The organism is Balneolaceae bacterium (genome assembly GCA_034521445.1).
In the GTDB taxonomy this organism is placed as follows: domain Bacteria; phylum Bacteroidota; class Rhodothermia; order Balneolales; family Balneolaceae; genus JAXHMM01.
In genome coordinates, this window is sequence record JAXHMM010000003.1 from 401,445 (window position 1) to 458,410 (window position 56,966).

Annotated in this window: 62 protein-coding genes (2 of these 62 cut by a window edge); 52 read left to right on the plus strand and 10 right to left on the minus strand. The window is 63.8% G+C overall.

Annotation, left to right across the window (positions count from 1 at the left end):
• The 7 genes from U5K31_02310 to U5K31_02340 all read left to right on the plus strand — a co-directional run.
• Positions 1–159, plus strand: the 3' end of a protein-coding gene (locus tag U5K31_02310; protein ID MDZ7771562.1) for a glycosyltransferase family 2 protein. Its footprint begins 756 nt before the window's first position; the window shows 159 of its 915 coding nt (coding positions 757–915); its start codon lies off the left edge, out of view; it ends in the stop codon at positions 157–159.
• Positions 156–1,439 (plus strand): O-antigen ligase family protein, encoded by a 1,284-nt coding sequence (locus U5K31_02315; protein MDZ7771563.1) that lies wholly within the window; start codon positions 156–158, stop codon positions 1,437–1,439. The genes U5K31_02310 and U5K31_02315 overlap by 4 nt, the downstream gene beginning before the upstream one ends.
• Positions 1,440–1,450: 11 nt before the next feature.
• Positions 1,451–2,488: a glycosyltransferase family 1 protein gene (locus U5K31_02320; GenBank protein ID MDZ7771564.1), complete on the plus strand. Its 1,038-nt coding sequence runs from the start codon at positions 1,451–1,453 to the stop codon at positions 2,486–2,488.
• 26 nt (positions 2,489–2,514) lie between these two features.
• Complete coding sequence (locus U5K31_02325) at positions 2,515–3,504, plus strand: class I SAM-dependent methyltransferase (protein ID MDZ7771565.1); 990 nt, start codon at positions 2,515–2,517, stop codon at positions 3,502–3,504.
• Complete coding sequence (locus U5K31_02330; protein ID MDZ7771566.1) at positions 3,501–4,610, plus strand: glycosyltransferase; 1,110 nt, start codon at positions 3,501–3,503, stop codon at positions 4,608–4,610. The genes U5K31_02325 and U5K31_02330 overlap by 4 nt, the downstream gene beginning before the upstream one ends.
• 27 nt (positions 4,611–4,637) lie before the next feature.
• Positions 4,638–5,639 carry an NAD(P)-dependent oxidoreductase gene (locus U5K31_02335; protein MDZ7771567.1) on the plus strand — a complete coding sequence of 334 codons (1,002 nt, stop codon included), beginning with the start codon at positions 4,638–4,640 and terminating at the stop codon, positions 5,637–5,639.
• Positions 5,640–5,810: 171 nt separating this feature from the next.
• Entirely contained in the window at positions 5,811–6,572 is a 762-nt protein-coding gene (locus U5K31_02340) for a sugar transferase (GenBank protein ID MDZ7771568.1), read from the plus strand.
• A gap of 48 nt (positions 6,573–6,620) precedes the next feature.
• Here the strand turns inward: U5K31_02340 and U5K31_02345 are convergent, their stop codons facing one another.
• Together U5K31_02345 and U5K31_02350 are read right to left on the minus strand one after the other, a co-directional pair.
• Positions 6,621–8,417 (minus strand): capsule assembly Wzi family protein, encoded by a 1,797-nt coding sequence (locus tag U5K31_02345; GenBank protein ID MDZ7771569.1) that lies wholly within the window; start codon positions 8,415–8,417, stop codon positions 6,621–6,623.
• Between the two features lie 20 nt (positions 8,418–8,437).
• The gene (locus tag U5K31_02350; GenBank protein ID MDZ7771570.1) at positions 8,438–10,165 is read right to left on the minus strand and encodes a capsule assembly Wzi family protein; all 1,728 of its coding nucleotides are present in this window, start codon (positions 10,163–10,165) and stop codon (positions 8,438–8,440) included.
• Positions 10,166–10,416: 251 nt separating this feature from the next.
• On the opposite strand from U5K31_02350, the gene U5K31_02355 reads away from it, so the two are divergent.
• The 7 genes from U5K31_02355 to U5K31_02385 are packed head-to-tail and all read left to right on the plus strand — an operon-like array spanning position 10,417 to position 18,039.
• Positions 10,417–11,625, plus strand: coding sequence for a GNVR domain-containing protein (locus U5K31_02355; protein ID MDZ7771571.1), 1,209 nt, complete (start codon positions 10,417–10,419; stop codon positions 11,623–11,625).
• A 25-nt stretch (positions 11,626–11,650) separates the two neighbouring features.
• The gene (locus U5K31_02360) at positions 11,651–12,433 is read left to right on the plus strand and encodes a GDP-L-fucose synthase (protein ID MDZ7771572.1); all 783 of its coding nucleotides are present in this window, start codon (positions 11,651–11,653) and stop codon (positions 12,431–12,433) included.
• Positions 12,339–12,608, plus strand: coding sequence for a hypothetical protein (locus tag U5K31_02365; protein MDZ7771573.1), 270 nt, complete (start codon positions 12,339–12,341; stop codon positions 12,606–12,608). Before U5K31_02360 ends, U5K31_02365 begins: the two co-directional genes overlap by 95 nt.
• Positions 12,605–13,660, plus strand: a complete 1,056-nt coding sequence (gmd, locus tag U5K31_02370; protein MDZ7771574.1) for a GDP-mannose 4,6-dehydratase — start codon at positions 12,605–12,607, stop codon at positions 13,658–13,660. The genes U5K31_02365 and gmd overlap by 4 nt, the downstream gene beginning before the upstream one ends.
• 38 nt (positions 13,661–13,698) lie before the next feature.
• Positions 13,699–15,504: an ABC transporter ATP-binding protein gene (locus U5K31_02375; protein MDZ7771575.1), complete on the plus strand. Its 1,806-nt coding sequence runs from the start codon at positions 13,699–13,701 to the stop codon at positions 15,502–15,504.
• Between the two features lie 6 nt (positions 15,505–15,510).
• On the plus strand, positions 15,511–16,962 hold the full coding sequence (locus U5K31_02380; GenBank protein MDZ7771576.1) for an MBOAT family O-acyltransferase: 1,452 nt from the start codon (positions 15,511–15,513) through the stop codon (positions 16,960–16,962).
• Between the two features lie 21 nt (positions 16,963–16,983).
• A complete protein-coding gene (locus tag U5K31_02385) occupies positions 16,984–18,039 on the plus strand; it encodes a hypothetical protein (protein MDZ7771577.1) in 1,056 nt (351 codons plus the stop codon).
• Between the two features lie 28 nt (positions 18,040–18,067).
• Here U5K31_02385 and U5K31_02390 read toward each other — a convergent pair whose 3' ends face one another.
• From U5K31_02390 to U5K31_02400, 3 genes are all read right to left on the minus strand, one after another.
• Positions 18,068–19,867 carry a GDSL-type esterase/lipase family protein gene (locus U5K31_02390; protein ID MDZ7771578.1) on the minus strand — a complete coding sequence of 600 codons (1,800 nt, stop codon included), beginning with the start codon at positions 19,865–19,867 and terminating at the stop codon, positions 18,068–18,070.
• 72 nt (positions 19,868–19,939) lie between these two features.
• On the minus strand, positions 19,940–20,737 hold the full coding sequence (locus tag U5K31_02395; protein MDZ7771579.1) for a putative capsular polysaccharide synthesis family protein: 798 nt from the start codon (positions 20,735–20,737) through the stop codon (positions 19,940–19,942).
• Positions 20,734–22,014 carry a hypothetical protein gene (locus U5K31_02400; GenBank protein ID MDZ7771580.1) on the minus strand — a complete coding sequence of 427 codons (1,281 nt, stop codon included), beginning with the start codon at positions 22,012–22,014 and terminating at the stop codon, positions 20,734–20,736. Before U5K31_02400 ends, U5K31_02395 begins: the two co-directional genes overlap by 4 nt.
• Positions 22,015–22,233: 219 nt before the next feature.
• Between U5K31_02400 and U5K31_02405 the strand changes: the two genes are divergently transcribed.
• The gene (locus U5K31_02405; GenBank protein ID MDZ7771581.1) at positions 22,234–22,938 is read left to right on the plus strand and encodes an acylneuraminate cytidylyltransferase family protein; all 705 of its coding nucleotides are present in this window, start codon (positions 22,234–22,236) and stop codon (positions 22,936–22,938) included.
• 33 nt (positions 22,939–22,971) lie between these two features.
• Here U5K31_02405 and U5K31_02410 read toward each other — a convergent pair whose 3' ends face one another.
• Positions 22,972–23,901 carry a hypothetical protein gene (locus tag U5K31_02410; protein MDZ7771582.1) on the minus strand — a complete coding sequence of 310 codons (930 nt, stop codon included), beginning with the start codon at positions 23,899–23,901 and terminating at the stop codon, positions 22,972–22,974.
• Between the two features lie 127 nt (positions 23,902–24,028).
• On the opposite strand from U5K31_02410, the gene pseB reads away from it, so the two are divergent.
• The 20 genes from pseB (at position 24,029) to U5K31_02510 (ending at position 38,175) form a co-directional block, all read left to right on the plus strand.
• Positions 24,029–25,045, plus strand: a complete 1,017-nt coding sequence (gene pseB, locus U5K31_02415) for a UDP-N-acetylglucosamine 4,6-dehydratase (inverting) (GenBank protein MDZ7771583.1) — start codon at positions 24,029–24,031, stop codon at positions 25,043–25,045.
• A gap of 27 nt (positions 25,046–25,072) precedes the next feature.
• Positions 25,073–26,248 (plus strand): UDP-4-amino-4,6-dideoxy-N-acetyl-beta-L-altrosamine transaminase, encoded by a 1,176-nt coding sequence (gene pseC, locus U5K31_02420; protein MDZ7771584.1) that lies wholly within the window; start codon positions 25,073–25,075, stop codon positions 26,246–26,248.
• Positions 26,245–26,949: a pseudaminic acid cytidylyltransferase gene (pseF, locus tag U5K31_02425; protein ID MDZ7771585.1), complete on the plus strand. Its 705-nt coding sequence runs from the start codon at positions 26,245–26,247 to the stop codon at positions 26,947–26,949. Before pseC ends, pseF begins: the two co-directional genes overlap by 4 nt.
• 47 nt (positions 26,950–26,996) lie before the next feature.
• On the plus strand, positions 26,997–28,328 hold the full coding sequence (locus U5K31_02430; GenBank protein MDZ7771586.1) for an ATP-grasp domain-containing protein: 1,332 nt from the start codon (positions 26,997–26,999) through the stop codon (positions 28,326–28,328).
• Between the two features lie 20 nt (positions 28,329–28,348).
• On the plus strand, positions 28,349–29,560 hold the full coding sequence (locus U5K31_02435; GenBank protein ID MDZ7771587.1) for a DUF4147 domain-containing protein: 1,212 nt from the start codon (positions 28,349–28,351) through the stop codon (positions 29,558–29,560).
• Positions 29,561–29,615: 55 nt separating this feature from the next.
• A complete protein-coding gene (locus U5K31_02440) occupies positions 29,616–30,491 on the plus strand; it encodes a transketolase (GenBank protein ID MDZ7771588.1) in 876 nt (291 codons plus the stop codon).
• Positions 30,466–31,461, plus strand: a complete 996-nt coding sequence (locus U5K31_02445) for a transketolase C-terminal domain-containing protein (protein MDZ7771589.1) — start codon at positions 30,466–30,468, stop codon at positions 31,459–31,461. Before U5K31_02440 ends, U5K31_02445 begins: the two co-directional genes overlap by 26 nt.
• A 30-nt stretch (positions 31,462–31,491) precedes the next feature.
• Entirely contained in the window at positions 31,492–31,842 is a 351-nt protein-coding gene (locus U5K31_02450) for an SDR family NAD(P)-dependent oxidoreductase (GenBank protein ID MDZ7771590.1), read from the plus strand.
• Positions 31,830–32,264, plus strand: a complete 435-nt coding sequence (locus U5K31_02455) for an SDR family oxidoreductase (GenBank protein MDZ7771591.1) — start codon at positions 31,830–31,832, stop codon at positions 32,262–32,264. Before U5K31_02450 ends, U5K31_02455 begins: the two co-directional genes overlap by 13 nt.
• Positions 32,265–32,335: 71 nt before the next feature.
• Positions 32,336–32,611, plus strand: a complete 276-nt coding sequence (locus U5K31_02460) for a hypothetical protein (protein MDZ7771592.1) — start codon at positions 32,336–32,338, stop codon at positions 32,609–32,611.
• 147 nt (positions 32,612–32,758) lie between these two features.
• Positions 32,759–32,890: a hypothetical protein gene (locus U5K31_02465; protein ID MDZ7771593.1), complete on the plus strand. Its 132-nt coding sequence runs from the start codon at positions 32,759–32,761 to the stop codon at positions 32,888–32,890.
• A gap of 362 nt (positions 32,891–33,252) precedes the next feature.
• On the plus strand, positions 33,253–33,570 hold the full coding sequence (locus tag U5K31_02470; protein ID MDZ7771594.1) for a hypothetical protein: 318 nt from the start codon (positions 33,253–33,255) through the stop codon (positions 33,568–33,570).
• On the plus strand, positions 33,527–34,072 hold the full coding sequence (locus U5K31_02475; GenBank protein ID MDZ7771595.1) for an N-acetylneuraminate synthase family protein: 546 nt from the start codon (positions 33,527–33,529) through the stop codon (positions 34,070–34,072). The genes U5K31_02470 and U5K31_02475 overlap by 44 nt, the downstream gene beginning before the upstream one ends.
• On the plus strand, positions 33,963–34,838 hold the full coding sequence (locus U5K31_02480; GenBank protein MDZ7771596.1) for an N-acetylneuraminate synthase family protein: 876 nt from the start codon (positions 33,963–33,965) through the stop codon (positions 34,836–34,838). Before U5K31_02475 ends, U5K31_02480 begins: the two co-directional genes overlap by 110 nt.
• 194 nt (positions 34,839–35,032) lie before the next feature.
• Complete coding sequence (locus tag U5K31_02485) at positions 35,033–35,440, plus strand: hypothetical protein (protein MDZ7771597.1); 408 nt, start codon at positions 35,033–35,035, stop codon at positions 35,438–35,440.
• Positions 35,437–35,586, plus strand: a complete 150-nt coding sequence (locus tag U5K31_02490) for a hypothetical protein (GenBank protein ID MDZ7771598.1) — start codon at positions 35,437–35,439, stop codon at positions 35,584–35,586. The genes U5K31_02485 and U5K31_02490 overlap by 4 nt, the downstream gene beginning before the upstream one ends.
• Positions 35,587–35,630: 44 nt before the next feature.
• A complete protein-coding gene (locus U5K31_02495; GenBank protein ID MDZ7771599.1) occupies positions 35,631–35,951 on the plus strand; it encodes a hypothetical protein in 321 nt (106 codons plus the stop codon).
• Between the two features lie 229 nt (positions 35,952–36,180).
• Complete coding sequence (locus tag U5K31_02500; protein ID MDZ7771600.1) at positions 36,181–36,828, plus strand: hypothetical protein; 648 nt, start codon at positions 36,181–36,183, stop codon at positions 36,826–36,828.
• An 81-nt stretch (positions 36,829–36,909) separates the two neighbouring features.
• Positions 36,910–37,455 (plus strand): hypothetical protein, encoded by a 546-nt coding sequence (locus tag U5K31_02505; GenBank protein MDZ7771601.1) that lies wholly within the window; start codon positions 36,910–36,912, stop codon positions 37,453–37,455.
• 171 nt (positions 37,456–37,626) lie between these two features.
• Complete coding sequence (locus tag U5K31_02510; protein ID MDZ7771602.1) at positions 37,627–38,175, plus strand: WbqC family protein; 549 nt, start codon at positions 37,627–37,629, stop codon at positions 38,173–38,175.
• A gap of 145 nt (positions 38,176–38,320) precedes the next feature.
• Here U5K31_02510 and U5K31_02515 read toward each other — a convergent pair whose 3' ends face one another.
• Positions 38,321–38,473, minus strand: a complete 153-nt coding sequence (locus U5K31_02515) for a hypothetical protein (GenBank protein MDZ7771603.1) — start codon at positions 38,471–38,473, stop codon at positions 38,321–38,323.
• A 44-nt stretch (positions 38,474–38,517) separates the two neighbouring features.
• On the opposite strand from U5K31_02515, the gene U5K31_02520 reads away from it, so the two are divergent.
• The 4 genes from U5K31_02520 (at position 38,518) to U5K31_02535 (ending at position 41,679) form a co-directional block, all read left to right on the plus strand.
• Positions 38,518–38,958, plus strand: coding sequence for a hypothetical protein (locus U5K31_02520; GenBank protein ID MDZ7771604.1), 441 nt, complete (start codon positions 38,518–38,520; stop codon positions 38,956–38,958).
• 33 nt (positions 38,959–38,991) lie between these two features.
• Positions 38,992–39,897: a sulfotransferase domain-containing protein gene (locus U5K31_02525; GenBank protein ID MDZ7771605.1), complete on the plus strand. Its 906-nt coding sequence runs from the start codon at positions 38,992–38,994 to the stop codon at positions 39,895–39,897.
• A gap of 67 nt (positions 39,898–39,964) precedes the next feature.
• Complete coding sequence (locus tag U5K31_02530; protein ID MDZ7771606.1) at positions 39,965–40,651, plus strand: carbamoyltransferase N-terminal domain-containing protein; 687 nt, start codon at positions 39,965–39,967, stop codon at positions 40,649–40,651.
• Positions 40,648–41,679, plus strand: a complete 1,032-nt coding sequence (locus U5K31_02535; GenBank protein MDZ7771607.1) for a carbamoyltransferase C-terminal domain-containing protein — start codon at positions 40,648–40,650, stop codon at positions 41,677–41,679. Before U5K31_02530 ends, U5K31_02535 begins: the two co-directional genes overlap by 4 nt.
• Here the strand turns inward: U5K31_02535 and U5K31_02540 are convergent.
• The 3 genes from U5K31_02540 to U5K31_02550 form a co-directional block, all read right to left on the minus strand.
• Complete coding sequence (locus U5K31_02540) at positions 41,658–42,305, minus strand: hypothetical protein (protein MDZ7771608.1); 648 nt, start codon at positions 42,303–42,305, stop codon at positions 41,658–41,660. The two genes, U5K31_02535 and U5K31_02540, sit on opposite strands and share 22 nt — an antisense overlap.
• A 330-nt stretch (positions 42,306–42,635) precedes the next feature.
• Positions 42,636–42,908, minus strand: coding sequence for a TylF/MycF/NovP-related O-methyltransferase (locus tag U5K31_02545; GenBank protein ID MDZ7771609.1), 273 nt, complete (start codon positions 42,906–42,908; stop codon positions 42,636–42,638).
• Positions 42,841–43,260 carry a TylF/MycF/NovP-related O-methyltransferase gene (locus tag U5K31_02550; protein ID MDZ7771610.1) on the minus strand — a complete coding sequence of 140 codons (420 nt, stop codon included), beginning with the start codon at positions 43,258–43,260 and terminating at the stop codon, positions 42,841–42,843. The genes U5K31_02545 and U5K31_02550 overlap by 68 nt, the downstream gene beginning before the upstream one ends.
• A 309-nt stretch (positions 43,261–43,569) precedes the next feature.
• Here U5K31_02550 and U5K31_02555 point away from each other — a divergent pair, with 309 nt between their 5' ends.
• The 13 genes from U5K31_02555 to U5K31_02615 all read left to right on the plus strand — a co-directional run.
• The gene (locus U5K31_02555; protein MDZ7771611.1) at positions 43,570–44,409 is read left to right on the plus strand and encodes a methyltransferase domain-containing protein; all 840 of its coding nucleotides are present in this window, start codon (positions 43,570–43,572) and stop codon (positions 44,407–44,409) included.
• A gap of 462 nt (positions 44,410–44,871) precedes the next feature.
• Positions 44,872–45,558, plus strand: coding sequence for a capsule assembly Wzi family protein (locus U5K31_02560; protein ID MDZ7771612.1), 687 nt, complete (start codon positions 44,872–44,874; stop codon positions 45,556–45,558).
• Between the two features lie 396 nt (positions 45,559–45,954).
• Positions 45,955–46,245, plus strand: a complete 291-nt coding sequence (locus U5K31_02565; protein MDZ7771613.1) for a hypothetical protein — start codon at positions 45,955–45,957, stop codon at positions 46,243–46,245.
• The gene (locus U5K31_02570; protein MDZ7771614.1) at positions 46,242–47,594 is read left to right on the plus strand and encodes a glycosyltransferase family 4 protein; all 1,353 of its coding nucleotides are present in this window, start codon (positions 46,242–46,244) and stop codon (positions 47,592–47,594) included. The genes U5K31_02565 and U5K31_02570 overlap by 4 nt, the downstream gene beginning before the upstream one ends.
• Before the next feature lie 292 nt (positions 47,595–47,886).
• On the plus strand, positions 47,887–48,441 hold the full coding sequence (locus U5K31_02575; protein ID MDZ7771615.1) for a hypothetical protein: 555 nt from the start codon (positions 47,887–47,889) through the stop codon (positions 48,439–48,441).
• A complete protein-coding gene (locus U5K31_02580) occupies positions 48,438–49,643 on the plus strand; it encodes a glycosyltransferase (protein ID MDZ7771616.1) in 1,206 nt (401 codons plus the stop codon). The genes U5K31_02575 and U5K31_02580 overlap by 4 nt, the downstream gene beginning before the upstream one ends.
• Positions 49,640–50,572, plus strand: a complete 933-nt coding sequence (locus U5K31_02585; GenBank protein MDZ7771617.1) for a hypothetical protein — start codon at positions 49,640–49,642, stop codon at positions 50,570–50,572. Before U5K31_02580 ends, U5K31_02585 begins: the two co-directional genes overlap by 4 nt.
• A gap of 83 nt (positions 50,573–50,655) precedes the next feature.
• Positions 50,656–50,916 carry a hypothetical protein gene (locus U5K31_02590; protein MDZ7771618.1) on the plus strand — a complete coding sequence of 87 codons (261 nt, stop codon included), beginning with the start codon at positions 50,656–50,658 and terminating at the stop codon, positions 50,914–50,916.
• Positions 50,917–50,919: 3 nt separating this feature from the next.
• Entirely contained in the window at positions 50,920–52,050 is a 1,131-nt protein-coding gene (locus tag U5K31_02595; GenBank protein ID MDZ7771619.1) for a glycosyltransferase family 1 protein, read from the plus strand.
• A 677-nt stretch (positions 52,051–52,727) separates the two neighbouring features.
• Positions 52,728–54,293 (plus strand): Gfo/Idh/MocA family oxidoreductase, encoded by a 1,566-nt coding sequence (locus U5K31_02600; GenBank protein ID MDZ7771620.1) that lies wholly within the window; start codon positions 52,728–52,730, stop codon positions 54,291–54,293.
• Between the two features lie 3 nt (positions 54,294–54,296).
• Complete coding sequence (locus tag U5K31_02605; protein MDZ7771621.1) at positions 54,297–55,190, plus strand: polysaccharide deacetylase family protein; 894 nt, start codon at positions 54,297–54,299, stop codon at positions 55,188–55,190.
• Positions 55,187–55,954, plus strand: a complete 768-nt coding sequence (locus U5K31_02610; GenBank protein MDZ7771622.1) for a formyltransferase family protein — start codon at positions 55,187–55,189, stop codon at positions 55,952–55,954. Before U5K31_02605 ends, U5K31_02610 begins: the two co-directional genes overlap by 4 nt.
• A gap of 244 nt (positions 55,955–56,198) precedes the next feature.
• Positions 56,199–56,966: the 5' portion of an MraY family glycosyltransferase gene (locus tag U5K31_02615; GenBank protein ID MDZ7771623.1), read on the plus strand. It continues 387 nt past the right edge of the window; 768 of the gene's 1,155 nt are visible here — the first part of the coding sequence; the start codon lies at positions 56,199–56,201; its stop codon lies beyond the right edge, outside the window.

The following is a 56,966-nucleotide window of genomic DNA, read 5'->3' on the forward strand; positions in this document are numbered from 1 at the left end:
TTCACCCGCAACTACCACCCCCTGATGCTGCCCACCGTCTACCTGGGACTGCTGGGCGCCCTGCTGAACCGCATTTTTCGCAAGCAGTGGGACCGCGTGCCCATGATCCTGGGACTTATGGCTGCTGCGGGCGGAAAAGAGGAGAGGTGGCGGCCATGAGCGTGGAAAAGAAAGTGTTGTTCTGGATCGCTGTCCTGGCCCTGGTGGGCACGGTCACCAACTTCGTCTACTTCAGTCCCCTGCTCACCCTGCTGGTGCCCCTGGCCCTTTTCACGGCCACGCGCGAGCGGATGGAGCGTCCGGTGGCCTGGCTCTACCTGTACGTGCTTGCGTTCCTGGCGAGCGTGCTCCTCTACCATCCCCTCTCCGTGGTGGAGTTCGGCTTCTACCGCAGGGACGGGAATTTCGTCATCTCCTACGCGCCGCTGCTGGTGCTTCCCCTCTTCCGCTTCCATTTCGACCTGGAGCAGTACTTCCGCCGCTTCTTTCTCTTCGCCCTGGCCATCTACGGCCTGCTTTTCGCCCGCTACCTGGTGGAGGCCTGGCCCTACTACATCCTGCAGCTGAACGTCTTCGGGGGACTCTTCTACGCACAGAACGCCGTGGGAGGCTTCCTGGCCATCCTGGGCGCCCTCTCCTTCGCCTACCTCTACCATCGCCGGCGCAACCGCGAGCTGCTGGCTTTTTTCATCGTATTCCTGATGCTGCTGGCCACCTATTCGCGCGGGTCCATACTGGGACTGATCTGCGGCATTCCGGCCTGGTACCTGGCCGACCGGGGTTACTGGAAAAGCCTGGCCGTGATGCTGCTCATTCCCGTGCTCATCACGGCCGCGGTGCTCTCCATCGGCTATCCCTACTACAAAAGCAACGAGGCGGCGGGCACCCCCTTCGGGGAGGAGATCCTGTATATGGACGCCGACGAGGGCGACGACACCAAGAGCACCAACGTGCTCCTGCGGGTGTTCTACACCATGCCGCGCGCCTGGTACGCCTTCCAGCACTCCCCGGTGCTGGGCACCGGTGTGGGCTCCTTCGACGACCGTCCCTACCAGTTTACACAGGTGCTGCCCTACCTGCACTACAACGCCCAGACGCCCAAGCGGCACACCGACAGCCACGCCCACCACTCCTACCTGCATATTCTTGCCGAACAGGGCATGGTGGGACTGGGCGTGTTCCTGACTTTCTGGGTCTCCCTCTTTTTGTATCTTCTGCGATTCAAGCGGGCCCCGGTGCTGAGGGACTACCTGCTCATTGCCTTTTTTGCCATTACCTTTGCCTCCTTCACCGAACACCGTATCACCACCCCCTCCATGATGCTGCCCTTCACCCTTTCGGTGGGGCTGCTGATGGCCTGGCGGCCCAAAGGCACCAGGTACCGCCTGCAGGTAGACGACCCGGACGAGGTCGCCGGTCCGGGGGAGGCCAACCGTTGAACAGGAACTTCATGCTGGCCATTAACGGACATTTCAAGGGTCAGCCGGTTACCGGCGTGCAGCGTTATGCGCGCGAGGTTACCGGCCGGTTCAAGCGGATGGGACAGGAGTTCCAGTGGGTGGATCCCCCGCCGGGCCTGGAATCCGACGCCCTGCGGCAGCTCTGGATGCAGCTGAGGATGCCGGCCAGGGTGCCCGGGGGCGCCCTGCTCTGGTCGCCCACCAACAGCGGACCCGTCTTTCATGCCCGCCAGGTGGTCACCCTCCACGACCTGGCGGACCAGCTCCACCCGGAGTGGTTCAGCCGGCGCTACAGCGCCTGGCGCTCCATGATCCTTCCTCCGCTGCTGCGGAGGGTGCGCGGGATTATTACCATATCGGACTACTCCCGCCGCACCATACTGGAGCGCTATCCCTTTACGGAAGGCAAAATCGAGGTCATCTACAACGGGGTGGACAGCCGCCATTTCCGGCGCAGGGACGAGGAGGAGGTCGGGCGGATGAGGCGGAAGCTGGGTCTCTCGAAGCGGTACCTGGTCACGGTGGGATCTCTCGACCCCCGCAAAAACCTCAACCGCCTGCTGGATGCCTGGCACCGCCTGCCCGCCCGCATCCGGGAGGAGTACGAGCTGGTCATCGCCGGCGCTTCGTCGGATAAGTTTTCGTTCAGTCTGGATCGCGATCCCGGAGAAAGGGTTCGTTTTACCGGTTACGTCGATTACGACGACCTTCCGGCGCTCTACAGCGGCGCCTCCCTTTTTGTCTATCCTTCGCTCTTCGAGGGCTTCGGCCTGCCCGTCCTGGAAGCCATGGCCTGCGGCACCCCGGTGCTCACCTCCGATACCACGGCCCTCGGGGAGCTGGCCGGCGACAAGGCGGTGACCGTCGACCCGCAGCATGCCGGGCAGCTGGGCGACGAGATGCTGCGGCTCCTGGAAGCGCCCGGGCGCCGAAGGGAACTGGGGGAGAAGGGGGTCGCCTACGCCTCAGGCTTTACGTGGGACGAGACCGCACGGAAAACCCTGGACTTCCTGGACTCTTGCACTTGAGGAGGGGATAGTCTTACCTTAAGCGCATGCAGTGCAGAATATGCGAGCGACAGACAACCGGGGACTTCCGGGTCAGGGAGATGATGTTCGGCAGCCGTGAGCCCTTCGACTATGTCCGCTGCACAGGCTGCGGCTGCGTGCAGCTTGCTAATATACCGGACGACCTCTCGGCGTACTATCCCCCCGACTACTACGCGCACCGTCGCGAGGAGGGGGAATCGCTGCTTAAATCGCTGCTGACCGAACGCCGCAACCGCTATGCGCTGTGGGGGGATTCTCTCCCAGGGAAATGGCTCTACCGGCGCTACCCCAACGTGCCGTTGCGGTCGCTCTCCCTGCTTCCGCTCGACCTCGACACCCGCATTCTGGACGTGGGCTGCGGGCGGGGTGATCTGCTCCGGGAGCTGCACGAGCTGGGTTTCCGCAATCTGCTGGGCGTGGATCCCTTCAACCCCGAGCCCATCCGGTACGAAAACGGCCTGACCATTCGCAACGGGGAGCTGGAGGAGGTGGAAGGGGACTGGGACCTCATCATGATGCATCACGCCTTCGAGCATGTACCCGATCCCCGGGAGGTGCTCTACCGCATACAGCAGCTGCTCGCCCCGGGCGGCTGGTGCCTCATTCGCATCCCCATGAGCTCTTCCTATGCCTTCGAACACTTCGGGGAACAGTGGGTGCAGTGGGACGCTCCCCGGCACTGTTACCTGCATACGCCGGAAAGCATGAAGGTTCTCGCCCGGCAAAGCGGCCTCCACCTGCAGGGCGTCTCCTACGACTCCACGGCCTTCCAGTTCTGGGGCAGCCTGCAGTACGAGCAGGACATCCCGCTGAACGACGAGCGCTCCCACGCGGTGAATCCCGGCAACTCCATGTTCAGCCGCCGGCAGATCGAGACGTTCTCCCGCCGGGCCGACGCCCTGAACCGCATCGGCCGCGGAGACCAGGCCGTTTTCCTGCTGGGAAGGCAGCCTGCGCCCTACAGCACCCCGGAAGATATACCCACCCACTCTTGAATATCGCGCTTCTACATCACTGGCTGGTAAGCATGCGGGGCGGGGAAAAGGTGCTCGAGCAGTTCTGCCGGCTGATGCCGGATGCCGAGATCCACACGCTGGTGCGGAGCCGGGAGGAGGGGGCGCTGAGCGAAACCATCCGGCGCCACCCCATCCGCACCACCCTGCTGGACCGCCTTCCCGGTTCGGAGCGTTACTACCCCTCCCTGCTGCCGCTCTATCCCTGGTTTCTGCAGAACCACCCGGTGGAGGCCGATTTCATCCTCTCCAGCGACGCCGGCATGGTCAAGGGCATGCCGCACGACCCCGGGGTTCCGCACGTATGCTACTGCCACTCCCCGCCCCGCTACCTGTACGACATGCAGGAGGACTACCTGGAAGGCCTCTCTTCCTGGAAGAGGCCGCTCTTCCGCGCGTGGGTGCCCCGGCTGCGCCGGTTCGACCGGGAAACGGCGGGGACGGTCGATCGCTTCATCGCCAACTCCGCCTTCGTGCGCGATCGCATTCGCAGGATCTACGACCGCGATGCGCAGGTGATCCATCCGCCGGTGGACCTCTCCCGCTTTCGGGCCGACCGGCCGGCGGGGGACTACTACCTGATCGTCTCGGCCCTGGTGTCCTACAAGAAGGTGGAACTGGCCGTGCGCGCCTTTACCATGATGGACAAGCCCCTGGTGGTCTGCGGAGAGGGACCCGAGAAGGAGCGCCTGCAAAAGCTGGCCGGCCCTTCGGTGACGGTCACCGGCGCGCAGACCGCCGCGCAGATTCGCGCGCGCTTCGAGGGCTGCCGCGCCTTCGTCTTCCCGGGCGTGGAGGATTTCGGCATCACCCCGCTGGAGGCGCAGGCCTCCGGCCGGCCGGTGATCGCCTACGGGGAGGGGGGCGCCCTGGAGACCGTGGTGGAGGGGAAGACCGGCCTCTTTTTTGACGAACAGTCGCCCGGCAGCCTGGCCGATGCGGTCCGCCGTTTCGAGGCCGACGAGGCGCGGTATACCCCCGGGGCCTGCAGGTCCAATGCCGAACGGTTCGGCGAAGGCCGGTTCCGTGAAGAGATAAAAGACTTTTTGGTGTCCCATTATCCCTCCTATTTTAGAGGCTTTTGGTAAATCGAGTGATACGGCATGCAAGCAGCTATGAAAACAGCCATTATTACCGGGGGATCCGGCTTTGTTGGATCTCATCTGATACGCCATCTCCAACGCGAGGGACGCTACGACCGCATCGTCAATACCGACCGTTCGGGCTTGGCGCCCGATGAGATCCCGCGGGAGGCGGAGCTGGCCCACCTGAAATGGGATGTGCGGCGAAAGGCCGATGCGGAGGTGTTCCGGGAGCTGGGGTGCGGCGAGCAGACCCATATCTACAACCTGGCGGCCATATGCCGCATCCCGGGATACCCCCATGAGGATTACTACCGGACCAATATTCTCGGGGCGGAGAACGTCTGCCGGCTGGCGGACGAACTTGGCTGCCGCACCATGCTGTTCACCAGCTCGGTGTCGGTCTACGGGGGTTCCGAGGAGCTGAAAACCGAAGAGAGCGTGCCCCAGCCGGCCGATCCCTACGGCATTTCCAAGCTGGTGGCAGAGTATATCCACCGCGGCTGGCGCGAGTCCGGCGAGGGGCGCCGGCTGGTCATCCTGCGGCCCGGTATTATTTTTGGCTCGGGCGAACAGGCGAATTTCACGCGCCTGTACGATGCGCTGAAAAAGGGCTACTTTTTCTACCCGGGCCGGCGGGACACCCGAAAGGCCTGCGCCTACGTCAAGGATGTGGCCCGGGCGTTAGACTGGTTCGCCCGGCATGGGGATGAATTCGAGCTGTACAACCTGGCCTACGAGCAGGCGCCCGCCATCGAGGAAATCTGCGGGGTGATCGCCTCGGAGACCGACGCCGGGAGGGCCCGCCTGCGTATTCCGGCTCCCCTGCTGCTGGGGGCAGCCTATCTTATTCATGCGGCCGCCCGTCTCACGGGATTATCGTTCAAGGGCATTCATCCCGACAGGGTCCGCAAGGTGATGGTGTCCACCCATATATCGGGGGAGAAGCTGGCGAACAGTGGATTCGGTCTGAAGTACAGTCTGAAGGAGGGGGTGAGGGACTGGTTCGACGAGAGCGGGCGGTCTCTGCATTGAGGGGAACATCGGCGGGAGCCTGCCGTTACAGGGGTTGGGAGGGGAATGGAGGCTCGCGAAGAGGCGTGCCATTATTTTTTTAGTTTGAGGAAATAATGATATCTTTGGGCTTTTGGAAGACGAGGGCCCGGAAGCCATCCCCTTTGTTCTACCTTTATACAGACGACCGACATGAGCTATGAGAGCGATCCTATAATGTCCGAAGAGCAGGTTGAAGAGAATACTCTGACGGTACGGCAGAGTATCGTACGGGAGATGTCCGAGAACGGCCAGGCCGAGGAGGTCCGGAGCAACGGCTACAACTATTCCCGTTTCAAGTCGATCTCGCAGCGGACCCGGTTCAGCAAGCGGGTCATCGATCTCTCTATCGGAACCCTCGCCCTGGTGGCCTTCCTGATAAGCTATCCGGTGATCGGTCTGCTGATCAAGCTGAACTCGCGCGGCCCCGTGCTCTTCAAGCAGCGGCGGACCGGAAGGAACGGCCACACCTTCACCTGTTACAAGTACCGGACCATGCACAAGCTGGATCTGCATCGCATCGACGGCAAGCCGGTCATCACCAAGAAGGGGGACAAGCGAATTTTCGGTTTCGGGAAACTGCTGCGCCTTACCAACCTGGACGAGCTGCCCCAGGTCCTGAACGTGCTGAAAGGGGATATGAGCCTGATCGGTCCCCGTCCCTATCCCCTCGAGGAGTGCGCACACTGGAATAATACCTTTGAGGATTTCTACTACCGCTATGCCGTCAAGCCCGGCATTACCGGACTGGCGCAGGTCAACGGCTACCGCGGCGGGACCCTCGACAGGAAACATATGAGGCGTCGCTTGGACTACGACCTGATCTATGTGCGCAGGCAGAGCCTCTGGCTGGACCTGCAAATATTGGGCCGTACGGTTTTCAAGATGATCAACCTCGATACCGACGCCCACTGAGCCCCTTTCCTCTCTCTCCCGGGCCGGCCGGGCCCTCCGGCCTCAGCCTCAGAACAGATACCGTAGCCTGAGCCGGTAATGTACGTTGAGAAAATCGTCCTCGTAACTGCGATTTAAATAGCCGCCTACCCAGGTGCCGTAGTCGTAGCGCCCGTAGTTGAGCTGGTAGTTCCATTTCATCTCTCCCTCCAGCAAAAGCGGCCCGTACCGGTAGGTGCCGTTCAGTCCTATGTTAAATTTCACCTGGTGGTGGAACTGATCCTTGAAGCCTCCCTCGGGGAAATTGCGCTGGTAGAATTCGTAGTGGAACTGGTCGTTTTCGACCACCCGCTGGAGAAAGAATCCCGCTTTTCCCCGTTCGAACCATGCCTCCACGCCCACATACTGGCTGGTCGACCCGGGTCCAATAGCCGCCCCCAGCACCTGTCCCCGGTTGGTATGGCCCTGTTTGACCTTTTTGTGGGTGTAGGCGTAGGACTGGGGACGCACCTCGTCGATATTGCCGGGCAGCAGGGAGTTGAACTCCGCATGTACCCGTACGAAATCAGCCCACGAGGGCTCGAAAAGTTTCTGAACGCCCACCGTCCAGGCCCGCGCGTGCTGAGGCTGGGTGATCAGATCGCGCAGGTTCCAGTTATGGTCCTCCTTGTAGAATTCGCCGTAGACTTCGGCATTGCTTTCCGGAAAGACCCAGCGAAACCACACGGAGGCGAGTCCGTTGACATGCTGATGGTAGCTTTCGTCCCTCGATCCCTCGTAGGCCTCCAGCCGGGGCCGAGGGAAGCGTTTGAAAATGGCCGTGTAGTCGCTCCATCCCAGCGGGCCGTCGCCCGCAATGCCGAGCCGCTCGGAGGGCCGGTACTGGTGGATCACGCGGGAGAGTCCCAGGGTGAGGTTGGGAACGAAGGAGGGCGTCCACGCCACGTTGAGCCCGTTCATGAAGCGTCCCGCGAGCAGCAGGCCTTCGCGCTCGTAGCGGTTGAGTTCGTTGGGCGCTCCCTCAAGATTAAGATCGAAGTAGTCGGAATCCTGCGGCCTGGCCAGGATCCACCGGAAGTCCAGGCTGCCCGCATTCCAGGGAAGGGGGAGAGGCTCGCGGGTCCCCAGGAAGGCGTGCCTGAGTCCCGGCGCGTTGTTGCTCATCACAAGCGGGTAGTTCACCGCCGGTCCCCACCAGAGCGGTTCGTTGCTCACGCCCAGCTCCAGCTGCCGGTAGTGCACCCTGAGGGAGGTCTCCCCCAGGTCCCACGTGGAAAAGGGATCGGGTCCGAAGCGGAACGGCCGGTCAATGCGTTCGGCAAGGGTGTCCTCCTGCAGGAAGCCCTCCGCCACGTAGCGGATGCGCCCGTCGGGATATTCCGGTATGAAGCGGGGCGGGGGGAAGTCGCGGTTCTGCTGATAGGCGTAGTGGGGACGGAAGGTGAGGGTGAACCAGTCGGAGGTCAGCCAGACTCCTCCCCGCACCTCCGTATTGTGTCCCACCCCGTACCAGGCCGCCCCGTTGTTTTCTCCGTGCGGCAGGTGGGTATTGTAGGTGTTGGTCAGCACCGGTTCGTAGACGCCCAGGGTGACCTCTCCCAGGACCCCGCTCCGGATGGTATGCGTGGGGGTCTCCATGGCGTCGTTCCACCACGACCCGCCCTCGTATCCCTCCCTTTCAAGCAGCTCCAGCCAGCTGTGCCGCCACAGGGGGCGGTTGGTGTGGGAGGTGGTCAGGGCCGAATCGGACAGAAGCTGGTGGAGGCGGAACAGCTCCCCGCGCAGGTCGCCCACCGGAATGGGCTGTCCCCGCACCTCCGGCGGACCGGCCGCCAGCAGCAGCAAGAGCGGGAACAACACTTTCACGATATGGGAGGCGCAGGATCTCATTGGAAGAGGTAGCGAACTTCAAGTTGAAAGTGCCAGTTGACGATGTCGGTCCCTTCGAAACGCTCGAAATCGGTGTCCAGCTCCCCGTAGCCGAAACGCCCGTAGTTGAAATGCTTGTTCCACACGAGCTGCCCGCCCAGCAGGAAGTCGCCCAGCCGGTAGTGCCCCTTCATGCCCACCCGGAGCTGGACCCAGTTGCGCCAGATGTCCTTGTAGCCGGTGCCGCCGCCCGGCTCGTCGTAGAATTCGTAGTGAAAGAAGTCGTTGTGCTCCACACGCTGCAGGAAGAAGCCCGCCATGCCCGCGGGCGTATAGGCGTCCACCCCCAGGTACTGGCTCCCGGATCCCGGACCGATGGCGGCGCCCAGCACCTCCCCGCGGTGGGTGTGGCCCTGGCGTATGGGGGTGTGGGTATAGTAGAACTGCTGGGGACGAACCTCATCGACCCGCCCGGGCACCAGGGAGTTGATCTCCGCCGTCAGGCTGAAGAAGTCGATGCCGGACCGGCCGGAGGGAAGGACCTTTCTCATGCCCACCGTATAGGCGCGGTTGTTGTGCGGCTCCATCAGGAAATCCCGAAGGTCCCAGTTGGTATCTTCCCTCATGTATTCGGCGTAGAATTCGGCGCCGCTTTCGCGGAAGATCCACCGCAGGAAGAGGGAGGCCAGCTGGTTCGATTCGACGTTGTCGGCCCGCACGTCCTCGCCCCCCAGAATACGTTCCCGGTTTTCGATCTGAAAGGGCAGCACGGCCTCGAAGTAGTCGGAGAAGCGCAGGCCGCTTTCCGGGATATGCCGGTAGTAGAGGCGCGAGAAGCCCACCGAGAGGCCCGGCGCGAAAGAAGGAGACCAGGCCGCATGGACCCCGTTCAGAAATCGGTCGCCCCCCGTGGCGCTCCTTTGGTGGTAATCCGAATCCCGGGGCCACGCCCCCATCAGGCGGAATTCGACATCGCCCAGCCCCAGGGGAAGGGCGAGCGGCGAGCGGGTCCCCAAAAAGAGCTGGGGCAGGGAGGCGGCGTTGTTGCTCATGATCAGCGGATAACGCACGGCGGGTCCCCACCAGAGCGATTCCTTGCCGTAGCCTATTTCCATCTGCCGGTAATGAAGGCGAAGAGAGGTCTCTCCCCAGTCAAGGGTGGCAAAGGGTTCGGGTCCGAAGCGGAAAGGCATGTCGATGTCGGGGATCTGGGCCCGGTAGATGGGCCGGCCGTCTTCGTCATTCGGGATAAAGCGGGGGACGCGGAAATCGCTGTTGCCCTGCCAGGCCAGGTGGGGACGCAGGGTAATCGTGAGCCAGTCGGAGGTGATCCAGGCTCCGCCCTGCAGCTCCAGGGTGAGTCCCCTGCCGTACCAGGCCGCCCCGTTGTTCTCCCCCTGCGGCAGGGCGGAGTTGGCGGTCTGACGGTAGATGGGATCCCACAAACCGGCCGAGAAATTCAGCGGCCCCTCCCGCTGCGGCGTTGCGAGGGGCTGCGCCCACCAGGAGTCTCCGTAGCCCTGCAGGCTGTCGAGGGCCGTGCGGTAGGTGCCCATCCAGAGGGGGCGGTCGGTGAAGGAGACCGAGGCGGGGGAGCCGGTGAGAAGCTGCACCAGGCGGAACTGCTCCTCGCGAAGATCGCCCACCGGCACGGGCTGGGACCGCAGTTCGCCGGCCGGCAGCAGCGTTAGCAGCAGGACGGCCGGCAGGCCAATCAGGGAGAACAGGCGCTTGGCTGCAGACATGGTTTGCAAGGTACGGGTATGGATTGAACAGGGGCTGTCTCTGGTGCAAAAATGTAACGGTTCGGGGCTACAATTGCTATCGTAAATGGCGGACAGGCGTGTCCTGGGCCGCCGCGCGGAAGCCTCAAAAGACGGACGGGAACGCCAATTTGCTCTTTCTACACTCTCCAAAAATCCGTATCATGAGCGGCTGATTGGCAGGGAGCCGGTGACGCCGCCCGCCCTTATTTTCCACGACATCCGTACGCATTTTGAGCCAGGAAGAACAACCGCATCCCACACACTACCATCCCGCCCGGGAGGGAGGGGGGCAGGAGGTCTCCTCCGGCACCTACCAGCCTGCGGCTGCACCGGATGAAGGGGGCATACGTCCCATGGAGATCATGCTCTTCTTCTGGACCGAGCGGTTCATCATCGGACTGTTTCTGGGATTTTTCCTGGTGGGGGGCTTCGTCTACGCCTCCCTGAGTACCGAGGAGTATTCCGCCAAGACGACGCTGCTTCCAGAAGGAGGCGGGACCCAAGGCATGGGGCAGAATCTGCTGCGCCAGTACGGCGGACTGCTGGGCATCAACATGCAGGGTACCCAGGGAGGCGAATTCCTGCCCACCAACATCTACCCCGACATCCTGCAAAGCGTGCCCTACCAGGTGGAGCTGATGAGCACCCCCATCTATTTTGAAAAGCAGGACACCACCGTGACGCCCCACACCTGGTTTCGCGAACTTCAGCCTCCCGACAGGCTGGCCATGCTTCGGCGCTACACCCTCGGTCTCCCCTGGACCGTCTGGGGATGGATACGCGGAGGAGGCGGGGGAGGGGGCGCAACGCCCGAACCCGTCGCCACCCGGGTGAATCCCGACTCGGTGCTCGACGTATCGGGCACGCAGATGGCCACCATCGGGCAGCTGCGCGGCCGCATCAGCATCATGCAGACCGACAACGGACTCATTCAGTTTACCGCTGAACTTCCCGATCCCCAGGCCGCCGCCGAGCTGGGCAACGTGGGCATCGAGCTGCTCAAGAAGTACGTCAGCGAGTACCGCACCGAAAAAGCGCAGCAGGATCTTGAGTTTGTACAACAGCAGTACCAGCAGGCCCGGGAGCGCTTCCAGCAGGCGCAGATCGATCTGGCGGAGTTTCGCGACAGCAACCTCAATCCCGCCACCAACCGGGCCACCGTCAGGGAGCAGGTGCTGCAGTCGGAGTTTGACCTCGCCTCCAGCGTCTACAACTCCCTGGCCCAGAACCTGGAGCAGGCCAAACTGCGGGTGCAGGAAGAAACCCCGGTGTTCACCACCGTGGAGCCCCTGCTGGTGCCGCGCGGACCCAGTTCGCCCAACACCAAGCTGATCCTGGTCATATCCGCCTTTCTCGGGGTTATGGGCGGGGTGATCTTTGTCCTGCTGCGCAGGCAGTGGACGGAATTCCGGCAGATACTGCGCAGCCAGGTCTCCTGACCATGTGCATTTCAACCGAGCAACTATGAACAAATCGGACAGCATCTACATCGCCGGCCACCGCGGCATGGTGGGATCGGCCGTCCGGCGCCGCCTGGAGAGCGAGGGCTACACCAACCTGATCCTGCGCAGCAGTTCGGAGCTCGATTTGAGAGACCAGGCTGCGGTGCGTGATTTTTTCGCCTCCGAGCAACCCCGCGTGGTGATCGATGCGGCGGCGCGCGTGGGCGGCATCCTGGCCAACGACCGGTATCCCTGGCAGTTCCTCTACGACAACCTGCAGATTCAGAACAACCTTATCGCCGCGGCCCACGAGCAGGAGGCCGAGCGCTTTATCTTCCTGGGCAGCTCCTGCATCTATCCCCGGAATACCGACCAGCCCATGCGCGAAGACGCCCTGCTGACCGGTCCCCTGGAGTCCACCAACCAGTGGTACGCCGTGGCCAAGATCGCCGGCGTCAAAATGGTCGAGGCCCTGCGCCGGCAGTACGGCCGCCGCTACGTCTCGCTCATGCCCACCAACCTCTACGGGCCCCGGGACAACTTCGACCTGGAGACCTCCCACGTGCTGCCCGCGCTCATCCGCAAATTCCACGAGGCCGCCCGGGATGACCACCGCCCGGTGACGCTCTGGGGCAGCGGCACGCCCAGGCGGGAGTTCCTGCATGTGGACGACGTGGCCGACGCCGTCCTTTTTGTGCTGCGGACGCGAGATGGAGCACGACCTCTACAACGTGGGCACCGGCAAAGACCTGAGCATCAGGGAGCTGGCGGCTCTCATCCAGCGCATTACGGGACACGAGGGTGAGATTGAATGGGACCGCTCCAAGCCCGACGGCACGCCCCGCAAGCTGATGGACGTGAGCCGCATGCACGAGGCGGGCTGGGAGCACAGCATCGGGCTGGAGGAGGGCATACGGCAGACCTACGAGTGGTTCCGGAATCATATGAACGAAATCAAGGAAGTGGAGATCGAATCGTGAGCGCAAAGAACAAGGTTGCGCTGGTAACGGGCATTACGGGGCAGGACGGCTCCTACCTGGCCGAGCTGCTATTGGACAAGGGCTACGAGGTGCACGGCATCAAGCGCCGCGCCAGCCTCTTCAACACCGACCGGGTGGATCACCTCTACCACGACCCCCATTTCAAGGGTTTGCCCTTCTACCTGCACTACGGCGACATGACCGACGCCACCAACCTCATCCGGATCATCCAGGAGACCCAGCCCGACGAGATCTACAACCTGGCGGCCCAGAGCCACGTGCAGGTCTCCTTCGAGGCGCCCGAGTACACGACCGACGTGGACGCCATGGGCACGCTCCGCCTGCTGGAGGCCGTCCGCATCCTGGGCATGGAGGAGAAGACCCGCATCTACCAGGCCTCCACCTCCGAGCTCTACGGCAAGATACAGGAGACGCCCCAGTCGGAGACCACCCCCTTCTATCCCCGCTCACCCTACGGGGCCGCCAAGCTCTACGCCTACTGGATCACCGTCAACTACCGGGAGGCCTACGGCATGTACGCCGTCAACGGCATTCTCTTCAACCACGAATCCCCCCGCCGGGGCGAGACCTTCGTGACGCGCAAGATCACCCGCGCGGCCGTTCGCATCGCCGCCGGCCGCCAGAAAAAGCTCTTCCTGGGCAACCTGGACGCCCGGCGGGACTGGGGACACGCCCGTGACTACGTGCGGGGCATGTGGCTTATGCTGCAGCAGGAGGAGCCGGATGATTTTGTGCTGGCCACGGGAAAAACCACCACCGTTCGCGACTTCTGCCGCATGGCCTTCCAGGCGGCGGGCATCGAACTGCAGTGGGAGGGCGAGGGGCAGCAGGAGGTCGGGCGGCACGCCGGAAACGGGGAGGTGCTGGTGGAGGTGGACCCGCAGTATTTCCGTCCCACCGAAGTGGACCTGCTGATCGGCGACGCCTCCAAGGCGGCCGAGCAGCTGGGATGGGAACCCGAGTACACCATCGACGCTCTCATTGAAGAAATGGTTGAAATGGACCGCAAGGCCATGGAGGAGAACCAATAGTTTAAATATTATTGGAAGTAATCATTTAATAAACGGACATGCTTGACTCCCTGAAAAAGATCTACACGCTCTTCCTGAGCAGGTACCGCATGAAGCTGGCCATCCTCTTCGGGATGATGCTGATGGCCTCCGTGCTTGAAATCATGGGCATCGGCATGATACCGGCCTTCGTCATTGTGGTGACCGAGGATCCCTCCACCGTGCTGGGATACCCTGTGATCGGCGATTGGCTGCGCTACTTCGGCATCACCACCTCCCGGGAGATGATCATCTCGGGCGCGCTCACCCTCATCGGCGTCTTCGTGGTCAAGAATCTCTACCTCAGCTTCTTTCTCTACCTCAAGAAGCGCTTCATCGCCAACCGCGGGGTCTACCTGCAGGACCGTCTTTTCCGGGCCTACATGACGGCGCCCTACTCCTTCTACACCAACAGGAACTCCGCGGAACTGCTGCGCAACATCACCAACGAAGTGCAGCGCATCGTCACCGGCACCATGATGCCCTTCATGGAGCTCTCCCTTAATTTCTGTATGACTCTCTTCATCATCGCCTCCCTCATGTACGTCGATCCCGTTATCACGGTGGCCGCCATCGTGGTGATGGGCGGGGGAGGCTATGCCTTCCTGAAGTTCACCCAGCGAAAGACCGACGAGTACGGCAAGAAGGACCGCGACGCGCGCGGGGAGATGAACAAGGCGGTCATACAGGGACTGGGCGGCTTCAAGGAGGCGCGTATACTGAACCGCGAGAAGATGTTCCTGAACCATTACCGCGAATATGCCGAGGTCAGCAAACGGGCCAACATCTTCAAGTACGTGATCAACAACCTTCCCAACCCCATCATAGAGACCATCGCGGTAACCGGCATCCTGATGATCGTATTCATCCGTGTGCTGGAGGGCAGCGACTTCAATACCATTGTTCCCATCCTGGTCTTCTTCGGGGCCGCTACCGTGCGCCTCATGCCCATTCTCAAGCAGGTGATCTCGAAGGTGACCGACCTTCGCTACAACGTGCATTCGGTCTACGCCATCTACGACGACCTGATGCTGCTGGAGAACGAATACAAGGATTTCCGCAAGCAGGTGCTGCGCAACCGTGAAAGGATGCACCTGAAGGATGAAATCCGTCTCGAAAAGGTCAGCTACAGCTACGAGGGATCGGAGGAGCAGGCCGTCAGGAACGCCACCTTCTCTATCAAGAAAGGCAGTGCCGTAGCCTTTGCCGGCGCCACCGGGGCGGGCAAGACCACCATGGTGGACGTGATCCTGGGACTGCTGCAGCCGCAGGAAGGCCGCATCACGGTGGACGGGATGAACATCCATGACAACATCCGCGGCTGGCAGCAGAACGTGGGCTACATCCCGCAGTCCATCTACCTGCTGGACGAATCCATCCGACGCAACATCGCCTTCGGCATCCCCGACGAGGAGATCGACGAAGAGAGCGTATGGGAGGCCATCCGCGCGGCCCAGCTCGAGGAGATGATCGGCCGCCTGCCCAAGGGCCTCGATACGGTGGTCGGGGAGCGCGGCGTGCGGCTCAGCGGGGGACAGCAGCAGCGCATCGGTATCGCCCGAGCCCTCTATTCCAATCCCGCGCTGCTGGTCATGGACGAGGCCACCTCCTCACTGGACAACCTCACCGAGAAATACGTCATCGACGCCATCGAGCGGCTCAAGGGCGACCGCACCATCATCATGATCGCCCACCGCCTCACCACGGTCAAGAACTGCGACACCATCTTCATGATGAAGGAGGGCGAGATCGTCGACCGGGGCACCTACCATGAGCTCCTGGAAGACAGCAAGGACTTCCGGAGGATGAGCCTGGTCGAGGATTAGGTACCCATGCTCTTCAACTCCCTCGATTTCGCGGTCTTTCTTCCCCTTGTATTTCTTCTCTACTGGTTCGTCTTCCACCGCTCGGTACGCCTGCGCAACGCCTTCCTTATTGCGGCCAGCTACTTCTTCTACGGATGGTGGGACTGGCGCTTTCTCTTTCTCATCGTTTTCAGCACAGCGGTGGACTACCTGGTGGCGCTCCGCCTGGGCCGGGAGGAGGCGCCCGCCCGCCGCAAGGCCCTGCTCTGGACCAGCGTGGCCGTGAATATCGGCTTCCTGGGCTTTTTCAAATACTACAACTTCTTCGCCGAAAATTTCGTGGCCGCCTTCACCTTCTTCGGCGCGTCTTTCAGCCCGGCCACCCTCCACGTGGTGCTGCCGGTGGGCATCAGCTTCTACACCTTCCAGACGCTCAGCTACACCATCGACGTCTACAAGGGCAAGCTGGAGCCCTCCCGCGACCCGGTGGCCTACGCCGCCTTCGTCAGTTTCTTTCCCCAGCTGGTGGCCGGTCCCATCGAACGCGCCACCAACCTGCTGCCGCAGTTCATGAAAGCGCGCAGCTTCCATTACGGCAAGGCCGTGGACGGCCTGCGGCAGATGCTCTGGGGCTTCTTCCAGAAGGTGGTGATCGCCGACAACTGCGCGGTCTATGTGAACGAAATCTTCGCGCGTTCGGGCGAGCTCCCCGGAAGCACGCTGGTCCTGGGCGCCGTGCTCTTCGCCTTTCAGATCTACGGCGACTTCGCCGGCTACTCCAACATCGCCATCGGCACGGCGCGCCTCTTCGGCTTCGACCTGATGCAGAACTTCGCCTTTCCCTATTTCTCCCGCGACATCGCGGAGTTCTGGCGGCGCTGGCACATCTCCCTCTCCACCTGGTTCCGCGACTATCTCTACATCCCCCTGGGCGGCAGCCGGGTGGGCGACTGGAAGAAGATCCGCAACACCTTCGTTATTTTTGTGGTGAGCGGTTTCTGGCACGGGGCGGCGTGGACCTTCATCGCCTGGGGATTCCTGAACGCCCTCTATTTCCTGCCCCTTTTCCTGGCCGAAAAGAACCGTAAATACCTGGACGTGGCGGGCCGGGGACGCCTGCTGCCCGGCCTTCGCGAAGCCGGGTCCATGGCGGCCACCTTCGGACTGACGGTCTTCGGCTGGATCTTTTTCCGTGCAGAGAGCCTCTCCCACGCCTTCAGTTACATAGGCAACATCTTCTCGGCCACGCTCTTTACCATGCCCGGTATCGCCATGGGACAGATCTCGATGGGGGTGGTAGCCGCGCTGATCGCCTTCATGCTTTCGGTGGAGTGGATGGCCCGGGGTGACCGTCACGGGCTGGAAACGGTGGCCGCCGGCTGGCGCCGGCCCCTGCGATGGGCCTTCTACTACGCCATCCTGATCCTGATCATCCGGTATGCGGGTCCCCAGCAGGAATTTATCTATTTTCAGTTTTAGCATGTGATTACACCCCAAGGCATGAAACGCTTTTTCAAAAACACGCTTTTTTTCCTGCTGCTCTGCCTGGCGGGCAGCCTGCTGGCGCTCCAGCTTCTGCCCGACTATTACGGGAATCCCCTCTACAGCGACAAGCTGGAGGAGGCGAGGGAGCTGGCCGAAGCGGGCGAGGTCAACACCCTCTTTTACGGCTCGAGCCGGTTCTACCGCCATATCGACCCGCGGGTGACCGACAGCCTGCTGGCCGGTGAGGGTATGTCCAGTTATAACCTGGGAGCCACCAGCCTGCTGAACCCCCAGTCGTACGTCCTCTACGAAGAGTTCCTGCGCGGGGAGAGGCCGGAGGTGGACTACGTCTTCCTGGAAATGAGCGGCTTTCGGCAGATCAAGCCGGGCAACATTCCCACGCCCATGAACTACCACTACCTCGACCCATGGTCGCTGGCCTACATCGCCCGGTACATGAAGGAGTCGCCGCGTCCCCTGGATGTGGGGGGGCGCATCTTATTGGAATACCTGGCTTCCTACGCCTATAAGATTCTCTATGCGGTTCCCGACCTGGTGGAAGCGCTGACGGGGGAGCGTGCGATCTCCGAGGCCGTGACCAGGGGCAGCCGGGGCTACTACTCCCTGGATGCCGAGTACCGGGCGGTGGAATCGGATTCCGATCCGGTGGCGCTTCGCCGCCGGCAGTTTCTGGATGATTCCACCGTGGTGGATCTCTACGCCTCCGCCTCCCGGCGGGCCTACGGGGAGGAGGGGGAACGGGCGCGGATAAACAGGGTACACCTGCAGCGCCTGCGCAGCCTCCTGGAGCTTTCCCGCAGCAGGGGCGTGGAGCTCTACTTTGTGATCTCGCCCCGCATGGCGCGCTACGACCGCATCCTGGCGGTTCGCGATTCCCTGCCGGAGGAGCGGGTGATCGACCTGGGCAGCATCGTGCGGTACCCCGGCTTCTACAGCCTGGAGCACACCTTCGACGCCAACCACCTGAACGAGAAGGGGGCGTGGCATTTCAGCCGCGTGCTGGCCGAAGAGATACGGGAAAAGCTGAGTGGAGAGGCAGGGGCCCGGTAGCGGCTGTTTCCGGCAGGGCGTCAATCTGTCAGAGGCTCAGTAGAAACATCAGGGCCTTGTAATAGACGGTACCCATGACCTGGAAGCCCTCCTCGTTCAGGTGTACCCCGTCTCCGCTCAGGTGGTCGTCCACGTTCAACTCGGCATACACGTCGGCCAGGATAATATTATCGCCGTCCTGCTGCCGCTGGTTCACGTGGCTGCGGAGGGCCTCATTGTAGTCGGCAATATGCTCCGCCCGGTCGCGCTCATCCATGGAGGGATCACCTACTATTTTGGAGGTGGCCGGGGGGATGGTGGCCGCCACCACGTAGGTGTGGGAAGGAGTGTTATCAAGAATCTTCTGCACGAGCTCGTTCCAGCGGTCGGCCATGGACTGCGCGGTCTCGTTATAGCCCCATACGATGTCGTTGGTGCCCACCATGAGATTCACGTAGCGGGGGTTGTGGCGGCCCAGCACGCCCACGATCTTGTCCGATATGCCCTTGATGGTAATGCCCGGAACCCCCTCGTGGTCGGTGTCGGGAATGGAAATGTTCTTTTTGGGACGGTCCTGGTCGCCCACGAAATCCACCCGGTAGCCGTCCCCGGTCAGCAGATTCCACAGCCGCTCCCGTGAGCCGGGGTCGTGGGTAAGGCTGTTGCCGAGGGGCATGATCACAAACAAGCGCTGGAAGGTGGCGTGCACGGTCTTCTGGCCGTCCATGGTCAGGGTGACGGTGTTGGCGGTGCCCGATTGGGCTCCCCCCCATTTTACAAATTCGAAGTGGTCGTCCGCCGAGGCGCTCAATTTCACCTTGGTACCGTGCTCGTACTGCTCCTGGTCGGGCTCGCGGGTCACCTCGCCCTCACCGGTGACATTCACCGTCAGGGGGTAGGTCTTGATGGTAAAGGCCGCCTTGATCTGCTTCGATCCGTCCATGACCACCGTGGCCGGATTCGCGGTTCCCTCGAAATCGCCGGTCCATTCGGTGAACTTGTACCCCACGTTGGGCTTGGCTTCGATCTCCACCTCGGTGCCGTGCTCGTACTCCTCGAGGTCGGGCGATCTCGACACGCTTCCCGGTCCGTCGGCCTGCAGGCTGAGTTCGTAGGTGTTGATGGCGAAGTGTGCGTTCACCTGGCGGGGCCCCTTTACGGTGATGCGCGCGGGATTTTCGCTTCCCTCCAGGTCCCCGCTCCACTCCACGAAGTGGTGTCCCTCGTCGGGCTGAGCGGTAAGCTCCACCAGCGAGCCCCAGTCGTAGGTGGTGCTGTCGGCGGCCACCACCTGCTGGCTGACGGAGCCGTTGCCCTCGCTGTTTACCACCAGGTCGAAACGGTCGATCTCGAAGACGGCGGTAATCTTCTTGGGACCCTGCATCTGCACCTGGACGGTGTCCTGGGTCGACTGCAGGTCGCCGGTCCACTCCACGAAATGCCAGCCCTCGGCCGGCACGGCGGCCAGCTCAACAACGGTGCCGTGCCGGTAGTCGTCGGCGGCCACCACCTGCTGGGTCACGCCGCCCTCGCCGACGGTATCCACGTCCAGCTCATACTCTTTCAGCTGGAATTCGGCCATAAGCGAGTAGTCGCGGTCCACCTTGAATTCCAGGGGATTGGTACTGTCGGTCCGGTCGCCGCTCCAGCGGACGAAGCGGTAGCCTTCCGAGGGAACGGCCTGCAGCCGCAGGGTGCGGCCCTCCTCCACGGTGCTGTCCGCCGGCGAGACCGTTCCGCCCCCCGGAGGGTCGGGCGTGGCTTCCACCTCGTAGAGGGTGGGCGTGCGGTCGCAGGAGGCCATCAGGGCCCCTGCGGCCAGCAGGATCAACCAAAGCGTGCGGCGCATGGACAAGAGATTCACGGTGCGATTCGAAAAAGGAATATGTTAGAAAAAAATGATTTCAGAGTAAAACCCGTCTTAAATTTCCCAGTGCTCCCGCACCTGTCGGATGGTCTCTTCCGGGTAGAAATGCCGAAAATAGCGCGATCCGGCCATGCGGTCAAGGTAGGCCTCCGGCAACTTTACCCGCTCGCGGAAGTCGCGGTAGGTATGGGCATAGACCTTGTTGCGTCCCACATTGGCGTTCACGAGTTCAAATGCCGAAAGTCCGGTGAAGGTTCCGATAATTTTCTCTTTTTGGGGGTCGGGCAGGTCGTGGTGCAGGATGAGAAGCTCCACGCCGCGTCCGTTTTCGAGCACCCGCCAGCCCTTATCCCTCGGAAAGGGGTGGGCATAGACGTCGATGCCGAAATGCTTTTCCATCTTGTCGAAGAAGATCAGGGGAATCCGGTGCGGGTAGTTTTCCAGGAAAAGCGTGCGAAGCTCCTCCAGGCTGAAGGTATGTTCCCGGTAGGGCACCCCGGTGTCGCGCTCGAAATTATGGAAGAAGGCCGACACGTTCCGGCCCACGGGCTCGCGGACGGGGGAGATGATTTTGAGAGGCCTTTTCTCTGCTTTATGGTACCAGCGGTGCAGCTTTCGCACCCACAGGTTGGGATGGCCCGCACGGAAGCTGTGGTCGTGCACGACAATGCCGGGGTAGCTTTCATACAGGGAGTTGTAAATAGAGCTGGAGGCCACCTTGCCCATCTGGAAAACAAAAACCGGCACATGGGGGTCCCAGCCGCGCCGGAGCTTAAAAAAACGCCCGGCCGCCAGGAGGGGATCCAGGTGGTACCGTATACGCTGCCGCCATTCCTCCGGTATCATGATCATCTTCCCGCGTAAAATGTTTCCAGGCCGGAGAGGTAGTCCTCTTCGTCCATGTCCAGCACCCTCCCGCAGGCGGGGTCCGCTTCAATGAGGCCCGAATTCCTGAAATTTCTCATGGTCCCTAACTGGCTCAGGCAGTCGTGCACGGCCAGCGACCGGAGATGGTTTTCGTTGCGGTGATCGTGTGCAAGGAAATAGTTGTCGTGATGTCTCCTGCTGTCATAATAGAAATTCATGTGGAATATCTTCAGGCGGGCAGGCCGGTGGAGCAGCAGATCGGCGATGGAGAGCTGTCCCAGGTTGGGAAATCCGCTGAAGTAGAACAGGCGTGCCATGGGATTCTGCACGTTCTCCCTGTCCTGCAGGTGTGCCGAAAGGTCGTCATGCCTGCAGCGAAAGAGGGCATGGTCGAGCTCGTCGAGGACGTCCCACGCCTCCTCCCGCTTCAAATAGTCCAGGAAACCGCGGTTGTAGTAGGAGACGTCGGTCCGGGATCCGTAGACGGCGGGGTCTCCCGCCCCGGAGCGCCTTCCGTAGTTCATGCGGACCACCACGTCGAAGGAATCGATGAGCGGTCCCATCTGCTCCTCCGAGGCAGCGGGCCCCGCCACGGCCACGGAACGTCCCTCCAGGTAGCGCCGGAAGGGGACATGATAGCCGGGCAGCGTTTCCGCCAGGGAAACCGCCTCCTCCAGGTTGCCGTCGCTGAGATGCAGGTAGACCCGGTACTGGGTGCGCACGTTCTGTGGCATACGTACCAGCTCTTCCAGCCGGTCAAGCTCCCTGCGGGCCCGTTCAAGGCGTCCTGCGTCCACCAGTGCGCGAAATGCGCATTCCACCTGTTCGGGGGTGGCTTTTTCGGAAGAGGCTGTTGCCACCGCGGACTGCCGGGCATGACGTCGGAGGATGCCGGCGGTTTGGAGCAGCCCGCTGCGGAAACAGGCCTGGTAGAGCTGCAGCCATTGGCCGGCCGGCAGCAGGGCGGGAGAGAGTTCCCCGGCGAGGGACCGCAGCGTCCCGTCCTGCCGGGTGCCGGCGGCTTCCTCCAAGAGCCGATGCAGGAAGTTATCCGGCAGCGACGACAGGAATGCCATGCCGGAGAGCTGCTCCAGGGCCTCATCAAGGGTGCCGTCCCGGTACAGGCGCCGTGCCTCCTCAAACTGCCGCATGCTGCGGTCGGAGAGGGTGGCGGGTGACTCGTATTCGGTACGCAGCGTCGTCACGGGAAGAAGGTAGCTGAACATGCGGCGCAGCTTTCGCAGCCAGTTCGATAGATTCATGCCAATGGCTCCGGTGGTCGTCTTCTCAAGGGGTTGAAAAATATCTTCTTTTATAATGGATGGCCGAAAGCTTACGCATAATTGTGCGAAATGTACACACCCAACCCGGATGGAATTCTATCCATTCCGGAATAGACCGGGCCGGGCTTGCACAAGGGGGGGGATCATGGGATATTGGGACGGCAACCACGCCTTTATCACTGCAAAGGACGAACAACGATGCGATACCTGGCCGTCATACCCGCACGGGGCGGGTCCAAAGGCATACCACGCAAGAACATCAGGCCCCTGCTCGGCAAGCCCCTTATCGGCTATACTCTGGAGGCGGCCCGCGAGGTGTTCCGGGACGGGGAGATCTGTCTCTCGACCGACGATCCCGAAATACGGGATTACGCCGAAAGCCGGGGCCTGGACGTTCCTTTTCTGCGGCCCGACCGGCTCGCCACCGATTCCGCCGGAAGCCGGGAGGTGCTGCTGCACGCGCTGGACCACTACCGTGAAAGGGGGGAGGAACCGGAATGCCTGGTCATGCTTCAGCCCACGTCGCCCCTGCGGCAGGCCCGGCACATCCGGGAAGCGATGGACTGCTGGGATCCGGAACTGGATATGGTCGTCTCGGTGAAGGAGACGGACGCCAACCCCTATTACGTGCTCTACGAAGAGAACGAGAAGGGTTACCTGGAGCCCTCCAAGGAAGGCCGATTCGAGCGGCGGCAGGACTGCCCCCCGGTCTGGCAATGGAACGGGGCGATTTACGTCATCAACCCGCAATCCCTGCGCGAGGGACACCACCACCGTTTCCGGAAGATCAAAAAATATGTCATGGACCGCATCTCTTCGGTGGATATCGACAGCATGGCCGACTGGCATGTGGCGGAAACCTTTCTGAGGATGCGGGGAGCGGAAGAGCAGAAGAAAAAATAGTCAGGGGAGGCCGCCCCACGCGCCGCGGAGGTTCTACTCGACGGAAAAACCGAGAAAATCCTCGTCGTAGCAGCCCAGCATGCGGGCTTTTTCCCGGAGCTCGTCGATCTGACGCTCGTTGAACAGCTCCCTGCCCCTGCCGCTGACCCCCCGGGAGAAGTTGATGCCCCCCTTTTCGGCAATACGTTCGGAAAAGTCCCGCACGCGGCGTTCCGATACCTCCACCCCCAGTTCACGGGCCACCCGGCGCACCAAGGCCACCTCGTCCTGCTGGATTTCCTCGTAGGAAATAAAGATGGGGCGCAGGTCCGCATCACCCCGGAGGTCGTTCCATCCCACGTAGAAATTGATGTAGTTGTGGGCGAACAGATCGGAGACCACGTCCAGCTGGTATTCCCCCGACCCCCGGAGAAAACGCTCCAGGCCATCATCGGAGAGTATTTTGGGCGCCCGCTGGTCCCTCACCAGCATATCCCGCCGGCTGACCAGCGCGTCCAGCAGGTTGCGCGTCTGGATCAGCGGGCGCAGCCGCAGGGTGCGGATCAGCTTGAGGACCGTCGCTTTGGCCGTCGCGTGGCAATGCGAAATGGTGTTGCGTCCGGTGAAGCCTGCGGCAAGCAGCCTGGGAAAGTAGATGTCCCCGCCACCGCGGTCGAATCCGATCTGATGGTTCTTGAAATCGAGGGTCAGTGACAGCAGCTGCACCATGTGCAGGCCCGCCGACTTGGGCTGGGCGCAGTGCAGCACATGGAGGTTGCCGCTCTCCGACGGCTGGGTGATTTCCCCCTTCATCACCGCTTCCAGTACGGGGCGGCGTTTCGATTCGGGGACCGCAAGGTCGAGGGACCAGTCCCGCCCGGTCAGCTGGGGACCCCGGCGGTGTTTGGCCCAGAGATGGTAATAGAGAAGCTGCAGCGGACGGACCAACGCCCCGGGCAGCAGCGATTTGATGCGGTCTTTCATGAGTGAAAAATGTAGTACTTTATACCGGTAACAGCAACGCCGGCGGGATGGCGACCCGGCGATTGATAAACGCACGATTTTTAGCTAACATGGTGCCGCTTGAGAGCGTGCACTTTCAACAGAAATTATGCTGAACAACAAATCGGTACTGGTCACGGGCGGTACCGGCTCCTTCGGGCAGGCTTTTACGCGCGCTGTGCTGGAGCGCTGGCCCGACATCGAACGCCTGGTGATCTTTTCCCGGGACGAGCAGAAGCAGTTCCGGATGGAGCAGGAATTTCCCAAGAGCAAATATCCCGCCATACGCTATTTTATCGGGGATGTGAGGGATCGCGACCGGCTCAAGCGGGCCATGAAGGGCATCGAGTACGTGGTGCATGCCGCGGCCATGAAGCACGTGCCCATCTCCGAGTATAACCCCATGGAGTGCATCAAGACCAACATCCTGGGGGCCGAAAACCTGATCTCGGTCTGCCTGGAGACGGACGTGGAGAAGGTGGTGGCCCTCTCCACCGACAAGGCGGCCGCCCCCATCAACCTCTACGGCGCCACCAAGCTGGCCTCCGACAAGCTTTTCATCGCCGGTAACAACATCAAGGGGTGGAATCCCATCACCTTTTCGGTGGTGCGCTACGGCAACGTGATGGGCTCGAACGGCTCGGTCATTCCCTTCTTTCTGAAAAAGCGCTCCGAGGGCGTGCTGCCCGTTACCGACACGGAGATGACCCGCTTCAACATTACGCTGGACGAGGCGGTGGAGATGGTGCTGAATGCCCTCGACAAGGCCTGGGGCGGGGAGCTTTTTGTACCCAAAATTCCCTCCTACCGCATAACAGACCTGGCGGAGGCTATCGGACCCGATTGCGAGATCGAGGTGGTGGGGAGGCGGCCCGGCGAAAAGATCCACGAGGCGATGATCACCGAGGCCGACTCCTACTACACGTGGGACCTGGGCGACTACTACGCCATCCTGCCGCCCACGCCCAACAAGTGGACGGTGGAGGAGTTCGAGGAGCATTTCAAGGCGAAAAAGGTGCCCCGGGGCTTCCGCTACAACTCGGGAGAAAACGACGAGTGGCTCAGCGTGGAGCAGCTGCGCCGGATGATCCGCGAGCACGTAGATCCCACCTTCGAAGTCGACTGAGAGCAGACAACCGCCAACCGAAGAGTCATGAACATGGACACGCCCATACCCTATGGCAGGCAATCCATCGACGAGGAGGATATACGGGCGGTGACCGAGGTGCTGCGCAGCAACTACCTCACCCAGGGTCCCCGCATCCCGGCCTTTGAAGAGGAATTCGCCGGCTACATAGGCTGCGAGCACGCCGTGGCCGTGGCCAACGGCACCGCCGCCCTCCACCTGGGCGTGCTGGCGCTGGGCCTGCAACCGGGCCAGAAGGTCATCACCACGCCCCTCACCTTCGCCGCCTCCGCCAACTGTGTGCGCTATGCCGGGGGACTGGTAGATTTTGTGGATATCGACCCGCATACCTGGCTGATGGACCTGGACGCCCTGGAGCGCAAGCTGGAGAAGGCCCCGGAAGGCACCTACGCCGGGGTGATACCGGTGGACTTCACCGGGCTGGCCGTCGACACCGAAGGCCTGCGCGAACTGGCCGACCGGCACGGGCTCTGGATACTGGAGGACGCCTGCCACGCTCCCGGCGGTTCCTTTCTCAACTCCCAGGGCGAGACGGTGCGCTGCGGGGACGGCCGCTACGCCGACGCCGCCATCTTCTCCTTTCACCCGGTCAAGCATATTGCGGCGGGGGAGGGGGGCATGGTCACCACCAACGACCCCGGCGTGAAGGAGCGCCTGGAGCTGCTGCGCACCCACGGCATCACCAAGGACCCCGAACGCCTCCGCGAGAACCACGGCGGCTGGTACTACGAGATGCAGGAGCTGGGGTACAACTTCCGGCTGACCGACATGCAGTGCGCGCTGGGACGCTCCCAGCTGCGCCGTGCCGACGAGCGCCTGGAGCGCCGCCGCCGCATCGCCGCCCGCTACGACGAGGCCTTCGCCGGGCACCCGTCCATCACCCGCCAGGCGGTCGACCCGGAGACCCGCGACCGGCACCACGCCTGGCACCTCTACGTGATCGGCGTGCCGGAGCGCAAAAAACTATACGACCGCCTGCACGAACAGCAGATCCTCTGCCAGGTGCACTACATCCCGGTGCACCTGCAACCCTACTATCGCGACCGGGGCTGGGAAAAAGGAGATTTCCCCCGGACCGAAGCCTACTACGAGCGCTGCCTCAGCCTCCCCATGTATCCCACGCTGAGCGACGAGCAGCAGGAATATGTCATCCGCAACGTTTTAAAAGCACTCGACTCATGAATCGCATCGCCGTTATCCCCGCCCGCGGGGGCAGCAAGCGCATCCCGCGAAAGAACATCAGGGAATTCTGCGGGCGCCCCCTCATCGGATGGTCCATCGAGGCGGCCCTCGACTCGGGGCTGTTCGACAGGATCATCGTCTCGACGGACGACGAGGAGATCGCCGAAGTGGCCCGCTCCGAGGGGGCCGAGGTGCCCTTTATGCGTCCCGACCGCCTGGCCGACGACTACACCGGCACGGGACCGGTGATCCGCCACGCTGTGGAGTGGGTGCTGGAACACGGCGAACGCCCCGATTATATATGTACCATCTACGCCACCGCTCCCTTCGTACGGGCCGAAGACCTCAAAGAGGGGCTCGCGAAGCTCAGGGAGGCCGACGACGCCCACAAGTCCTTCTCCGTCACCTCCTTTCCCTTTCCCATCCAGCGCGCCATTCGCATCACCGGGGAGGGACGCGTGGAGATGTTCCAGCCCGAGCACGAGAAGACCCGCTCGCAGGACCTGGAGGAGGCCTACCACGACGCGGGGCAGTTCTACTGGAGTACCCTGGAGGGGGTGTTGGAGGACGTGCCCACCTTTTCCCACGCCAGCGTGCCCGTCATCCTGCCGCGGCATCGGGTGCAGGATATTGATACGCCGGAAGACTGGAAGAGTGCTGAAAGACTCTTTCGAGTCTTTCAGCACTCTTCCAAGTCTTAAAGTCTAATAAGTCTTAAAGTCGGAAAGTCAGAAAGTCTTGAAGTCGGATGTCGTACAAGTATAATCCACGTGGGGAGGGGAAGTCGGACGGGCGGTGGCTTATCGTCATCGGGGGCAGCGATTCGCAGTTTCCCTACATCGGCAGCGCCCGCGACCTGGGCCTGAACACCCTGGTCTTTGACCGGGATCCCGCGGCCGTCGGGGGAGAAATTGCCCACCACCACGAAGTGTGCAGCACGCACGACGCCGGGGAGATCCTGCGCCGCTGCGAGGAGCTGCTGGATCCCGGACAGGTGGCCGGCTGCATGACCTCCTCCTCGCACCAGAAGGCCCTGGCGTCCACTGCCGCGGTGGTGGAACACTACGGGCTGCGGGGCATCAGCCGGGAGACGGTGCGGCGGACCACCGACAAGGACCTCTGGAAGGAGTTGCTCCGGGATGCTGACATCCCCACGCCCCGCTGGGAACGGGTGGAGCGGGGCGGCGAGCTCGGTAAACTGCTGGACCAGGAAGAAGCCCTGATCCTGAAACCCGCTTCGGGCGGCGTGGGCTCCGCCGGCGTAAGCCTGGTGCGGAAAGGGGACCCGGAGGCGGAGAGGCTGCTGTGGGAGGCCTGCGAGGCCTCCTCCGACCACAGCGCCCTGGCCGAAAGGTGGGTGGAGGGGCCCGAATACTCGGTGGACGGCTACGTGAGCCGGGGCAACTGCCGCGTGGCCGGCATCAGCCGCAAGTACGTGCGGGGAGCCGACGAGAACTTTGTCATCGAGGGCTACGCCATGGGAGCGCTGGACCGCGACACGGAGCGCCTCCTGAAGAAAACGGCCGTGCGCGTTTGCCGCGCCCTGGAGATCGACCACAGTTTTTTCAGCCTGGACGTGAAGGTGTCCGGCCATACCGCCTGGGTGGTGGACCTGGGTCCCCTGCTGGACGCCAAGATGGACCGCCTGCTCTGGTATGCCGGGCGCAGCGTGTACGAGCTGGGGGTGCGGCTGGCCCTTCGCGGAGAGCATGAATGGCCGGTGGAGGACGGGGACGCTCCTCCCTTCAATGGCTTCGACCGCCCGGAGGCGTGGAGCAAGGTGGCGATGCCCTCGCCGCAGACCCTCTCCTTCAGCGGGGGAAAAGCGCTCCGTTTCCTCTACGCCGAACGGGAAGGCAAGCTGCGGGACGACGGCCCCCTCAGCTTCCTAAAAAAAGTGGACAGCGTCCACGAACTGCCCTTTACCTTTGAGCTGGAGAAAGAAGAAGGCGAAACGGTCCGCCCCCCGCGCTCCGTGGCCGATACCGTGGGCTGGCTCATGCACCACAGCGTGCCGGCCGAAAAGGTGTGGGCGCGCATACAGGCCATCGACGCGGAAGAGCTCTTCAGCGTCCTCTAGTCCCCTTCAGGTTCAACGACATGGACCCCGAAGCCTTTCTGAAAACGATTTTCACCCGCTCCCTGGAGCGCATGGAGCCGGGCGCGCGCACCCTGTCCTGGCTGGAGCGCCACGGGAAGGAGAAGAACGCCCTGCCGGAAGGCCGTCCCGTCTGGATGCTGGCCGCCGGCAAGGCGGCCCTCCCCATGTCGGCCGCCGCCGCGGAATGGCTGGGCGGGCGCCTGCAGGGAGGGCTGGTGGCCTGCCCGCGCGGGAAAGAGGGTAGGTCCGGGCCGAAGGTGAACCAGGACCTGGACTACGTGGAGGCCGCCCACCCGCTGCCCGACGAGGGCAGCCTGGAGGCGGGAGGCCGGGCGGTGGAGCTGGTGAAAGGCATTCCCCGGGAGGGGGTGCTGCTGGCCCTCATCTCCGGGGGCGCCTCCTCGCTGCTCTGCCTGCCGGAGGGGGAGGTGAGCCTGGATGACCTGCGCGGCGCCTACAAGAAATTGCTGGCGTCGGGCGAGGATATTGCCGCGGTCAACGCCGCGCGCAAGCGCATGTCGGCCATCAAAGGCGGCAGGCTGCTGCGGCACCTGCGGCCGGAGGCCGGACTGCTCAACCTGGTGGTATCGGACGTGCCCGGCGACGACCCCGCGCTGGTGGGCAGCGGACCCACGGTGCCCCCGGAAATAACGGAGCAGAGGCGCCCCCACCGCACCGAGGTGATCGCCTCCGCCGCGCAGCTGGCCCGGGAGGCGGCGCGGGTGGCCTCCGGGCAGGGTGTGACGGCGCGGGTGGAATCGCCCGCCTACAGCGGCAGGGTGGAAGAGCTGGCGCCCCGCATGGCCTCCCGGCTGGAGGCGTGCCGCAATGGGGGGGAGACCGGCCTGCTGATCTGGTACGGGGAGAGCACGGTGAAGGTGACCGGGGAGGGACGCGGGGGACGAAACCAGGAGCTGGCCCTGCGGGCGGCCCTGGAAGTGGAAGGCTGGGAGGGCGTCTGCTGGCTGAGCGCGGACACCGACGGCATCGACGGACCCACCGACGCGGCGGGGGCGGTGGCGAGCGCACAGACGGCCGCCCGGGCGCGCCGCGGGGGACTGGACCCGCTCGACTTCCTGGCGCGCAACGACGCCTACCGTTTTCACGAGCGCATGGGCACCCTGCTCAGGACCGGCCCGACAGGCAATAACCTGATGGACCTGCAGCTGGTCTGGACCGGGTGCCAGGAGCCGCCAGATGTTCGCTTTTAAGCCTATCCCTTTGTATGTTTGGCTTCAAATTTGAACGGAAGAAAAACCCCCTGAAATGACCACCGATAACCTGGAAACAAGCAGGGAGTTCGCCCGGCAGATCCGCCGCGACGCCCTCGCCCTGCTCTACCACGCGGGCTCCGGCCATCCGGGCGGATCCCTCTCCTCGGCCGACCTCGTGGCCTGGCTCTGGCAGAACGAACTGCATTACCGCGCCGGCGAGTGGGAGCGGGAGGACCGCAACCGGCTGGTGCTCTCCAAAGGGCACTGCGTGCCCATCATCTACGCCGCCGCAGGCAACAGCGGACTCATCGACCCCTCCGAGGCGGCGGACCTGCGCCACATCGGCACCCGCCTGCAGGGACACGCCCACGTGGGCGACACCCCCTGGGTGGAGACCAGCACCGGATCGCTGGGACAGGGTTTTTCGGTGAGTATCGGCATGGCGATGGGACTCCGTCACCGCGGCATAGGCTCGCGCGTCTACGCCATCGTGGGCGACGGGGAGATGCAGGAGGGGGAGATCTGGGAGGGCGCCATGTGCGCCGCCCACCACGGGCTGGACAACCTGACGGCCATCCTGGACTACAACAAGATGCAGAGCGACGACCTGAACGAAAACATCATGGGCATAGCACCCATCGTCGACAAGTGGCGCTCCTTCAACTGGGAGGTGCAGGAGATCGACGGGCACGACATGGAGCAGATCGCCTCCGCCGTCGCAAAGGCCAAAGAGGTCAAGGGACGTCCCCAGATGATCGTCGCCCACACCATCAAGGGCAAGGGCGTCTCCTACATGGAGGGCGTGCCCACCTGGCACGGCAGCGCCAAGATCAAAAAAGACGAGTTTATCACGGCGCTCGAGGAACTTGGCATCACCAACGAAGACATGAAACCCTATCTGAATGGCACATTCTGGAACGGACAGTAAAACCAAAACCAAGCAGGACGAACCGGTACTGATCGGCAAGGCGGGGGACTCCCTCCGCGAGGCCTTCGGCAAGGCGCTGGTGAAATACGCGGACGAATTTCCCGAGATGGTGGTGCTCGACGCCGACATCGCGGGGGGCACCGGCACCCACCACTTCCAGGAGGCCCGCCCGGACCGTTTTTTCCAGTTCGGCATCGCCGAGCAGAACATGATGGCCACCGCCGGCGGCATGGCCGGGGTGGGACTCCTTCCCGTGGTGACCACCTTCGCCGTCTTCTGCCTGCGCGCCATCGAACAGGCCCGCCTCTCCATCGCCTACTCGGAACGCAACGTCAAGATTGTGGCTTCGCACCCGGGGCTGGATGTGGGACCCGACGGCGGTTCGGCGCAGGCGCTGGAAGACCTGGCCGCCTACCGCGCCATCCCCACCATGACGGTCATCTCGCCCTGCGACCCCCTGGAGGTGGAGCTGGCCACCCGCGCCATCCTGGCCTTCGACGGGCCGGTCTACATGCGCAGCGGGCGCAGCCCGGCGCGGCGCATCCTGGACGAATCCTACGAATTTGAAATCGGCAAGGGACGCATCCTGCGCGACGGCTCCGACGTAACCCTCATCGGCTGCGGGGTGGAGACCGCCCGGGCCCTGGACGCCGCCGAAATCCTCGAGGGCGAGGGCGTCTCCGCACGCGTGGTGAATATGTCCACCATCAAGCCCATCGACCACGAGCTGGTGAAGCGCTGCGCCGAGGAGACGGGCGCCATCGTGACCGCAGAGGACCATAATGTGTACGGGGGACTGGGCAGCGCCGTGGCGGAGGCGGTGGCGCAGCACGCGCCCTGTCCCATGGAACTGGTGGGCGTACAGGACGTCTTCGGCGAATCGGGCGACCCCGAGGAGCTGGCCGAACACTACGGCCTCACCGGTCCCCACATCGCAGAAGCCGCGCGCAAGGTCATCCGCCGCAAGTAATTTCATTAACGCTTCAATTCCAACGTATTCATGATGCAGTTAGAGGACAAGATCGCATTCGTTACCGGCGGAAGCCGCGGCATAGGAAAAGCCATCGCCCTGGAAATGGCCCGCGAGGGCGCCCGGGTGGCCTTTACCTACGTAGCCAACGAGGAGGCGGCCGAAGAGACCGCCGATCTCATCACCCAAGAGACCGGCAGCAAGCCGCTGGTACTACAGATGGAGGTGCGCGACCGCGCCTCCGTGCAGGAGGCCTTGCAGGCCTGCGTGGAGCACTTCGGGGGACTTCACGTGCTGGTGAACAACGCCGGCGTTAACAACCCGACGGACTTCGGCACAGGTGACCGACGAGGAGTGACCGGGACGAGGTGCTGGACGTAAACCTCAAGGGCCCGATTGGTCTGCTCCCAGGAGGCGCTGCCGCACATGGCCGACAGCGGGGGAGGCAGCATCGCCATGATCGGCTCGGTGAGCGGGCAGTACCGGGGGGCCGCGCACCAGCGCGCTGCGCCGCCGGAGCAAGGCGGGGCTCATCTCGGCCTCGGGAACAGTGGTGGCGCGTTCTCGGCGCGCACCAGTACCGACGTCGCGCTGCAACACCCTCGGCCGCCGGACTCATCCAGTCCGAAATGGCCGCCGAAGGCATGAAGTCGGCCGCCGTGCAGCAGGCCGCCGAGGATATCGTCCTCAGCCGCCTGGGCACTCCCGAAGAGGTGGCCCAGACCGCCGTCTATCTCGCCTCCGACGCCTCCAGCTACATTACCGCCCAGACCGTCAACGTAAACGGCGGACTCTATTTCTAGCGCGATGAAAAAGGCCATTCTTTTGTAGGAGGTCCAGCGGGACCCTCCCCGGCATACGCACGGCCCGCGAGATGGGACTTCATACGGTGGTCAGCGACTACAATCCGGAGAGCGGTGGGATATCGAGGCGGCGGATGACAGCCTGCTGGCCCAGCTGGTTATACGATGTGGAGGAGACCGTGGAGGCCGCCCGGCGCTACCACCGGGAGGTGCATCCCCTCCATGGGGTCACCGCCATGGCCACCGACGCGCCGCTGACCGTGGCCCGCGTGGCGGAGGATCTCGGCCTGCCAGGTACCGCTGCGCGGTCGAGATCGCCCGCTTGGCGACCGACAAGCTGGCCATGAAAAACTTCTTCCAGGGGAGCGCGATATTCCGATCCCCGCCTATCATCCCGTCGAGAGCGCGGCGGACCTGGAGAGCATGGCCGGCCGGGGAGTACGGCTCCCCGCTCGATTGTCGAACCGGGGTGGACAAACCGGGGCGCGCGGGGCGTGCTGCGGCTGGCGCCGGAGATCGACCTGGAGTGGGCGTTCCGGCACGCCCTCGACCACTCGCCCTCCGGGCAGGTAATGGCCGAGGAATTCCTGGAAGGTCCCCAGCTGGCGCGGAGACCCTCGTGGTAGAAGGGGAGGCCCACACGCCGGCATATCGGACCGCAACTACGAATTTCTGGAAAAACTAGCCCCCACATCATCGAAAACGGGGGCGACCTTCCCAGTTTCCTGCCGGAGGAGAGATCACCCGTGCGCGAGAGCTGCTGGCGGACCTCCACATCCGGAAACTGGACATTGAAACCGGGGTCGTCAAGGGGGACCTGCGTCTTCTGGGGGGTACCCTATATCATCGAGCTGGCCCTTCGGCATGTCGCGAGGGCTTTTTCGCCGCGCCCACGAAATGCCCCTGAACACCGGGGTGGATTTCGTGAAGCCAGGCCCTGCGCACCGCCCTGGGCCTGGATGTTCCGACCGGGAACCTGGAGCCCGAAATGACCAGGCCGCGAAACGTGTGTCAGCGCTACTTTGTTCCCGACCCGGGCGTGATCCGCGAGATACGCGTGCCCGACTGGGTGAGGCAGGATCCCGGGGTCGCCCTGCTTGTCTTCTGGATGAAGGAGGGCGACCGCATCGAATCTCCCACGCATCACGTTGCACGACCCGGGCTGGTGATAGTGACGGGCGACAGCAGGCAGGAGGCCCGGGAACGGGCCGGACGGGTGATCGAGGCTGTCGACTCTGTACTCTCGAAGAACACGCAACGCCGTGACCAGATTTGTCGCCGAAGTTTCCTCCAACCACAACGCTGACCTCGAGCGCTGCAAGGCCTTCGTGCGCCGGTCGGCCGATATGGGTTGGGCGACGCCGGTGAAGTTTCAAGCTCTTCCAGGTCGACCGTCTCTTCGCACCCGAAATCCTGGAACGTGCCGAAGGTGGTGGCGAGCCGGGAAGAGTGGGAGCTGCCGGAAGCGTGGTTTCCCCGAGCTGGCTGAAACCAGCCGGGAGGCGGGCGTAGAGATGGGCTGCACGCCCTTCCACCTGGAGGCGGTCGATTTCCTGGAACCCTACGTCGACTTTTTCAAGATCGCCTCCTACGAGCTGCTCTGGGACGACCTGCTGGCCCGCTGCGCATCGACCGGCCTGCCGGTCATCCTCTCCACCGGGCATGGCCGTTCTCGAGGAGATCGCCCATGCCGTGGAGGTGCTCGTCTCCAGCGGCTGCGAGGAGCCCGAGCTGCTTCACTGCACCTCCGCCTATCCCCACTCTCCCTACCGGGAGGCGAACCTGGCGGCCATCGCCACCCTCCGTGAACGGACCGGCTGCCGGATCGGCTGGTCGGACCATACCGTGGAACCGGCCGTGATCTACCGCGCCGTGCATCGCTGGAAGGCCGGCACCGTGGAAGCTCACCTGGACCTGGAGGGGGAGGGGGCCGAATACGGCGGGGACACTGCTGGCTGCCTGAGGAGATGGCGCCGGTCATCCGCAACATCCGCAAGGGTGGGAGGACCGAACGGAGAAAGGGGAGAAGCAGCCGGTCCCTGCCGGAGAGCCGGATGGCCCCTGGCGGACGGATCCGAGCGACGGGCTGCGCCCCTTCAAGTCGGTGCGAGAGGAATGGAAAAGAGAAAGTTAGCGGAGCGTTCGAGAGGCCACATGGCTATAAAGGTACTCATAGTCACCCAGGCGGGACCCGAGATCGGGCTGGAGCATCTGCACCCGCTCGCTGGGGCCGCGCCGCGCCTGCGCGAGCGGGGGAGCGGAGGTGCGTCTTCTCCTGTTCGGTTCCCCCGTCAAGCGGGAGGACCCTGGACAGCCTTCGAGCACACATTCCTGGAGGGAGAGTGGCGCCGCTGCTGGCTCGGTGCCCCGTCGGAGCACCGGGACGAGGAGGGGGCGCTGCCCGACCGTGCTGGCGGCCGACCTGAGTCCCGATCACCTGCCTCCCTGCACCGCGAGGCTGCTGGACTGGATGGGAGCCGAGGGGGTGCTCCGCGTCGGGGTGGACGGACCGAAGGCCCTGGCCGGCAAACTCGACCTGCTTTTCATTCCCTCCTTTATCTTTCCGGGCAGTAACAAGGTGCCCGAATCGGTCCGGGTGCGCTGGGGCTGGGACTGCCTGACGGGAAACCGGCGCCTGCAGCCGAAGCCCTGGAAGCCCGGCCCGGACGTGCTGGTGCTGACGGGCGGGAGCGGCGACCCTGAGCTGAACCGGCAGGCTGCCGTCGCTGCTCGACCGGCAGCTGCCGCAAAGGACGAAGCTGCACTGGGTGCGGGGACCCTACGCCGGGGAGCCGGCGTGGCCGGAGGAGCCCCGCCTGGCCTACGAGATTCACCACGCGCCGCCCCGGCTGGACGAGCTTATGCAGCGCGCCTCCTACGCCCTGACCGTCTATGGGGTCACAAGGTCTTCGAACTGTTCAAGTACGGGTGCCGCACCGTGGTTCTGGCGCCCGCGGGAACGCGGACAGGCGCCAGCATGGCAGAAGGTGGGGGAGAGGGGAGTGGCCCTGACCGCGCAGAGCCCGCGGACCGGGCGGTGCGACCGCCTGGCGAGTCTCATGGATTCGCACAGAGGAGGGCCTGGCCGCCTCTCCCGCAAATCGCGTGAGCTGACGTCCGGTGACGGGGCGGAGGCCCTTGCCGGGGAAATACTCACCATGATGGAGGAACGATGACCCCCGCCTACCTGGTATTCCATCTCAACATGGCCTTCTCTTCCATCCCCGAAGAGCGGCGCGAGGAGGTGATTCGCAAATGTTACCATCCTGTGCTCGACCTGGGCCGAAGGGGTAGGGCATCCTCCTGTGGGCGTCTGAGCTGACGGGGTGGACCCTCCGGGAGATCCGCGACCGCGACGCGGGCTGGGTGGATCGGCTTCCGCCGGCTCCTCGAGGAGGGAAAAGTCGAGCTTATCGGCAGCGGGTCTGTGCCGGGATCATCGGTCCCCTGCTTCCCGCCCCGGTCAATCGCCACAACCAGCAGCTGGGCCTGCGTGCCTACCGCGAGATGCTCGACAGGACGCCCTCCATCGCGCTGGTGAACGAGATGGCCTTCTCCACCTCCATGGTGGACATCTACGCGGAGGCGGGTTACCGGGGCATCCTGTTGGACCGCGACAATGTGCGCCTGGCCCTTTCCCTCGACCATACCCCTCTTTCCACCACCCCTCTCACGCCCAAGGCATAAAAAGCGAACTGCCGGTGCTCCGGTCCGATTCCACGTTGTTCCAGCGTTTCCAGCGGGTGGTGCACCACGACATCCCCACCGGCGAGCACCTCTCGCGGACGTCAAACAGCGGGCCGAAACGGACGGCACCGTCCTGCCGATCTACTGCAACGACGCCGAGACCTTTGACTATCGGCCGGGGCGCTTCGACGCCGAGTCCGACCTGCACGATGAGGGGGAGTGGAAACGCATGCGGGAGATTTGCCGTCGCCTGGAGCGCACGTGCGGCCTGGAGTGGCTCCCTCCCACGCAGGCGATGGAGGGCCATCTCGCGGCCGCGCCCAGGCAGAGCCGCCGGCTGGTGAGTTCGGTCGTCAATCCCATTCCCGTGAAGAAGAAATCCAAGTACAACGTCAGCCGGTGGGCGGTGACCGGGCGGGACGATCTCTGGCTCAATACGGCCTGCCACCGCCTCTGCCGTCACCTGGAGCAGAAGGAGGCCGGCGAAGAGGAATGGAGAGAGCTCTGCGAGCTCTGGTCCTCCGACTACCGCACCCACATCACCGGGGAGCGGTGGGCAAAGATGCGCGGGCGGCTCGACGACTGCTACCAGCGCTACGGGCTGGACCTTCCGCAGCAGAGGAGCGGACGGGCAGGCGAAACCGGGGCGGGGAGGGGAGACCCGGTCTGCCACTCTGAGATGGAGGGGAGAGGCGCGCGTCCTGGGGGAGGGCGTCGAGGCACGGCTGGACGAGGAGAGGATCTACCTGGATCTGGAGACGCCGGGCGTGCACCTCAGGCTGAATCTGCGCAGGGGACTAACCCTCTACGAGCTGGCCTTCCGCTCCCACGATTTTCGTTCCCTGGCGGGCACCCTTCCCCAGGGTTATTTCCATAATATCGAACTGGGCGCCGACTACTACTTCGGGGGCACCGTCATCGAACTCCCAGTGGAACGCGCGCGCCTGACCGACCTGCAGTGGGTCCGTCCCGTTACCGGCTGGACGAAGACCGGCTGGTCATCACGGCGGAGATACCGCTCTCCCACGGCACCCTCCGGAAGCACATTACCGTGCACCGGAAGGAAGAATCGCTGCACCTGGGCTACTCCTTTCCGGACTGGGATCCCCCGCTGAGCGTGATACGAACGGCCACCGTCACCCTGAACCCCGAATTTTACGATTCGGACCTGCAGATCTCCTGCCATAACGGCGGGGAGGCGATGGAGACCTTCGACATCGACCGCAACTGCGACCACACCCGGGCCGGCTCCACGCTGGTTTCCTGCAACAGCGGCTTCGGAGCCACGGGCGGCGTGGCGCTGTTGGGAGACGGGCGGAAAGGCCTTGACATCCGGCTGGAACCCTCCTGTTGCGCGGCCATGCCCATGCTGTTTCATGTGGAGACGGGCAGCGGCCGCAGCCTCACCCGGCTCTTCTTCTCCCTGCGGGAACTGGACGAGTCTTCGCGCGAGGGGGGACACCTGCCCAATTTCCAGGTGGGACTGCGTCCCTACGCGAGGTAGCCCGAATGAGATGGAATTCGTAGAATAGTTCTTATATTCGACCGAAGCAAATCCCCGATTTCAGCATGAGCGAGCCCAAGCAGATCCACATCAGCCAGCCCCGGTACCTTCCCTCCCTCAACTATTTTCACCGCATCATTCTGTCCGACGAGTTCGTTTATCCCCAATACGGTGAAATATTCAGACAGGGACTGGGAGAACCGCAACAAGATCATGACCCAGCATGGTCCCCACTGGCTCTCGGTGCCCGTCCACCAGGAGAGCAGCGACCAGCTGATTCTCAACTCCCATATATCGGAACATGAGAAAAAGTGGCCGAAGAAGCACAAGCGCACCATACAGATGAACTCATTCGGGACGCCCTGTTTCGAGGAAGTCTTTCCCCTTCTGGAAGAGCTGTACGACCGGGAGTGGGAACGGCTGATGGATATCAACCTTTACTTCGTGGACCTGGTGTGCGATTACCTCGACATCGATTGCCGATTTCTCAAGGCCTCCGACCTGGAGGCGGAAGGGGAGGGGGAGGAGCTGCTGCTGTGGATCTGCCGCGAGCGGGAAGCCACGGAGAGTACCTGTCCGGCCCGCTGGGACGGAAACTACCTCACCCCCGAGCTCTGGGAAGAGGCGGGCATCACGCTCACCTTTCACGATTACGACTACCCGGAATACGAGCAGGGGAAGGCGAGTTCGTCCCCTGGCTCTCCATCGTGGACCTGCTGATGTACCACGGCAGGGAGTCCCGTTCCATACTGGATATGATCTCATCCTAAGGCACCCTGGCTATGACCGAATACCTGCAAGGCAAACGCATACTGGTGGTGGCCGCCCACCCCGACGACGAACTGCTGGGCCAGGGCGCGGCCATTCACCGGCGCTGACGGAGCAGTACGGCTGCACCTGCCGGCGCGGTCACCCTGGGAGAGGGACTGACTTCGCGGGCGGAGGAGCGGGATCCCGGACAGTGGGAGGAGAAGCTGAAGGAGCACCGCGCCTGCATCCACCGGGCCGCGGAGATCATCGGCTACGAATCGGTGGGCGTGCACGACTTCCCGGACAACCGCTTTGACGGCGTGGAGCTGCTTCGACCTGGTCAAGACGGTGGAGCGCGAAAAAGAGAACTTCGGCCCCCAGGTTATCTTCACCCACCACAGCGGAGATCTGAACGTCGACCACCGTCGCACCTTCCAGGCGGTGCTCACCGCCACACGTCCCATGAAGGCGGAGGAGGTACGTTGCCTCATCACTTTCGAGACCCCCTCCAGCACCGAATGGCAGGCCGCGGACGACCCGCGGCCCTTCCGCCCGAACCTCTACCTGCCCGTGCGTGAAGAGGACGTGGAGGCGAAGTGTGAGGGCATGGAGGCCTATACCTTCGAGTCGAGGAGCTACCCCCATCCCCGCTCGCCGCAGGCCCTCCGGGCGCTCGCCCGGCGCCACGGGGTGAGCATGGGAGCAGAGTACGCCGAGGCCTTCACCCTGGTGCGCATGGCGGCCGAGGCCTGAACGGAAGCAACCACCAAGATCCCTCGAAGGCCCATGAAGATCTTACACCGAATCGCGAACGCCCTGCCGGGCGAGCTGCTTTCGCGTCTCGACCGCTACCTGCCCGAAGGCTCCTCGGAGCTGCTCTTCCCGCTGCCCCTGCGCAACGAGCTCTTCCTGCGAAAGGTGCTGCGCCGGGGAGATGGCGTGGTCTTCGTCAGCTCCTATCCCCGCTCTGGCAACACCTGGCTGCGCAAGCTGCTGGCGGACCTCATGCTGCAGAAGAACGGGCGCCAGACCGACACCACCCTCCCCATCCATCACGACAAGCTCATTCCCGACCGCGATTTCAACGCGGTGGCGGAGGCCGAAAGGCTGCCGCATGCGCCCGGACTGACGGTCAAGACGCACGATCGCATCGAAACGATCCAGAAGCTCTACCCGGCCTCCCGCCGGGGCGAGGTGCGCCACATCTACATCTACCGCAATCCGGCGGATGCACTGGTCTCCCACTACCATTTTCACCTGCGCTACGAACACCTGGCGGACAAGCTGGGGAACACCGGCGTGGACGCCTTCTGCCTGGAGCAGTTCGACAGCTGGAAAGAGCACGTGGAGAGCTACCTGGAGGCCTTCGAGGGCGGCGAGGAGGCCATCTTTATCCTCTCCTACGAACAGCTCTCGGAGAACGCTGTACCCCTGCTGCTGGAACTCTGCGAATGGCTGGACTTTCCCGTGGAGCCCGGACAGGCGGAGCGCGCGGTGGAACACCACCGCTTCAAGAAGCTGCAGCAGAAAGAAGCCGTCGACCCGGTCAACGAAGAGGAACTCTTCTTTCGCAAAGGCAAGGTGGGGGGAGGCAGGGAGGAGCTGCAGACCTCCACGCTTGAGGAGTTGGACCGGCGGAGCGAGGCCCTGCTGCGTCGCGGCGACGCCTGCCTGGGCAGCCGGATCTCTTGAATGTTGCGCGGAACATGATTATCCTCAACTCACTTATTTCGCACCTGTACGCAGCGACGAACACGCCATGAAGATACTGGGTCTGAATCACGGGGAGATCAATGCCGCCGCCGCCCTGGTGGTGGACGGAGAGGTGGTGGCCGGCGCGGCCGAAGAGCGCTTCACGAGGGAAAAGAAGACCAAGGATTTTCCCATCAACGCCGTCCGCTACTGCCTGGAGGCAGGCGGACTGGAGTGGGAGGAGGTCGACGCCGTAGCCCAGGCCTGGAACCCCGGGCGGCCTGGATCAAGTTCAATCCGCTGGTCTCCGGCCGCCGCATCCACCGCTGAAAACGATCTTTACGCCATCCCCGACAACCTCTACCGGCTGACGGAGCGCGAGACAGACGAGTGGGTGAAGATGTCCTTCCCCGACGGTTCCGCCATGCCCCCGGTCTATCACATCCAGCACCACCGCACTCACTCGGCCAACAGCTTTTATCTCTCGGAGTTCGAGGAGGCGGCCATCCTGACGGCCGACTGGCGGGGCGAGTTCGAGACCACCACCCTGGGGATGGGAAGCGGCAACTCCTTCGAGATCCTGGCCTCCCAGAACATGCCCCACTCCCTGGGGGCCTTCTACGCGGCCTTCACGGAGCTGCTGGGCTACCAGCCCGACAGCGAGGAGTGGAAGGTGATGGCCCTCTCGGCCTACGACGTGGATGCCTCCGACTTCTACCAGAAGATTCGGCGGTACGGTCCGCCTTCTCGATGACGGGACTCTTCGAGCTGGACCAGAATTTCTACAAGCCCGGCGACGTGGCCCAGCCGCACGTCTTCCGGCAGCGGCTGGTGGACCTGCTGGGCGGCAGGAGGGGAGAGGCGGGCGACGTGCCGGATACGTGGACCAAGAAGGTGACCGTGGCCATGCAGAAAGTGTCCGAGGAGATCGCCGTCCACATGCTCGACCACCTGCATAACCTCACCGGCTGCCCGAACGTGGTGCTGGGCGGGGGCTATTTCATGAACTGCGTCTTCAACGGCAAGGTCACCCGTCTCACCGATTTCAAGAACGTCTACATCCCGCACGCGCCCGGAGACAACGGAAACAGCATCGGCGCGGCCCTCTACCTGGCGCACAACGTCTTCGGCGAATCCAGAATGCCCCGTTACCAGACCAGTTTCCTGGGCCCCTCCTTCGGGAAGGAGGAGATCGAGCAGGTCCTCGAGCGCAGGAACATCGCCTGCCGCAAGCTGGAGGATCCCGCCCGCGATATCGCCCGCCTGCTGAGCGAAGAGGGTGTGGTGGCGGTGTGCAACGGTCCCATGGAGTTCGGCGAACGGGCGCTGGGCAACCGCTCCATCCTGGGAGATCCGCGCGAGGCCGCGACCAAAGACAAGATCAACAGCGCCATCAAGTACCGGGAGGCCTACCGTCCCTTCGCCCCCGCCGTTCCCGCCGCCCGCGTGCACGAATACTTCGAGGTGGAGCCCGGCTACCGCTGCCCCTATATGGAGAAGGTGGTGATGGTCCGCGAGGAACACCGGCCGAACCTGGGCGCCATTACGCACGTCGACGGCTCCGCCCGCGCGCAGACGGTGGACCCGGAGGAGAACGGCCCTTTTCACGACATCATCGAGGCTTTTGGCGAAGAGACGGGCATTCCGGTGGTGCTCAACACCTCCTTCAACGTGGCCGGCGAGCCCATTGTGCACTCACCCGACGACGCCCTGAGCACTTTTTTTAACAGTGGACTGACCCACCTGGTGCTGGGGCACCGCTACCTGGTGGAGAAGCGGTAGTCCATCCGGTTCTCGGTCCACTGCCTCACGTACGCCCAGTCCCCTTCAAACTCTTTCTCCAGGCAGGATTGCAGGTCCGGCGGGAGGGTCATCGGGCTGCTTTCCACGCCCGCCAGCCGCCTCTGCGTCAGCCGTCTCGGGCTGAGGTCCAGCCAATCGAAGAGACGGTTGTCGAGAGATGGGAGCCAGGGAGTCGTATTCAGCTTCCGGTTAATGCGGTTCAGGCGGCGGAGCAGGCGCACCTGGAATTCCCCTCTCACGCTGACGTTTTTCCTGGATTCGGTGACCTCCTCGCTGGCGGGTACGGGCACGCCGAGAAAGCGGGCCAGGTCCTCGGTCAGCCGGGGGAGCCGGTCGCTCATCTCTTCCTGGGTATAGACGAAAATCCGGCTGAATCGATCCTCCAGATATTGCAGCCGCTTTTTGAACAGCAGATCCTCTCTTCTCACGATGGTTTCACTATCTCCGGGATTGAAAAAGCGGTCCAACGGTGCCGTCCCGCCCTGCTGGAGATACTGCTTGTAGAGGGAGAGCAGCATGGTGTCATGTCGCCGAAAACCTACGATGATGGCGGGGTCGTCAAAATGACGCCGGATGTTCCGGAGGTTTTTTTCGTACTCTTCCACCCATTTTCCCCAGGGTAAACCGCCCGCTTAATTGCTCGTCGCTGATCAGGATCTTCCCCTCACTTCCCGCCTCCAGGATGATCGACCCGAGGCGGTCCCATCCCAGCGCGAAATGCAGTTGATCCATGCATGGAAACACCACCCGCTGCAGGTAGGAGGTCCCCGTCTTATGGAGACCTATATGTATGGTCAGTTCCGACACGTGATTCCCGTGGGGATTGAAGCCGTTGTAGAGCCGCAGGCGATGTCCTTTTCGCCCAACCGTCCGATGATGTCCTTTTCGCTAGGTAAAAGACCTAAGTATAAACATTAGGAAAGGGAAATAACAGCTCAGTCTGTCAACTTTACCGCCATGCGCCCGGTATAGTCGATGCGGCCGAGCAGCAGGGGCAGCCGGTGCGTCTCCAGGTACTCGTCCACCGCCTTCTGGGCTCCCTGCCAGTGTCCGTAGTCGTCGATGATCAGCACCCCGCCGGGGACCAGGCGCGGGTAGAGCGTCTCCAGCTCGTGCCGGGTGGAATCGTACCAGTCGGTGTCAAGCCGAAGGAGGGCGATGCGTTCCGGCGCCTTGGCCGGCAGGGTATCCTCTACCTTGCCCTGCACGTAGGAGATGCGCTCTGTCAGGGTAGCCGGTGGAGGCCATATTCTTCTTTACCAGGTCCATGTTGGCCACGGCCCAGACGTGGGAGGTCTCCGGGTCCGCCTCCTTCATCAGCCTGGAGGCCTTGCGCCCGGCCAGGTCGGCGTCCACCTCCCGGGCGGGGACATGCCCTCGAAGGTGTCGTAGAGCAGCAGGTCGCGGTCCGCCGACCTCCAGGCGCCGCAGCGCCAGGGCCGCTGCCATCATGGAGCCGCCGCGCCAGACGCCGCACTCCACAATATCGCCTTCGATGTCGTTCGATACGAGGTATTCGATGGCGGTAACGAGAGCGTGAATGCGCTCGGAACTGGTCATGGTATAGGATTCAACCCGGCGGTAGATCTCTCTGATGTGCTGCGGGATGTCCCTGGGAGGTTCGTCTTTTTCGTCGGAGCGTGGAAGATCCCGAACAGTTCGGCTGTTTTTTTGAATAAGGAATGCAAGATATTACATCAATTTTGGTCCATGTCTTGATGTCGAGACCAATGTATTCATATCATCAATGAAATGCACCTGCGCTCATATCCCGGGAAAGGGCTGGTGGCAGTGGCCAGAAGTGTGTTATTTTAGGGCGGCGCGGATCTTCCGCCCCACGGCAAGAGGAACCCATCCCTCCATCGACCCATGGCATCTGCAAAGACACTGCTCAACATCGGCTGCGGCGAGACCTGGCACCCCGACTGGGTGAACCTGGACCTGGCGCCCCGCCACCCGGAGGTACGCCGCCACGACCTGCGGGAGGGGCTGCCCTTCGGGGAGGGGACGGTGGACGCCTGCTACTCCTCCCATGTGCTGGAGCACCTGGACGAAGAGGAGGCTGATTTTTTTATTCGCGAGCAGCGAAGGGTACTCAGGCCAGGGGGCGTCCTCCGGGTGGCGGTGACCCGACCTGGAGGAGATCTGCCGCAACTACCTGCACTACCTGGAAAGGTGCGCGAGGGGAGGAAGGCGCCCGCTTTCCCTACCGCTACTCCTACCTGGAACTCTACGACCAGGTGGGGCGCATCGCGCAGCGGGGGGAGGCTGGGCGAGCTCTGGTCATCCGGCCGAGCTGGCGCCGGACCAGAATGCGTTCGTTCTGCAGCGGCACGGGGAGGAGGCCGCCCGGTTCCTGGAGGGGGCGCAGAGGGAGGAGGACGCCGCACCGTGGCAGCACCGCGGGCGCCCTGGAGCGCTGCGCCGAAAAGCGGCCAAGGCGGCCGTGCGGCTGCTGGCCGGCCGCGAGGCGCTGGAGTCCTTCCGCGAGGGGCTCTTCCGGCGCTCCGGGGGAGGTACACCGGGAGATGTACGACAGCTACAGACTGGGACGCCTCCTGGAGCGGCACGGCCTGGAGGAGATCGCGCGCCGGGAGGCGGAGGAGAGCGCCATTCCCGGTTTTTCCCGCTACGGGCTGGACGCCGCAGAGGGCAGGCCCCGCAAGCCGGACTCCCTCTATATGGAGGGGCGCGGGCGCCCGCCAGTGAAGAAACTATTGAATAAGGGGCGGTCTCCTTATTTTACGGGCGCCGCGAAAGGGCCGGTCCGCGCCCCGCTTTCACCATGACCCAAACAGAACGGAATTTGTTTTACCCAACCTCTTCCCGCCCGTCTGGAACCGGCGTCGGGATGCGCGCCATACTCCTGGCCTGCCTCCTGGTGCTGGCGGCGGCGCCTCCCGTCCTCCGGGCGCAGGTGATTCCCGTAGGGGATATACGCGAGGAGCAGTTCCGCCTGCAGCAGCTCCTCAATCCACGCCTGACCCATCCCTTTACCAGCCGCGCGCTCAACTGGTCGGCCTACGACCGCTATATGGAAGAGGCCGGCGACCGGGGCAACTGGTGGAACCGCCCGCTTCCCTACCGCGAGTACGACGAGTACCGGGGGACTTCCCGGCCTGACGGTGGGGGTGTACGAACCCCACTATCCGCTATGCCTACAACTCCAAGGTGCCCTACGGCGAGAACAACGCCGCCACCTGGCTGGGCAGGGGCTCCAACCTGGAGTGGCAGGGGGGATTCTACGCCCGCTACGACCATTTCACCCTCAATTTCCGTCCCCAGGTGGCCTGGCAGGAGAACCGCGCCTTCATCGTGCCCCGCTACGTCACCAGGTGGAGGAGGACGGGGAGACCGCCTACGGGGCGCTCAACGGCGGCATCATCGACCGCCCCTACCGCTTTGGACCCGAATCCCTTCTGGACCTTCGACTGGGGACACACCTCCCTGCGGGCCGACTACGGCAATCTTTCGGCCGGTTTCAGCACCGAGCCGATGTGGTGGGGACCCGCGGTGCGCTACCCGCTGGTGATGAGCAACAACGCCCCGGGCTTTCCGCGTCTGCACCTGGGGACCAGGGGACCGGTGGGCGTGCCCTACATCGGTACAGTGGAGTTTACCTGGACCGTAGGATGGCCGCAGGATTCCAAATGGTTCAAATACCCGAACCCCTACCACCGCCAGCAGCGCCTCTTCAACGGCTTCAACCTCACCTGGTCGCCCTCCTTCGCGCCCGGCCTCTACCTGGGGTGGACCCGCGCCTACCACCAGTTCGTCAGCGAGGGCTCCCTCTTTTCCAACCTCTTCGCGATCTACGACCCCACCCAGAAAGACGTGCTGGTCACCCGTGGAGGGTGACGGGCAGCACGAAGGCATGCGCAACATGGTGGGCTCGCATCTACGTGCGCTGGCTCTTCCCGGAGGCCATGGCGGAGGTGTACGGGGAGTACTTTCGCGAGGGACACAACTACAACGCCCGCGATTTCATGATGGAGCCGCAGCAGAACCGCGCCTGGACGGTGGGCTTCCAGAAGATGGTGGAGCCCGGCTTCATCGACCTGCTGAAGGTGAACGTGGAGTACAACGACCTGCTGGCCCCGGTCATCAACCAGGTGCGCTCGCACGCCTTCTATTACACCCACTACCGCATGCGGGCCGGTCACACCAACGACGGCAGGGTGCTGGGGCGCGGCCATCGGACCAGGTTCGCAGAGCCTCTATGTCGGGCTGGACGCCTACCACAACAACCTGCAGGTGGGCGTCTTCGGCCAGCGCTGGGTGGACAACGACCAGTTTCACTACGCCAAGACCCATGTCCATTTCAGCGAGAACCCCTACTACGCCCACCGCGTGAACATGAACTACGGCATGGACCTGCTCTGGAACACGGGCGACTTCGTCTTCACCATGAAGCTCCAGCGCACCCACATGTTCAACTACGGGCGCTTCACCTACGGCACCTACCTGGGCTACGGGGACCGGCGTTTTGAAAACGACGAGTACAATACGCAGGTGCAGTTCTCCATCCGCTACCTGCTGCAATGAGCACCCAATCCGGCACCGCGGATCCCATGCAAAAGCATGCGCACAGACGAAGAGAGGCCGGCGAGGAAGGACGTAAGGCCCCCTCCGTGCTGCACCTCTCCGAATCGGACACCCCGGGCGGGGCTCCGCGGGCGGGCTACCGGGTGCACCGCGCCTTCGTGGAGGAGGGGATGGACTCGCGCATGCTGGTGGGGGAGAAGCACTCCGGCGACCCGACGGTGGAGGAGCACCGGCCCGGTTCGGCGCCGGCCCGCCTGGCCGACCGCCTGCGCGGCAAGGCGAACCGGTGGACCGCCCGCCTGAGCGATCCCGAGCGCTGGAACGTGCACTACACCGGCTGGCTGGGCCGCCTGGATCCCGGGCAGGTCAACCGCAGGGAGGTCGATATGGTGCACCTGCAGTGGTTTCACGGCTCCTTCGCCTCCGTACGCGCCCTGGGCGCCCTCCGTAAGCCGGTGGTATGGACCCTGCACGACATGTGGGCCTTCTGCGGGACCGAGCACTACGCCCCTGACGGGCCCGGCGCGCGCTGGCGGGTGGGCTATACGCCGGAGAGCCGCGATGATTCTGAAAAAGGCTGGGATGTGAAGCGGTGGACCTGGAAGCGCAAGCAGCGCCACTGGCGCCGCCCCATGCACATCGTCACCCCCAGCCGCTGGCTGGGAGCATGCGTGCGCGAGAGCGCCCTGATGGGCGACTGGCCCGTCCGCGTCATTCCCTATGCCCTCGACCTGCAGACCTACCGGCCGCACGACCAAACCGAAGCGCGCCGCGCCCTCGGGCTGCCCCCGGATGTCCCCCTCGTGCTCTTCGGGGCGGTGGGCGGCGGCCGCAACCCCCGCAAGGGATGGGACCTGCTGGAGCCCGCCCTCGCCCCGCTGGCCGCGTCCGTGCCGGGCGTGGAGGGCATCGTCTTCGGGCAGGAGGCCCCGGACGAGCGCCCCGACTACGGCATGCCGGTGCATTACATGGGCTACCTGGACGACCACCATACCCTGGCCCGCCTCTACAGCGCGGCCGACCTGATGGCGGTGCCCTCGCGGCAGGACAACCTTCCGCAGACCGGCCTGGAGGCGCAGGCCTGCGGCTGTCCCGTCGTGGCCTTCGACACGGCTGGCATGCCCGACGTGTTGGAGGACGGGGAGACCGGCAAGTTGGCGGAACCCTTCAGCAGCGAGGACCTGGCCCGCGCCATGACCTGGGTGCTGGAGGACCCGCAGCGGCTGGGCCGCCTGCGCGAAGCCTCACGCCGGCGCGCCGAGGAGCGGTGGTCCCCCGAAACGGTGGCCCGGCAGTACCGGGAGCTCTACGAGGAGATCCTGCAACGGCAGGGAAAGGCCGGCCTATGAGCGATCCCACCTTCAGCATCATAACGTCCACCTGGAACAGCGCAGATTGTCTGAAAGAATGCCTGGAAAGCGTTGCCGAGCAGGAGTTCCCGTCCGCGGAGCACATCGTGGTGGACGGGGCCTCCACCGACGGCACGCTGGAGATCATCCGCGCCCAGGAAGATCATATAGACGCGCTGGATTTCCGAGCCCGACGGGGGCATCTACGAGGCGTGGAACAAGGGCGTGGAGATGGCGCGGGGCGAGTGGCTGCTCTTCCTGGGGGCCGACGACCGGCTGGCCGACGAGGCAGGTGCTTGCAGACATCGCACGGGCCATCGAGCTTCGATGGGAGAATCAGCCCTTCGTTTACGGGCGCATCGAGGTGGTCCATCCCGAAACAGGCAGTCAGATCGCCGCGCGGGGCGAGCCCTGGGAACAGATGCGTCGGGAACGGGATGGACTCAAGCCCGCGGTCAGCAGCAACGCCGCCACTTTTTATCACCGTTCCCTCTTCGAGGGGGGCGCCCGCTTCGACACCTCCTATCGCATCGCGGCCGACTATAAATTCGTGCTCAGGGCGCTGCAGGAAACCGGCGGGAAACAGCTCTACGTAGACCGCCTGGTGGCCATCATGCGGGGGGGAGGGGTCAGCAGCCGGGTCGGCACGCTTAAATTCCGGGAGGAGGTTCGCATGCTGCGCGAGCTGGACGTGCCTATCCCTCCCCTGCGACGCCTGTATATGGGATTGCGGGCCTACGGCCTTACCTTCTTGCACGGTGTGGTGGGAGAGCGTATGTTTGCCCGCCTGGCGTACCTGTGGCAGCGGCTTAAAAACAGAAATGCCCATTCCGAAGCGAACCGATGAGCAGCATAGCCCTTGTGGTACCGGCTTACGAAGAGGGGGGCGGTGTTCGTACCGTGACCGACTTTATCCTGGACGGGCTCCGGGACACCGCCTATGTGCCCACCCTCTATTCCCTGGCTTCCAGCGCCCGTTCCCCGGTAAGCCGGCGCATCCTGCGCCCGTCGACGTGGACCGGCTATCCCCGCATGGACCGCTGGGAGACGCCCGGCGGACGCGAAATCACGCGGGTGGGCAGCGACTTGGCCGAAATCGAGTACCTGCGCTTTCGGCCCCGCGACTTCTTCACGCGCGAGCTGAACCGGCACGACCTGGTGCAGGTGGTCTGCGGCATTCCGGCCTGGGCCTGGGTCTGCCGCGACTGCAGGCCGCCCGTGCTGCTGCAGGTGGCCACCCTGACCCCCGTGGAACGGGCGTCCAAAAAGGAGGGCTACCGCGGACTTGCCGGACTCTGGAAGCGCCTGATGACCGGCATGGTCACCGGACTGGACAGCCGCGGTCTCGGGGTTTCGGACGCCATCCTGGTGGAGAACGCCTGGATGCAGGAGTGGCTGGAGGAGCGGGGCTACGGCGGGAAGACCCACTTTGCGCCGCCCGGGGTGGATACGGGGGTCTTTCATCCGCCGGAGGAGGGTGAGGATAATCCCCTTCAAAGACCCTATATTTTGAGTGTGGGACGATTTTCGGACCCCCGCAAGGATGTGGAGACCCTCTTTCGCGCCTACGCCCTGTTGATGAGCCGCACGGAGGGACCTGTACCCGGGCTGGTACTGGCGGGACGCAGCATGCCGGGGGAGGCGGTCCGCAAGCTGGCCCGGGAGCTGGGTATATGGGACCGTATCAGCCTCATGCAGAACCTGACGCGCGGGGAGCTGGCGGAGCTCTACCGTCATGCGGACTTCTTCGTGCTTTCGTCGCGGGAGGAGGGCCTGGGCATGGTCATCATGGAGGCCATGGCCAGCGGCACCGCCGTGCTGAGCACCGACAGCGGCGGCCCGCGCACCCTCATCACCCCCGGCGAGAGCGGGCTGCTGACGCCGGTGGGCGACCCCGGGGCGCTGGCCGAGGGCATGCGCGAGCTGATTGAAGATCCCGCGCGCCGCAAGCGGATGGCCGGGAAAGGCCTGCAGACGGTGCGTGAACGCTTCACCCTGCGTCAGGCCATCGACACCTACAAAACCCTTTACACGCGCATGCTGCAATGAGCAGGAAGTGGACCAAATACCTGCTGGTGGCCATGACGGTCTCCTCCTTCGGACCCTACCTCATAGGGGGCGGGGGCGTGCGCCTGGAACACCTGGTCATCTACGCCGCCGGGGGACTCGCCGGCATCGTCTTTCTTTTCCGCATGCACCGTTTCGAGCTGAACCGCGACCTCTTTGTCTTTTCCACCCTGCTCATCCTGCCCCTGCTCTGGATCACGGCGGTCTCCTACGGCCTCGGGGGGCGTGCCTTCGGGGGCGGCTCCGTACCGGTGTTCGAAAACTTCTTCCAGGCCTGGGCCATCGTCTTCGTCTTTATGTTTCTCTCGCGCTACCAGCCGCTGAGTCCCTTTTTCGAGACGGTCGTCAAAACCTTCCTGGTCTGCCTGGGGGCCAACATGGTGGTAACCCTCGCCCAGGTCCTGCTGAACCCGGACCTCTACGGGGTGCTGGAGTACTTCCGCGCGGCCGGGGGCGATCCCGAGCAGAAAACCGTCGCCGCCAAGGCCATCGCCATGGGACGCTACATCGGCATCTACAACCAGCCACTGGAGGCCGGCGGCAACTACTCCCTGGGCCTGCTGGGCTGGGCCTGGCTGGAAAACAACCAGCGGAATTTCAAATCGGTCGGCCGCTGGGTGCTGCTGGGCATGATGGTGGTCGGAGGACTCCTTTCGGTTTCCAAGGTCTTTATCTTCGGCGGCACCTTCCTCTTTCCTGACCTACATGTTCGTCTACGCCGACCCGAAGGTGCGCCGGCGGTTTATGTATTCGCTGCCGGTGTTCGGGGGACTCGTCGCCTGGTATGTGAGCAGCATCCAGTGGAGCGGGCTCAACTACCTGCTGCGCCTCTTCCGGGCCGTGCAGGGCGACGAAAGCCTGCTGGTGCGCCTGACGGCCGGACGTTTCGGGGGCGACCGCGGCTGGGGTGAGGGACCCGGTCCCGTGGTCAAGGCCATCAACGAGGTGATGGGCCAGGCCCCCTTCCACGGCTTCGGCATGGTGCCGCCCGCCGGTGCTGGACAACGGCTTCGTGCAGTACCTCTACCACGGCGGCTTCGTGGCGGTGGCCATGTACAGCGCGCTGCTGCTCTGGCTGGGCTGGAAGGGCTGGCACCTCTACCGTGTCAACGGCCGCCGCTACATCATCCTGCCCTTGATGGTGGTGCTTATACTGGGACTCAGCATAGGGGCGCCGGCCTTTACCCTGAACCGCTTTTCGGTCAACATCACCATGTTTATCTGCCTGGTCCTGCTCATGAGGAGGGGGGAGTAGCCGATGAAGCTGATCGTCGACGCCTCCAATGTTTTCGAGGGAGGAGGACTCACCTACCTGGTGGAGCTGCTGCGCCACGGCGAGCCGGGGGAGGCCGGCATCACGGAGGTGGAACTCTGGGCCCCGGAGGCCACGCTGGACCGGCTGCCCGACCGCCCCTGGCTTGATAAACGCACCCACCGCCGGCTGAACGGGGGCTACCTGGCCCGCCTGCTCTGGATGCGCCGGGTCTTCCCCCGCCGGGCCGCGGAGGCCGATGTGGTCTTCGTGCCTTCCTCCGGCTGGTATAACTGCGAAAAGCCGGTGGTGACCATGTGCCAGAACCTGTTGCCGCTGGAGATGGAGGAGATTGAAAAATTTTTCCGCGGCGGCGCCTGGAAATCGGGGCTTCGTTTGCTGCTGCTGCGACGCCGCCACCTGCACGCCTTCCGGCAGGCAGACGGCGTGATCTACCTGAACGACTACTGCCGGGACAAGGTGGGCTCGCTGATTGCCGGGGAGGGCCGCTGCCTGGCCAACACCGCCGTCATCCCCCACGGGGTGCACGGGCAGTTCCGCCACCGGCGCGAGAGCTATGAATTCAACCGACCTTTCGAGCTGCTCTACGTCTCCCGCGTCAACTTCTACAAGTACCAGTGGGTGATCGCTGAAGCCGCCGCGCGCCTGCACGCGGAGGGACTCCCCCTGCGGCTGCGCCTGGTGGGGGAGCCCTACAACCAATCCGCCGAAAAGCTGCGGGAGACCATCCGCCGCTTCCCCGTGCTGGAGGAGATGCTGACCTGGGACCACCGGGTGCCCTACGGGGAGCTGCCGGAGGTGTACCGCTCGGCCGACGCCTACCTCTACGGCTCCACCTGCGAGACCTTCGGGATGACGCTGCTGGAGGCCATGGCCTCGGGACTGCCCATCGCCTGCTCCGACGCCAGCTCCATGCGGGGGATGCTGCAGGACGGCGGCATCTACTACGACGCCCGCTCGGTGGAGGCGTGCATGGAAGCCATCCGCCGGCTCTACGGCGACGCCCACCTGCGCCGCCGGCTGGGCGAACGGGCCGGCGAGCTGGCCGCCTCCTACCGCTGGGAGGAGACCGCGCAGAAGACCTTCGAATACCTGGCCGGATTCGGCCGCCGGTAAGAACTTTGGGGCAGCTTTTCCTATCTTCCCGCCGCGCCCGAAACGACAACCCACAGACCTCCTACCTATCATGAGACAGATTGTACAGGACCTGAGATCGGGGGAGACCCGCCTGGAAGAGGTGCCCGTGCCCCGCGTGGGCGAGGGCGAGGTGCTGATCCGAACCCGCTGCAGCCTGGTGTCCCAGGGCACCGAAAAGATGCTGGTGGGCTTCGGCAAGGCCAACCTGCTGGAGAAGGCCCGCCGGCAGCCCGAACGGGTGCGCGAGGTGGTCCAGAAGATGAAAAGCGACGGCATTCGTCCCACCGTGGAGGCCGTCTTCCGCAAGCTGGACACCCCCCTGCCGCTGGGCTACAGCCAGGCCGGGGAGGTCATCGAGGTGGGAGAGGGGGTGAGCGAATTCCGCGTGGGCGACCGGGTGGTCTCCAACGGCTTCCACGCCGAGACGGTGGCCGTGCCCAAAAACCTGGTGGCCCATATCCCTGAGGGGGTCACCTACGAGCAGGCCTGCTTCACCGTGGTGGGCTCCATCGGCCTGCAGGGCATACGCCTGGTCGACCCCACCTTCGGGGAGACCGTGGCGGTGGTGGGACTGGGACTTATAGGACTGCTCTCGGCGCAGCTGCTGCAGGCCAACGGCTGCCGGGTGGTGGGGCTGGACGTGGACGGAGTCCAAGGTGCAGAAGGCGCGGGAGCTGGGCATCGAAGCCATCGACAGCAGCGCGCAGGACCCCGTGGACCATCTCAGGGAATGTACCGGCGGCGCCGGCGCGGACGCGGTGCTGCTGACCGCCTCCAGCTCCTCCGACGCGGTGATCAAACAGGCCGCGCAGATGAGCCGCAAGCGCGGCCGCATCGTGCTGGTGGGGGTGGTGGGACTGGACCTGGACCGTTCGGATTTCTACGAGAAGGAGCTCAGCTTCCAGGTCTCCTGCTCCTACGGGCCCGGCCGCTACGACGAGGATTACGAGCAGAAGGGGCGCGACTACCCGCTGCCCTACGTGCGGTGGACCGAAAAGCGCAACTTCCAGGCGGTGCTTCTGGCCCTCAAGAGCGGGCAGCTCAGGGTGGACTCCCTGGTGACCGAACGCCTGCCCCTGGAAGATTACCTGCAGATCTACGGGGATATGGAGAACTCCGATTCCATCGCCTCCGTGCTCGATTACCCCGAGGCGCCCGCCCCCCGCGGGGCGGATGAGGCGGAGCGGCTCAGGCGGAGCATTGCCATCCCCGACAGCGCCTACACCGGCGGGGAGGGACCCGTGGCCGTGGTCGGGGCGGGCAACTTCACCCGCTCCACCGTGCTGCCCGCCCTCAAAAAGGCGGGCCTGCCCGTGAAGTACCTGGTCAGCAGCGGGGGACTCTCCTCCACCGACCTGGGCAAGAAATACGACGTGGGCCGCAGCACGACGGACCTGGAGGAGGTGCTGGAGGACCCCGAGGTGCGGGGCGTGCTCATCACCACCCGCCACAACCTGCACGCCCAAATGACCGTCCGCGCCCTGCAGGCCGGCAAGGAGGTCTTCGTGGAGAAACCCCTGGCCCTCTCCGAGGAGGAACTGGACGACGTGGCTGAGGCCGCCGCCGCATCGAGCCGCACCGTGATGGTGGGCTTCAACCGCCGCTTCTCCCCCCACACCCTCAAGATGAAAGACCTGGTCGGCCCCCGGCCGGGTCCCATGAACGTGGTCGCCACCATGAACGCCGGGCACGTGCCGCCCGAGGCCTGGCTGCACGACCCCGAGGTGGGCGGGGGACGCATCGTCGGGGAGGCCTGCCACCTGGTGGACCTTATCACCGCCCTCACCGGCTCGCTGGTCACCCGCGTCAGCATGCAGGCCATGGGCGAGCGGCCGGACCGCAACACCGACAACGCCACCCTCCAGCTCAAATACGCCAACGGCTCGCTGGGGGTGGTCAACTACTTCGCCAACGGCAATAAGTCCTATTCCAAGGAGCGCGTGGAGCTCTACTACCAGGGCAAAAACCTGGTGCTGGACAACTTCCGCAAGCTCTACGGCTACGGCTTCGGGAGCACCTTCAACTTTTCCAACACCCTGCTCTCCACGCGCCAGGACAAGGGACACGAGCGGCAGTTCGCCCGGCTGGCCTCCGCCTGGCGGGAGGGGGGCGCCCCGCTGATCCCCTTCGACGAGCTGCTCAACAGCAGCCGCGCCACCCTGGCCGCCCTGCGCTCGCTGCAGGAGGGGGGATGGGTGGAGGTGCCGGGCGCTGGAAGCTGAGACGTGGACTTCTGCACCACATACCGGGAGGTGAAGGCCCGCAAGCCAGGCAGAGGATTCGGAACCCGCCTGCGGCAGCAGGCCCGCGGCGCGGCCCTCCACCTGCTCTACCGCGTGGAGAAGCTGCGGGGCCTGCGGGAGAACCTGCGCCGCCCGCGCGTGCAGTTTCTCTACCTGCACCACGTCTTTGCCGACGAGGAGCAGTCCCTTAGGGAGCTGCTGGAATTCCTGGCCCGCGACCACGCCTTTCTCTCCCACAGCGAGGCGGTGGAGCGCATCCTGGAGGGGCGCGTGGACCGGCCCTATATCAGCTTCAGCCTGGACGACGGCATGAAGAACAATCTGCGCGCGGGACGCATCTTCCGGGAGTACGGCGTGCGCGCCTGCTTCTTCCTGAACCCGGCGCTCGTCGGGGAGACCGACGGCCAGACCATCAAAGCCCACTGCGAAGAGCGGCTCTCCTTTCCCCCGGTGGAATTTCTCAACTGGGAGCAGGTGGCCGAGCTGCAGGGCATGGGACACGAAATAGGCTCCCACAGCCTGCGCCACCGCAACCTGGCCGGGCTGTCGGAGGGCGAGCTGCGCGAGGACCTGCAGCGCTCCCGCGAGATCCTGCTGGAACGAACGGGGGAGGGCGGTCATTTTGCCTTTCCCTACGGGCGCTTTCATCACTTCAGCGAGCGGGCGCGCCGCCTCGTCTTCGAGACGGGCCACACCAGCTGCGCCACGGCCGAAAAGGGCGCGCACGTGAATCCCCCGGCCCACCTTGCCCCCCGCGATCTCTGCATTCGCCGCAACCAGGTGAAGCTGGATTGGGATCTCGGCCAAATTCTCTATTTTGTGTCCAGGGACTCGCGCAGGGCCTCTCCCGAAAACAATCTTTTCCCCTACCGATGATCAACGCCGTCATCCTGACCAGCTCCAAGCGCGGCACGGCCGCCCACCACCTGCCCATCCTGGCCCGCTGCGAACACTGCCAGATCTCCGCGGTGGTCTACAACCGCCGGGAGCGCGCCGACAAGAAAAAGTTCTACAAGCGCAAGCTCCGCAAGGCCCTGCGTATCGGTCCACTGGCCGCCCTCAACGGCCTGCGCATGCGCCGCTGGTACAAGCAGGACCTGCAGGACTACCTGGAGATCCGTCCCCTGGACGAACTCTGCCGGGAGCACAACGTACCCTACTTCGAGACCCCCGAAATCAACTGCGAAGAGACGGAAGACTGTTTCCGCAAGTCCGACGCCGAGGTGGGCCTCAGCCTGGGCAACGGCTACATTCGCGAGTCGGTCTTCTCCATCCCGCGCTACGGCATGCTCAACATCCACCACGAGCTGCTGCCTGATTTCCAGGGGGCGCAGAGCGTGATCTGGCAGCTCTACCACGGCTCGCGCACCAGCGGCTACACCATTCACAAAATAAACCGGAACATTGACGGCGGCGCCATCCTATACAGGGAGGAGGTGCCCATACGTTTCGAGGAGAGCCTGGCCGAAACGGTCACCCATACGCAGGCCGACCTGCATGGAGGCCTCGGCGGAGGGGCTGGTGGAGGTGCTGGGCCGTTTCGAGGAGCTTTACGGGCAGGCCCGGCCGCAGGAGGGAGGCACAAGCTACACCACCCCCACCATCCGGCAGTTTTTGCGTATGTACCAAAACTATCGTAATATGCGGTCCCAATCACTTTAACAGGCGATAAGGAACCCGCGCAGACGGCTGCAGACGGCCGGAAAGCCATTTTTTTATATACCAATAAAAACGTAACTTATTCACTTTGTTGAAGGGAATGGCGGGAGTTCATCTGAGCTAATTTGAAATGCACCAATACCAATGGGAATAGCGTTATTTGAGGCCTTACTCATTATCGGATCGGTCAGTCTGGCCTTCCTGCTGTCCTATTTTGCCATACCCGTGATCATTCGCGTCGCAAGGCTCAAGAATTTCTACGACCAGCCCGACTTCCAGCGGAAGCTTCACAACAAGATGACGCCCACCCTGGGCGGCGTGGCCATTTTCCTGGCCTTCTTCATCAGCTTTTCCATCAGCTCCTTCGCCGATCTCTTTCCCGGCTTCGGCTACTTCGCCGGCGCGCTCACCATTCTGCTCTTTGCGGGCGTGAAGGACGACATCATCGCCCTGGCCGCCGGAAAGAAGCTCATGGCCCAGCTTACCGCCTCCGGCCTGCTTATCTTCGGCAGCGGGCTGCACATCGGAAGTTTCCACGGGGTGTTCGGTCTGGGGGAGATCGGCTACATTCCGGGCGTGCTGCTGACCCTCTTTACCTTTATCGTGGTCATCAACTCCTTTAACCTGATCGACGGCATCGACGGGCTGGCCGGCGGCATCGGCATCCTGGCATCGGTGCTCTTCGGCGCAGGCTTTGTCATGGCCGGCCAGGTTCCCCTGGCGGTGCTCTCCTTTGTCATGGCAGGCGCGCTGGCAGGCTTCCTGATGCACAATTTCAGCCCGGCCTCCATCTTCATGGGCGACACCGGCTCGATGATCGTGGGCTTCACCCTGGCCGTGCAGGCCATCTCCTTCGTGCACCTGGCCGGCACGCCCGGCATGACCGACCTCTTCGGCACGGCCGCTCCCCTCATTCCCGTGGCCATCCTCTCCCTGCCCCTTTACGACACCCTGCGCGTCATCCTCAAGCGATTCAGCCGCGGGGTTCCCTTT

Coding starts and splice junctions, on each gene's coding strand:
- U5K31_02580 (MDZ7771616.1), top strand. CDS start 48,438: ATGAGCAGCATAGCCCTTGTGGTACCGGCTTACGAAGAGGGGGGCGGT.
- U5K31_02395 (MDZ7771579.1), bottom strand. CDS start 20,737: ATGATCATGATACCGGAGGAATGGCGGCAGCGTATACGGTACCACCTG.
- U5K31_02555 (MDZ7771611.1), top strand. CDS start 43,570: ATGGCATCTGCAAAGACACTGCTCAACATCGGCTGCGGCGAGACCTGG.
- U5K31_02550 (MDZ7771610.1), bottom strand. CDS start 43,260: ATGACCAGTTCCGAGCGCATTCACGCTCTCGTTACCGCCATCGAATAC.
- U5K31_02610 (MDZ7771622.1), top strand. CDS start 55,187: ATGATCAACGCCGTCATCCTGACCAGCTCCAAGCGCGGCACGGCCGCC.
- U5K31_02315 (MDZ7771563.1), top strand. CDS start 156: ATGAGCGTGGAAAAGAAAGTGTTGTTCTGGATCGCTGTCCTGGCCCTG.
- U5K31_02385 (MDZ7771577.1), top strand. CDS start 16,984: ATGAAACGCTTTTTCAAAAACACGCTTTTTTTCCTGCTGCTCTGCCTG.
- U5K31_02585 (MDZ7771617.1), top strand. CDS start 49,640: ATGAGCAGGAAGTGGACCAAATACCTGCTGGTGGCCATGACGGTCTCC.
- U5K31_02570 (MDZ7771614.1), top strand. CDS start 46,242: ATGAGCACCCAATCCGGCACCGCGGATCCCATGCAAAAGCATGCGCAC.
- pseF (MDZ7771585.1), top strand. CDS start 26,245: ATGAATCGCATCGCCGTTATCCCCGCCCGCGGGGGCAGCAAGCGCATC.
- U5K31_02535 (MDZ7771607.1), top strand. CDS start 40,648: ATGACGGGACTCTTCGAGCTGGACCAGAATTTCTACAAGCCCGGCGAC.
- U5K31_02320 (MDZ7771564.1), top strand. CDS start 1,451: ATGCTGGCCATTAACGGACATTTCAAGGGTCAGCCGGTTACCGGCGTG.
- U5K31_02525 (MDZ7771605.1), top strand. CDS start 38,992: ATGAAGATCTTACACCGAATCGCGAACGCCCTGCCGGGCGAGCTGCTT.
- pseC (MDZ7771584.1), top strand. CDS start 25,073: ATGAACATGGACACGCCCATACCCTATGGCAGGCAATCCATCGACGAG.
- U5K31_02380 (MDZ7771576.1), top strand. CDS start 15,511: ATGCTCTTCAACTCCCTCGATTTCGCGGTCTTTCTTCCCCTTGTATTT.
- U5K31_02595 (MDZ7771619.1), top strand. CDS start 50,920: ATGAAGCTGATCGTCGACGCCTCCAATGTTTTCGAGGGAGGAGGACTC.
- U5K31_02460 (MDZ7771592.1), top strand. CDS start 32,336: ATGGGACTTCATACGGTGGTCAGCGACTACAATCCGGAGAGCGGTGGG.
- U5K31_02400 (MDZ7771580.1), bottom strand. CDS start 22,014: ATGAATCTATCGAACTGGCTGCGAAAGCTGCGCCGCATGTTCAGCTAC.
- U5K31_02340 (MDZ7771568.1), top strand. CDS start 5,811: ATGAGCTATGAGAGCGATCCTATAATGTCCGAAGAGCAGGTTGAAGAG.
- pseB (MDZ7771583.1), top strand. CDS start 24,029: ATGCTGAACAACAAATCGGTACTGGTCACGGGCGGTACCGGCTCCTTC.
- U5K31_02375 (MDZ7771575.1), top strand. CDS start 13,699: ATGCTTGACTCCCTGAAAAAGATCTACACGCTCTTCCTGAGCAGGTAC.
- U5K31_02440 (MDZ7771588.1), top strand. CDS start 29,616: ATGACCACCGATAACCTGGAAACAAGCAGGGAGTTCGCCCGGCAGATC.
- U5K31_02410 (MDZ7771582.1), bottom strand. CDS start 23,901: ATGAAAGACCGCATCAAATCGCTGCTGCCCGGGGCGTTGGTCCGTCCG.
- U5K31_02365 (MDZ7771573.1), top strand. CDS start 12,339: ATGGAGCACGACCTCTACAACGTGGGCACCGGCAAAGACCTGAGCATC.
- U5K31_02430 (MDZ7771586.1), top strand. CDS start 26,997: ATGTCGTACAAGTATAATCCACGTGGGGAGGGGAAGTCGGACGGGCGG.
- U5K31_02500 (MDZ7771600.1), top strand. CDS start 36,181: ATGCGGGAGATTTGCCGTCGCCTGGAGCGCACGTGCGGCCTGGAGTGG.
- U5K31_02530 (MDZ7771606.1), top strand. CDS start 39,965: ATGAAGATACTGGGTCTGAATCACGGGGAGATCAATGCCGCCGCCGCC.
- U5K31_02435 (MDZ7771587.1), top strand. CDS start 28,349: ATGGACCCCGAAGCCTTTCTGAAAACGATTTTCACCCGCTCCCTGGAG.
- U5K31_02350 (MDZ7771570.1), bottom strand. CDS start 10,165: ATGTCTGCAGCCAAGCGCCTGTTCTCCCTGATTGGCCTGCCGGCCGTC.
- U5K31_02515 (MDZ7771603.1), bottom strand. CDS start 38,473: ATGATCTCCGCGGCCCGGTGGATGCAGGCGCGGTGCTCCTTCAGCTTC.
- U5K31_02490 (MDZ7771598.1), top strand. CDS start 35,437: ATGACCCCCGCCTACCTGGTATTCCATCTCAACATGGCCTTCTCTTCC.
- U5K31_02390 (MDZ7771578.1), bottom strand. CDS start 19,867: ATGCGCCGCACGCTTTGGTTGATCCTGCTGGCCGCAGGGGCCCTGATG.
- U5K31_02325 (MDZ7771565.1), top strand. CDS start 2,515: ATGCAGTGCAGAATATGCGAGCGACAGACAACCGGGGACTTCCGGGTC.
- U5K31_02335 (MDZ7771567.1), top strand. CDS start 4,638: ATGAAAACAGCCATTATTACCGGGGGATCCGGCTTTGTTGGATCTCAT.
- U5K31_02450 (MDZ7771590.1), top strand. CDS start 31,492: ATGATGCAGTTAGAGGACAAGATCGCATTCGTTACCGGCGGAAGCCGC.
- U5K31_02405 (MDZ7771581.1), top strand. CDS start 22,234: ATGCGATACCTGGCCGTCATACCCGCACGGGGCGGGTCCAAAGGCATA.
- U5K31_02360 (MDZ7771572.1), top strand. CDS start 11,651: ATGAACAAATCGGACAGCATCTACATCGCCGGCCACCGCGGCATGGTG.
- U5K31_02445 (MDZ7771589.1), top strand. CDS start 30,466: ATGGCACATTCTGGAACGGACAGTAAAACCAAAACCAAGCAGGACGAA.
- U5K31_02470 (MDZ7771594.1), top strand. CDS start 33,253: ATGACCAGGCCGCGAAACGTGTGTCAGCGCTACTTTGTTCCCGACCCG.